This window comes from Acidobacterium capsulatum ATCC 51196 (assembly GCF_000022565.1).
Taxonomy (GTDB): domain Bacteria; phylum Acidobacteriota; class Terriglobia; order Terriglobales; family Acidobacteriaceae; genus Acidobacterium; species Acidobacterium capsulatum.
Genome location: NC_012483.1, coordinates 3688054 through 3745724 on the forward strand (window position 1 = coordinate 3688054; position 57671 = coordinate 3745724).

At 56.9% G+C, this 57671-nt stretch carries 50 protein-coding genes and 1 pseudogene (2 of these 51 only partly in view); 22 read left to right on the forward strand and 29 right to left on the reverse strand.

Annotated elements, in window-relative coordinates; genetic code table 11:
* On the reverse strand, nucleotides 1-1362 hold the 5' portion of the coding sequence (locus ACP_RS15150; RefSeq protein WP_202944476.1) for a DEAD/DEAH box helicase. Its footprint begins 1005 nt before the window's first position; only the first 1362 of its 2367 coding nucleotides appear in the window; the start codon lies at nucleotides 1360-1362; the stop codon falls past the left edge of the window.
* Between the two features lie 255 nt (nucleotides 1363-1617).
* Between ACP_RS15150 and ACP_RS15155 the strand changes: the two genes are divergently transcribed.
* Nucleotides 1618-2451: an HNH endonuclease gene (locus ACP_RS15155; protein ID WP_041839635.1), complete on the forward strand. Its 834-nt coding sequence runs from the start codon at nucleotides 1618-1620 to the stop codon at nucleotides 2449-2451.
* A 10-nt stretch (nucleotides 2452-2461) separates the two neighbouring features.
* Nucleotides 2462-3583: a DGQHR domain-containing protein gene (locus ACP_RS15160; RefSeq protein ID WP_015898234.1), complete on the forward strand. Its 1122-nt coding sequence runs from the start codon at nucleotides 2462-2464 to the stop codon at nucleotides 3581-3583.
* 244 nt (nucleotides 3584-3827) lie between these two features.
* On the opposite strand, the gene ACP_RS15165 is transcribed toward ACP_RS15160, so the two are convergent.
* Together ACP_RS15165 and ACP_RS15170 are read right to left on the reverse strand one after the other, a co-directional pair.
* Nucleotides 3828-4397, reverse strand: a complete 570-nt coding sequence (locus ACP_RS15165; RefSeq protein ID WP_015898235.1) for a GTPase — start codon at nucleotides 4395-4397, stop codon at nucleotides 3828-3830.
* 703 nt (nucleotides 4398-5100) lie between these two features.
* Nucleotides 5101-6162 carry an IS110 family RNA-guided transposase gene (locus tag ACP_RS15170; RefSeq protein ID WP_015896448.1) on the reverse strand — a complete coding sequence of 354 codons (1062 nt, stop codon included), beginning with the start codon at nucleotides 6160-6162 and terminating at the stop codon, nucleotides 5101-5103.
* Between the two features lie 443 nt (nucleotides 6163-6605).
* On the opposite strand from ACP_RS15170, the gene ACP_RS15175 reads away from it, so the two are divergent.
* The 3 genes from ACP_RS15175 to ACP_RS15185 all read left to right on the forward strand — a co-directional run bounded on the left by ACP_RS15175 (nucleotide 6606) and on the right by ACP_RS15185 (nucleotide 9664).
* Nucleotides 6606-7577, forward strand: coding sequence for an ArdC family protein (locus tag ACP_RS15175; protein ID WP_015898236.1), 972 nt, complete (start codon nucleotides 6606-6608; stop codon nucleotides 7575-7577).
* Nucleotides 7577-7990, forward strand: coding sequence for a DUF6908 domain-containing protein (locus ACP_RS15180; protein WP_015898237.1), 414 nt, complete (start codon nucleotides 7577-7579; stop codon nucleotides 7988-7990). Before ACP_RS15175 ends, ACP_RS15180 begins: the two co-directional genes overlap by 1 nt.
* An 84-nt stretch (nucleotides 7991-8074) precedes the next feature.
* The gene (locus ACP_RS15185) at nucleotides 8075-9664 is read left to right on the forward strand and encodes a ParB/RepB/Spo0J family partition protein (protein WP_015898238.1); all 1590 of its coding nucleotides are present in this window, start codon (nucleotides 8075-8077) and stop codon (nucleotides 9662-9664) included.
* A gap of 190 nt (nucleotides 9665-9854) precedes the next feature.
* Here ACP_RS15185 and ACP_RS15190 read toward each other — a convergent pair whose 3' ends face one another.
* From ACP_RS15190 to ACP_RS15200, 3 genes are read right to left on the reverse strand one after another with little or no spacing between them, the layout of a single operon-like run.
* Entirely contained in the window at nucleotides 9855-13070 is a 3216-nt protein-coding gene (locus ACP_RS15190) for a DNA polymerase III subunit alpha (protein ID WP_015898239.1), read from the reverse strand.
* Nucleotides 13063-14589, reverse strand: coding sequence for a DNA polymerase Y family protein (locus ACP_RS15195; RefSeq protein ID WP_015898240.1), 1527 nt, complete (start codon nucleotides 14587-14589; stop codon nucleotides 13063-13065). The genes ACP_RS15190 and ACP_RS15195 overlap by 8 nt, the downstream gene beginning before the upstream one ends.
* Entirely contained in the window at nucleotides 14586-15623 is a 1038-nt protein-coding gene (locus tag ACP_RS15200; RefSeq protein WP_015898241.1) for a P-loop NTPase family protein, read from the reverse strand. Before ACP_RS15200 ends, ACP_RS15195 begins: the two co-directional genes overlap by 4 nt.
* A gap of 135 nt (nucleotides 15624-15758) precedes the next feature.
* Here ACP_RS15200 and ACP_RS15205 point away from each other — a divergent pair, with 135 nt between their 5' ends.
* The 4 genes from ACP_RS15205 to ACP_RS15215 all read left to right on the forward strand — a co-directional run bounded on the left by ACP_RS15205 (nucleotide 15759) and on the right by ACP_RS15215 (nucleotide 18173).
* The gene (locus ACP_RS15205; RefSeq protein ID WP_015898242.1) at nucleotides 15759-16397 is read left to right on the forward strand and encodes an SOS response-associated peptidase; all 639 of its coding nucleotides are present in this window, start codon (nucleotides 15759-15761) and stop codon (nucleotides 16395-16397) included.
* 239 nt (nucleotides 16398-16636) lie between these two features.
* Nucleotides 16637-16801, forward strand: a complete 165-nt coding sequence (locus ACP_RS18400; protein WP_169305993.1) for a hypothetical protein — start codon at nucleotides 16637-16639, stop codon at nucleotides 16799-16801.
* Nucleotides 16802-16833: 32 nt separating this feature from the next.
* Nucleotides 16834-17595 carry a hypothetical protein gene (locus tag ACP_RS15210; protein ID WP_041839636.1) on the forward strand — a complete coding sequence of 254 codons (762 nt, stop codon included), beginning with the start codon at nucleotides 16834-16836 and terminating at the stop codon, nucleotides 17593-17595.
* Between the two features lie 17 nt (nucleotides 17596-17612).
* Nucleotides 17613-18173: a hypothetical protein gene (locus ACP_RS15215; protein WP_015898244.1), complete on the forward strand. Its 561-nt coding sequence runs from the start codon at nucleotides 17613-17615 to the stop codon at nucleotides 18171-18173.
* 431 nt (nucleotides 18174-18604) lie between these two features.
* On the opposite strand, the gene ACP_RS15220 is transcribed toward ACP_RS15215, so the two are convergent.
* The 3 genes from ACP_RS15220 to ACP_RS18865 all read right to left on the reverse strand — a co-directional run bounded on the left by ACP_RS15220 (nucleotide 18605) and on the right by ACP_RS18865 (nucleotide 19939).
* Nucleotides 18605-18919 carry a type II toxin-antitoxin system RelE/ParE family toxin gene (locus tag ACP_RS15220; RefSeq protein WP_015898245.1) on the reverse strand — a complete coding sequence of 105 codons (315 nt, stop codon included), beginning with the start codon at nucleotides 18917-18919 and terminating at the stop codon, nucleotides 18605-18607.
* Nucleotides 18916-19185: a ribbon-helix-helix domain-containing protein gene (locus ACP_RS15225; RefSeq protein ID WP_015898246.1), complete on the reverse strand. Its 270-nt coding sequence runs from the start codon at nucleotides 19183-19185 to the stop codon at nucleotides 18916-18918. Before ACP_RS15225 ends, ACP_RS15220 begins: the two co-directional genes overlap by 4 nt.
* A gap of 229 nt (nucleotides 19186-19414) precedes the next feature.
* The gene (locus tag ACP_RS18865) at nucleotides 19415-19939 is read right to left on the reverse strand and encodes an NIPSNAP family protein (protein WP_420794749.1); all 525 of its coding nucleotides are present in this window, start codon (nucleotides 19937-19939) and stop codon (nucleotides 19415-19417) included.
* 310 nt (nucleotides 19940-20249) lie between these two features.
* On the opposite strand from ACP_RS18865, the gene ACP_RS15235 reads away from it, so the two are divergent.
* The 4 genes from ACP_RS15235 to ACP_RS15255 all read left to right on the forward strand — a co-directional run bounded on the left by ACP_RS15235 (nucleotide 20250) and on the right by ACP_RS15255 (nucleotide 25491).
* A complete protein-coding gene (locus ACP_RS15235) occupies nucleotides 20250-20852 on the forward strand; it encodes a hypothetical protein (RefSeq protein WP_148215180.1) in 603 nt (200 codons plus the stop codon).
* A 44-nt stretch (nucleotides 20853-20896) separates the two neighbouring features.
* The gene (locus ACP_RS15240) at nucleotides 20897-21952 is read left to right on the forward strand and encodes an FRG domain-containing protein (RefSeq protein WP_041839638.1); all 1056 of its coding nucleotides are present in this window, start codon (nucleotides 20897-20899) and stop codon (nucleotides 21950-21952) included.
* Between the two features lie 555 nt (nucleotides 21953-22507).
* Nucleotides 22508-22858 (forward strand): PadR family transcriptional regulator, encoded by a 351-nt coding sequence (locus ACP_RS15250; protein WP_041839640.1) that lies wholly within the window; start codon nucleotides 22508-22510, stop codon nucleotides 22856-22858.
* A complete protein-coding gene (locus ACP_RS15255; RefSeq protein WP_015898249.1) occupies nucleotides 22855-25491 on the forward strand; it encodes an ABC transporter permease in 2637 nt (878 codons plus the stop codon). The genes ACP_RS15250 and ACP_RS15255 overlap by 4 nt, the downstream gene beginning before the upstream one ends.
* Before the next feature lie 262 nt (nucleotides 25492-25753).
* Here ACP_RS15255 and ACP_RS15260 read toward each other — a convergent pair whose 3' ends face one another.
* From ACP_RS15260 to ACP_RS15270, 3 genes are read right to left on the reverse strand one after another with little or no spacing between them, the layout of a single operon-like run.
* On the reverse strand, nucleotides 25754-26443 hold the full coding sequence (locus ACP_RS15260) for an adenylate/guanylate cyclase domain-containing protein (protein WP_015898250.1): 690 nt from the start codon (nucleotides 26441-26443) through the stop codon (nucleotides 25754-25756).
* 35 nt (nucleotides 26444-26478) lie between these two features.
* Nucleotides 26479-27174 carry an adenylate/guanylate cyclase domain-containing protein gene (locus tag ACP_RS15265; protein WP_015898251.1) on the reverse strand — a complete coding sequence of 232 codons (696 nt, stop codon included), beginning with the start codon at nucleotides 27172-27174 and terminating at the stop codon, nucleotides 26479-26481.
* Between the two features lie 12 nt (nucleotides 27175-27186).
* Nucleotides 27187-28095 (reverse strand): TIR domain-containing protein, encoded by a 909-nt coding sequence (locus ACP_RS15270; RefSeq protein WP_015898252.1) that lies wholly within the window; start codon nucleotides 28093-28095, stop codon nucleotides 27187-27189.
* Between the two features lie 390 nt (nucleotides 28096-28485).
* Between ACP_RS15270 and ACP_RS15275 the strand changes: the two genes are divergently transcribed.
* Nucleotides 28486-28980, forward strand: a complete 495-nt coding sequence (locus ACP_RS15275) for a hypothetical protein (protein ID WP_041839641.1) — start codon at nucleotides 28486-28488, stop codon at nucleotides 28978-28980.
* A 204-nt stretch (nucleotides 28981-29184) separates the two neighbouring features.
* Here ACP_RS15275 and ACP_RS17835 read toward each other — a convergent pair whose 3' ends face one another.
* Nucleotides 29185-29583, reverse strand: coding sequence for a DUF2251 domain-containing protein (locus tag ACP_RS17835; protein WP_041840394.1), 399 nt, complete (start codon nucleotides 29581-29583; stop codon nucleotides 29185-29187).
* 286 nt (nucleotides 29584-29869) lie between these two features.
* Nucleotides 29870-31774 (reverse strand): serine hydrolase domain-containing protein, encoded by a 1905-nt coding sequence (locus tag ACP_RS17490; RefSeq protein WP_083770636.1) that lies wholly within the window; start codon nucleotides 31772-31774, stop codon nucleotides 29870-29872.
* Between the two features lie 480 nt (nucleotides 31775-32254).
* On the opposite strand from ACP_RS17490, the gene ACP_RS15290 reads away from it, so the two are divergent.
* From ACP_RS15290 to ltrA, 3 genes are all read left to right on the forward strand, one after another.
* Nucleotides 32255-32596, forward strand: coding sequence for a PadR family transcriptional regulator (locus ACP_RS15290; RefSeq protein ID WP_015898254.1), 342 nt, complete (start codon nucleotides 32255-32257; stop codon nucleotides 32594-32596).
* A gap of 38 nt (nucleotides 32597-32634) precedes the next feature.
* A complete protein-coding gene (locus tag ACP_RS15295) occupies nucleotides 32635-35250 on the forward strand; it encodes an ABC transporter permease (RefSeq protein ID WP_041839642.1) in 2616 nt (871 codons plus the stop codon).
* Nucleotides 35251-35953: 703 nt separating this feature from the next.
* The gene (gene ltrA, locus ACP_RS15300) at nucleotides 35954-37189 is read left to right on the forward strand and encodes a group II intron reverse transcriptase/maturase (protein WP_015898256.1); all 1236 of its coding nucleotides are present in this window, start codon (nucleotides 35954-35956) and stop codon (nucleotides 37187-37189) included.
* A 291-nt stretch (nucleotides 37190-37480) separates the two neighbouring features.
* On the opposite strand, the gene ACP_RS15305 is transcribed toward ltrA, so the two are convergent.
* Together ACP_RS15305 and ACP_RS17840 are read right to left on the reverse strand one after the other, a co-directional pair.
* Nucleotides 37481-37831 carry a helix-turn-helix domain-containing protein gene (locus ACP_RS15305; protein ID WP_041839643.1) on the reverse strand — a complete coding sequence of 117 codons (351 nt, stop codon included), beginning with the start codon at nucleotides 37829-37831 and terminating at the stop codon, nucleotides 37481-37483.
* Between the two features lie 79 nt (nucleotides 37832-37910).
* Nucleotides 37911-38135 (reverse strand): helix-turn-helix domain-containing protein, encoded by a 225-nt coding sequence (locus ACP_RS17840; protein WP_148215181.1) that lies wholly within the window; start codon nucleotides 38133-38135, stop codon nucleotides 37911-37913.
* 141 nt (nucleotides 38136-38276) lie between these two features.
* On the opposite strand from ACP_RS17840, the gene ACP_RS15315 reads away from it, so the two are divergent.
* From ACP_RS15315 to ACP_RS15330, 4 genes are all read left to right on the forward strand, one after another.
* Nucleotides 38277-38936, forward strand: coding sequence for an RNA polymerase sigma factor (locus ACP_RS15315; protein WP_015898258.1), 660 nt, complete (start codon nucleotides 38277-38279; stop codon nucleotides 38934-38936).
* 51 nt (nucleotides 38937-38987) lie between these two features.
* Complete coding sequence (locus ACP_RS15320) at nucleotides 38988-40223, forward strand: hypothetical protein (protein ID WP_041839645.1); 1236 nt, start codon at nucleotides 38988-38990, stop codon at nucleotides 40221-40223.
* 86 nt (nucleotides 40224-40309) lie between these two features.
* Nucleotides 40310-43432 (forward strand): TonB-dependent receptor, encoded by a 3123-nt coding sequence (locus ACP_RS15325; RefSeq protein WP_015898261.1) that lies wholly within the window; start codon nucleotides 40310-40312, stop codon nucleotides 43430-43432.
* 56 nt (nucleotides 43433-43488) lie between these two features.
* Nucleotides 43489-45888 (forward strand): alpha/beta hydrolase family protein, encoded by a 2400-nt coding sequence (locus ACP_RS15330; protein WP_015898262.1) that lies wholly within the window; start codon nucleotides 43489-43491, stop codon nucleotides 45886-45888.
* A gap of 73 nt (nucleotides 45889-45961) precedes the next feature.
* Here ACP_RS15330 and ACP_RS18710 read toward each other — a convergent pair whose 3' ends face one another.
* From ACP_RS18710 to ACP_RS15380, 9 genes and pseudogenes are all read right to left on the reverse strand, one after another.
* A complete protein-coding gene (locus tag ACP_RS18710; protein WP_015898263.1) occupies nucleotides 45962-46096 on the reverse strand; it encodes a hypothetical protein in 135 nt (44 codons plus the stop codon).
* Nucleotides 46097-46175: 79 nt separating this feature from the next.
* Nucleotides 46176-48059 (reverse strand): asparagine synthetase B family protein, encoded by a 1884-nt coding sequence (locus ACP_RS15335; RefSeq protein ID WP_015898264.1) that lies wholly within the window; start codon nucleotides 48057-48059, stop codon nucleotides 46176-46178.
* Between the two features lie 12 nt (nucleotides 48060-48071).
* Nucleotides 48072-48440: a lasso peptide biosynthesis B2 protein gene (locus tag ACP_RS17495; protein WP_015898265.1), complete on the reverse strand. Its 369-nt coding sequence runs from the start codon at nucleotides 48438-48440 to the stop codon at nucleotides 48072-48074.
* Between the two features lie 24 nt (nucleotides 48441-48464).
* A complete protein-coding gene (locus tag ACP_RS15345; protein ID WP_169305995.1) occupies nucleotides 48465-49526 on the reverse strand; it encodes a phosphotransferase in 1062 nt (353 codons plus the stop codon).
* Between the two features lie 367 nt (nucleotides 49527-49893).
* Nucleotides 49894-50133, reverse strand: coding sequence for a PqqD family protein (locus tag ACP_RS18405; protein ID WP_169305996.1), 240 nt, complete (start codon nucleotides 50131-50133; stop codon nucleotides 49894-49896).
* 205 nt (nucleotides 50134-50338) lie between these two features.
* A complete protein-coding gene (locus ACP_RS18440; protein WP_193760148.1) occupies nucleotides 50339-51898 on the reverse strand; it encodes a hypothetical protein in 1560 nt (519 codons plus the stop codon).
* 245 nt (nucleotides 51899-52143) lie between these two features.
* Nucleotides 52144-53003, reverse strand: a pseudogene (locus tag ACP_RS18870) (nucleotidyl transferase AbiEii/AbiGii toxin family protein).
* Between the two features lie 62 nt (nucleotides 53004-53065).
* Nucleotides 53066-53638, reverse strand: coding sequence for a type IV toxin-antitoxin system AbiEi family antitoxin domain-containing protein (locus ACP_RS15375; RefSeq protein ID WP_202944477.1), 573 nt, complete (start codon nucleotides 53636-53638; stop codon nucleotides 53066-53068).
* 252 nt (nucleotides 53639-53890) lie between these two features.
* Nucleotides 53891-54112: a hypothetical protein gene (locus tag ACP_RS15380; RefSeq protein WP_041839650.1), complete on the reverse strand. Its 222-nt coding sequence runs from the start codon at nucleotides 54110-54112 to the stop codon at nucleotides 53891-53893.
* 160 nt (nucleotides 54113-54272) lie between these two features.
* On the opposite strand from ACP_RS15380, the gene ACP_RS15385 reads away from it, so the two are divergent.
* Nucleotides 54273-54698: a nuclear transport factor 2 family protein gene (locus ACP_RS15385; protein WP_015896440.1), complete on the forward strand. Its 426-nt coding sequence runs from the start codon at nucleotides 54273-54275 to the stop codon at nucleotides 54696-54698.
* Nucleotides 54699-54803: 105 nt separating this feature from the next.
* On the opposite strand, the gene ACP_RS15390 is transcribed toward ACP_RS15385, so the two are convergent.
* The 4 genes from ACP_RS15390 to ACP_RS18625 form a co-directional block, all read right to left on the reverse strand.
* Nucleotides 54804-55484: a hypothetical protein gene (locus ACP_RS15390; protein ID WP_015898271.1), complete on the reverse strand. Its 681-nt coding sequence runs from the start codon at nucleotides 55482-55484 to the stop codon at nucleotides 54804-54806.
* Nucleotides 55477-55914 (reverse strand): hypothetical protein, encoded by a 438-nt coding sequence (locus ACP_RS18410; RefSeq protein ID WP_169305997.1) that lies wholly within the window; start codon nucleotides 55912-55914, stop codon nucleotides 55477-55479. Before ACP_RS18410 ends, ACP_RS15390 begins: the two co-directional genes overlap by 8 nt.
* Nucleotides 55915-56595: 681 nt before the next feature.
* A complete protein-coding gene (locus ACP_RS15400) occupies nucleotides 56596-57180 on the reverse strand; it encodes a DUF416 family protein (RefSeq protein ID WP_015898272.1) in 585 nt (194 codons plus the stop codon).
* A gap of 16 nt (nucleotides 57181-57196) precedes the next feature.
* A protein-coding gene (locus tag ACP_RS18625; protein WP_041839652.1) for an RHS repeat domain-containing protein crosses the window boundary here: on the reverse strand, nucleotides 57197-57671 show its final stretch. It continues 1001 nt past the right edge of the window; the window shows 475 of its 1476 coding nt (coding positions 1002-1476); the start codon falls outside the window, past its right edge; the stop codon is at nucleotides 57197-57199.

Genomic DNA, 57671 nt, shown 5'->3' on the forward strand with positions numbered 1-57671 from the left:
GCAGCGGCCGGCTGCCTGCATTAGCCTAATGACACTGGATGTTGGATAAGTGATGATGACGGTATTTACCGAGGGATCATCGAAACCTTCGAGGAGAAGCTGCGCGGAGATGACAATAGCGCGCGGCTTGGTTGCGAATCGTGCAAGGAAATCCTCATTGTCGATTCCTAGAGAATTTCGAGCACCATGGATATAGCCCAGGTCGTCAAGATCCAACGGGTGGTCTGATTCATTCGCGAGCCTTACCCGCAAAGCTTCATAGAATTCCTCGACCCGGTCAACTCGCGGAGCCAACACAAGAACCTTGGTGAATTCTTGCGCGCTTCGCTCAACAACGTAGTCTGCCAAATCCTGAACCGCATCTCTAGACCAGTCAAAGTCGGTCACCGGAAAATCGAGAAATTTTGGTCGCAGGATCGCGCCACGTTCAGCAAGCTCGCGATAGGTAATCGTGTATGCAATTTCATCGATCCCAATCGGCAGGCCATCAGTGCGGTTCGGCGTAGCAGTCAGAAGTAGAACGGGGAATGATTTTTCGGATTCGAGGACGGACGCATATGACGCCGCCGCCGCGTGATGAGCCTCGTCAATGATGACCAATGCTGGCGCGGTAGCCGCCGGCTCAAGATGACTGCTCACCTCGGACAGCATGACGAAGTCTAATCGTTCTGCAAGCAAGGCGACGGCTCCGTCAGGTACCTGAGCGCCTGGCGACGTCAATAGTTTTTGCAACTCACGATGAGCCTGTGCTCTCAGATTTCGTCGGTGTGTGATCCATAGAACGCGGCCCCCGTTGGGCGAAGATTTCAGCACGAACAGGGCAATGCGAAGAGCTGTACGTGTTTTTCCGGCACCGGTTGGCAGAATTAGGCCAACCCGCGGAGCTGGTCTGGCACCTATGGCATCAAGGCAACGAGCAACAGCAATATCCTGAAAGCTCCAGTCCGGCGACTTTGGTTTGTTGACAGCCTTGGTTTCTTCTTGAGGCGGGCTGACCGGCACCGCGTTCGGTAACAACTCGTTGAGAACTGCTTGGGGGATCGCCAACCTGCCGGCGACTTCTTCCAAATTCACCCCCCCGAATTTCAGCAGATCAAGTGCGTCTGAACGCAGCCGAGTCGCAGCCTCCAAGGCCTTTACCTTGGTCCGAGGATCCTTGCTCAAACTATCAGCTGCCTGTTCGATCAAATCGAAGGTGCGTTCGTTTAGCCCGCGGCTCGGGTCTTCAGACAGCAGCGAGTGCAGTCTATTGGGATGGAGCGACATCTCCTCGCCTTTTTCCCGAAGCTCCGAATTTAGCATCTTTGCCAGCGCTGCCGTGCTCCCTGCTGCTAGGAACAGCTGGATCGTCTTTTCGATCAATAACTTGGCTCTCGAAGAATTAAGGCTAATCCTAGGCATACCTCCAATTGTATCCAGAAATGGAACGATTGTGCAATAATCCAAAATAATGGAACGAACTCGGCGGAGACCTTGGCGGCTGCTTTTCAACCGCGCAAGCAAACTAAGGGTGCTCTACTATTTGCGCCGTACTAGTCATGCCGCGAGGAGCACAGGCGCTCATGCGTTCGCGCTCGCAGAAATACGGGGAGATGTCGGAAATGGAAAGAGCGGCTAATGAAATACGACGTTAAGACGGCGGGGGAGCAACTCGCCTACTTCATCGAAGATCGGGTACTTGAGCGGTCCAGTTGGAATAGAGTCGCTGATTCTTTGCTCTGCACTGGTAGGAGCGATGAGTTGTGTGAGTTCTTCCATGAGCTTACCGTGGCGAACCTCACCTGCAAGATCGTGACAGCGGGACGCTCTCTCCTTGCAGAATCAGATGCGCGGCCAGCCCGCTCAACGGTTGACTTTAGCTTTGAAAAGGATTTTCATGACTATCTCCGCGACCGTTTGCACATTCGGTCCCCTCTGAGCGGTGAGCTTAAACGAAATGCGATTCGAGCGGTTGATAGCGCTCAACACGATGCCACGGCTAAAGAACGAAATGCTTTTAAGCGCTGGGCCGAGCGAGAACACCGTTCTTGCTATTTGTGTGGGTGCGCCCTTGATTTCACCGAACAAGACAAATATAAGAAATTTTCGCTGGACCATATCTGGCCTCAACGCTATGGAGGCGACAGTATTGAGGAAAATTGGTTGCCGGCATGCGGGTCTTGTAATAACCAGAAAAAAAGAGATTTCGCCAGTTGGGCGATGCCGGACATTCAATCACTTCTTCTGGGATTTGATCCTAGTGAGAATGAGTACACTTCGGTGAATGGAGGACATAAATTCGCTCTCCATCATTCGAAGGCAAAAGCCATTGCTATCCGGCGCAACATCAGTCTCAAACAAGCCTTTATGCTCCTTGGCCCATGGGAGAAGACGCCACGCCTAGTCGATGAATACGACGTGGGCGACTTCTTTAATCTTGCTATTCATCGACCCAATCTCGAACTGATCTGAGGACCATGTCATGCCGACTTTCACGATTCCCTGTATCACTGTCGATCAACGAAGCAATCAAACAAGCCCGCAATTCGCGATTTTTGCTGCGCCGGCCGGCGAGATTGTGCAGTGGGCCGCTATTCGGCGTCGTATCGAGACCAACGAAGGTACGCAGCGAGCGCTAAATCAATCCAAGCGAGCCGCAGTGAAGCGCTTCCTTGACAAAGATCCCAGAAATTCGATCCCTCCTGCGATTACCGTTACCTTGCGAGTAGAACCCCATCAAATCGCTGTTGTCGATACTTCTCACAATTTTGCCCTGATCACGCTAGAGCTGCCAGACAATGTTCAGGATCAAAACAAGCCAGGGTTGATTATTGACGGACAACATCGTCTGTTCGGCATCGATGCATACAGCCATGACTGTCTAGTTAATGTCGTAGCGCTGCTCAACGTGGACGATCTCGAAACAGCCTTCCAGTTCCTGGTCATCAACAATAAAGTGACTCCGGTACAGCCGGACCACATACGTACACTGGCTCTCGACTATCAGGAAGGCGATTTATCTCAACGGCTGAAAACAGCACGTTTGACCCTGCACTCTAACCTGCCTTATGTAGGAATCATGGATACGGATGAGAATAGTCCGTTTCGAGGAGTTCTCCGTCTCCTGGCGGCAGGAGAAGATCCTGAACAAAGATTTGTTCCACCGGCTGCGATCGAGAATGCAATCACGATCATTCAGAAAAAAGAAGTGCCAGAGCTCAAGTCTGAGGATGCACTTTGCGAATTCTTCTACGCAATCTGGGGCTCCCTCAAAGAGGAAGAGTGGGCAGAACTGTGGGAACCGAACTCCAAGCTCATGACAAAATCGGGCATCATGGCCATGACTTCGTTTGTTACCGACGCGTTGATAGCTCGCTACGACTATGCCGGAGATCTTGATGTCAGCGACCCGGTAAAGGTTCGAGAGCAGGTCAAGCTCATCCTGGACTATCAGACGGCGCAATTTTGGAAAAGCGAATGGACGATAAAGATTAGCGACGCTGTGGTTGTTCGTACAAAGATCGTTGAGTCGCTTACCAAGATCTATCGCAACATGCGTGCAGGCAATACCTGGAGTGAAGAAGTTGACTTAGTCTCATTGTAGTTTTCCTTCGATCAATTGATAACGGGAGAGCCGGCAGCGCCGCGCGTATCATTCACCTACTACTTGCGAGCCCACCGCCGCTTTCAAGCGGTCTGCCTAGTGGGTTCTCTATTAGTGTCAGAGAAATCGCAGGTTCCGAGTCATCGCACTGTTCGTGAACGATGTTCTTGAGCCACTGATGAGCAAATAATTGGAACAACAATGCATGGACGACTCTCAAATGCGTCTTGCCTATTTCCGATTGCTATCGAATCAATCCTCTGGGCGATGCCCAGCCGTGTACATATTGACGAATCTCTTCCACCCTGCTGTGGAGTATGGCGTCGCTCTTTCGCCCGTCGCGAATAGACACCACAGCCCCATTGGCAAGAAGGCGATCTACTAGGCCAAGTTGATCCCAAGTCTCACGGCCGTTGTGCCCTGGATTGAGCCACTGCGCATAGATGGAGAACCCTTCGGAAAAAATATAGTCCCACGTTCGTTCAAATGCTTCTTCGACGTATTGCACAGAGCACAGTACGATCCGACATTCGACATTTTCCAAAACCTTTTGCGCATAGCGCTTCTTCTCCTCGTTAGAGCCGCTAATTACAAACACTTCAAGGCTTCGAGGTGCGAGGACATCTGCGAGATTTCGATCTCTCTCCTCATTCGAGCCACTGATAAGCCGGATTTCCACGGCTCCAGCGGAAGAAATATCGAGCATGCGTGGCTTTTTGCCCGTGTTCACCGTTCTTCCGAACAGCGTGTTCCAGGTGGTTGACTTGCCAGCGTTTCGCTCTCCAATCACAGCCACAAACAAACGGTCGTTCATTGGGGGGACCTCGTTACACCTGGTCCTTGATTTTACCGATCAAATGGCCCTGAACTGGGGACATGCCCCCATAAAGCGATGGAAAGATTTTAGTGGAGCGGGAGGAGGTCTCCTGCCCGCGCTCCGAACGCTTGTGCGTTCTCCGCTTCCCACCTCCGCGGCCTGTTCCTGCCGCGACGCGACCCTAAAAGCGAAGCGGAAGTAGACCGAATTTCTTCTTTTATCAAGTGCCCCCGCTTCAGGCGGCTTTTTCGCAGAGGCGGTCGGAACCCGTCAAGGGTGTTCGCTGACGCTCCATGAACGGGCAGAGTTCGCCCGCCCTTCCATGAGAAGCCACTCCGATGTCAACTATTTTTTCTTTTTTGCTGGCAAGGAAAGTTCTCCGTGCGTTGCGTAGGTTCCGTCAGGGGCGCGTGTTTGTTGCGCGGCGAAGCGAACCCTTGACGGGTTCTGCGCAACGCACTACACAGATCACCCAGCAAAAAAGAAAAGCAGCCGCTGTAGCCTTACGTTGGTAGATTTCGCCCGCCAGCCTTCCATCCGCACTCTGAAATGGACCATGCGGTCCGGTGCACCTTGTCATACTGGCGAATGCTGCTACCTTGACTTCGGTCTACAGGAGGAGAGCTCCTCTCTGTGATGCCAGGGCGCGCCCGCAGTCATTCGTTTCCGGTTTCGACGATTTCGTACCTTACAAACAACGTTATGCAGAGACTGGTTCCAGAGCGCGTTGCTTGATCCTGCTGTTATACAGCGGATCATAGACCTCGCCTGTGACCCACAAGTGATGCAGAAGAACAGCGAGTTTGCGGGCAACGGCCACAACCGCACGACTTCTTGCTCCCCGGCCGCCTCGAGCGATCAAGCGTTCGCCCCATCGCCGCAGATCCGTGTCCGGACCGAACGGACCCAGGATGTACTGTGCGGACTGCACCAGCATTCGCCGCATGAATCCATCCCCCTCTTTGCTGATTCCCAATTGCGGATTGCTTTCCCCTGATTGGTAGCACCGAGGTCTAAGTCCAAAATATGCTCCCGCATTGCGGCTGTGAACCATACGACTGCTGCGTCCAATGGTCAGTACAAAACCGAGCGCGGTCAGCGGCCCCACGCCTCGAATCTGCTCTAAATGCTGGGTTGCCGGATAACTCGTCTCCGCGATTCTGGCAATCTTACGATCGTAGCGTTTGATCAAGTTCGTCAGGCTTTGGATCTGATCAAGAAGCGGATCGAGCGCCAGCAGCAAATCCGACGGTACCGCCGGCCTTGCACGATTGGCGAAGCTCACTGGGGAACAACTCGGCAATCTGGTTCCGGTGGGCTTCACCAAGCCGCGTGCACAGTTAATCAGTCTCGTCCGCGTGCGCACCAGCAAATCTCGTACCCGCAAAACCGCCAACATGCTCTGGTCTTCGTCGCTGCGATGCTCAACTGGACCGAGTAACTCGGGATCGACCCTCACCAGACGCGCCAGAGCGCACGCATCTACTCGATCACTCTTTTTGCTGCTCTTGTGGATCAGTCTCAGACGCACCGGATTTGCCACGACTACCTCGTGACCGAGTTCCCGCAACACACGACTGGCCCAGCGGGAATGAACTCCCACTTCCATGGCAATCAGAGATGATGTCAGCACCCCGAAGTGCTCGTTGAATGCGGCTGGCGTACTAACAACAGTTCCTTCCTCGACGACAACTCCGCCTTCACCCAATACGCAGTAATGGCTCTTCTTGTCTCCGAGGTCAATCCCTATCACTCTATTCATTCCGAACCTCCTGTGCGCAACAGCGCGATAATTGCAGCTTACGTTTTGTCTCCGTCCACGTGCGTATAAGCGTTCAGCAATAAGGAAGTAGCCCAATTTTCTTCTTCGTTCAAGTGCCCCCGCTTCATGCGGCGTTATGGCAGAGCCGGTCGGAACCCGTCAAGGCTCTGCGCTTCGCTCCGACCGCTCACGCGGCGCCTGCGGCGGCACTGACATAAGAAGCCATTATCCGAGTCCTTGATTCGTAACCGTTGGCGACGAGAATCTCACCGTGTCGCCGCAATCCAAGCTTCGGCTTCTCATGTCATCTTGACCGAACCCTCCTCGCCCCTGCCGAGCCGCAAGAGCCATGAAGCGGGGGCACTCAAACAAAGAAATTTGGTTTGAGGCAAATGCCCTCCTTCAGATTCCGCCCCACGCGGGCACAGAGGAGAGTACACACCATGCCTTACGCATCCAGCAGCACAGCCGCAACCACCGCGCCGCACAGGAAAAATGCGGCGCTCGGCAACCAGAGCGAATCGCGCTACCAGCAGCGCACCACACAGAAGGACAACCCCACGCAGCAACTCATCAAGCAGGCCGTGGATTTCTTACTCCAGCAGCTTGAGGCAGGCAAGAGCGAAACACTGACCGCTTACCTCACCGCAATGGCCCGGTTCCATTCCTATTCTTTCGGGAACATTCTCGCCATTGCACGGCAGCGCCCGACGGCGACCCGCGTCGCCGGATTTTCGACGTGGAAGGAGTTGGGCCGGTTCGTCAAGAAGGGCGAGAAAGGTATCCAGATTCTCGCCCCCATTGTCGGCCATCGGCGCAGGAAGAACGACCAGCAGCAGGAGACGGACGAGAAGCCGCGCCCGGTACTGATTGGCTTTCGTGCTGTGTACGTCTTCGATGTGGCACAGACCGAAGGAGCAGACCTGCCCGAGTTCGAGCACAACGTCACCGGCGATGTGGGCAGCCACCGGGATGGACTCATTGCCTTTCTGGAACAGCAGAATATCGCCCTTGAATACAACGAGAACATCGCGCCCGCGCTCGGCGTGAGCTACGGCGGAAAAATCGCCCTGCTACCCGGCCAGTCGAAGGCAGAGGAGTTCGTGACACTGGTTCATGAAGTCGCGCATGAGCTTCTGCATAAGACCGAACGCCGCACGATGACCACCGCCACGGTGCGGGAGACAGAGGCCGAGGCGGTGGCCTTCATCGTAGGACAGGCCATCGGCCTTGAAATGGGCCGTGCGTCGTCCGATTACATCCAGATGTACGCGGGCAATGCGGCACTACTGGCCGAAAGCCTTGAAGTCGTGCAGCGGGCCTCCGCTGTCATTCTCGGAGCCGTTCACGCGGAATCGTCCGGCAGCCAGGACGCGGCTTCCGAGGTGCAGGAACCCATCGCGGAGGTGGCCTGATGCAGACCATACTTCGCATCCTTGAGCGGGCCGGAGGCTACCGGCCCACGCTCTACCTCAAAATCGAGAATCCGCCTTACATGGCCTTGGTCATTGAGGCGACACCGGAGCCGGGACCGCAGGGACTTCCCGCCGTGTCCGTCGCGCACTACGGCGAGCAGAACGGCGACCTCATGCGCGACCCGGAGATGTGTTTCGAACTGGAGACAGCGAAAAGCCCGCGCCTGTCAGCCTTCTACTACCGCAACGACTACGCCGGTATGGAGCAATGGTCGCGTTTTCTCCGCGATGGGCAGTATGGCGTTCACACACTGCTCCACCGTGAACATGAACAATTTGCTGCGCTGTGGGACCACAATCTCAAGGCGCAAGGCTTTCTGGAAGCATTCACGGACAAGTCGATTCGCGGCTAGTCCGCTCCCACTGTGGAGCGGATACCGGTGAGTCCATCCGCTCCGTGTCTTTCACCTGCAACCGCTCGAAAGGAGCAGACCATCATGGAAACCCAAGTCATCAATGCCACCGAATACCGCAACGTCCCGCTGTTCCTATTGAATCCGTCGAGGACCAACCCGCGCCGCACCTTCGAGGATGCAGCGCTCAAGGAACTAGCCGAGAGCATTCGCGCCCAGGGCGTTCTATCGCCTCTGCTGGTGCGGCCTCTCACCGAGAATGGCTTCGAAATCGTCTTCGGCGAACGGCGTTACCGTGCCGCACAAATCGCCGGACAGGATACCGTACCCGTCCGCATCCGGCAGATGAGCGATGCCGAAGCACTGGAGGCGCAGCTTGTCGAGAACCTGATTCGCTCCGAAATTCACCCAATGGAAGAGGCGCAGGGCTTCCGCGCTCTGCTCGCACTGGAAGAGCCCAAATATAGCATCGAGCAAATCGCGGCGAAGGTGGGCAAGTCGCCCGGATTCGTGGCTTCGAGACTGAAACTGACTGACCTCACACCAGCCGCAGTCGAAGCCTTCTATGCCGGTGAAATCGGCGTAGGCCATGCCCTGTTACTGGCGAAGCTGCCTGCCGACCAGCAGAAACAAGCTCTCTCGGCATGTTTCAAAGAGGTTTACAACGGCAACAGCCAGAAGCCAGCCCGTATCCTGCTGCCTGTCCGCAACCTGCAATTCTGGATTGACGCGAACATCCTGCTCGTTTTGAAAGACGCGCCATTCAACAAACGCGATCCGCAACTCGTGCCGACGGCTGGAAGTTGCGCGGAGTGTCCCAAGCGTACCGGCCACAACAAGCTGCTGTTTGGCGATGACCTTGGCAAGCAAGGGGACCGCTGCACGGACCCCAGCTGCTATCAGGCCAAAGTACAGGCCCACGTGGCCGCGACTGTCGCCGCGAAGCCTGAACTGGTGCAAATCAGCACCGCCTACGGCGCACAGAAAGACGGCAGCAGTGTCCTGCCACGGAACAAGTACACTGCAATTCGGAACGACAAGCCGAAATCGAACGACGAAGCCAAGCGGCCCGAGTTCAAGGTGTGCAAGTTCGCCACCGAAGCCATCGTCACCGAAGGCAGCGATGTCGGCACCATTCATAAGGTCTGCACCAATCCCGCTTGTCCCATCCATCATCCGACACGGCAAACCAGCCGCGACGAGAAGTGGAAGGCCGAACAGGAGAAGCAGCGCCGGGAGCAAGCCATCGCAAATGCCACTGGCCTCCGCGTCCTGTCCGCTGTGGGCGATGCTGTACCCGTTCGATTGATGAAGCGTGACCTGCTCTTCATCCTTGAGAAGCTAACCAGTCTCATGGATGAAAACCGCCTTGCCATGCTGGCGCGGCAGCACGGCATCCGGCAGAAGCGGGACGAAGGAGGCATCGCAAAAACCCTTGGGGCCTTCATGCGCCGAGCCGACGAGGGAACGCTCTCCCGGCTTCTGGTGGAAACGGCCATCCTGCTAGCCGCATCACGGACCAATGTTGCAACAGTGCTTCGGGATGCCGCCAACACGTACAAGGTGGACACCGACGCCATCACGGCCAAGGTGAAGCAGGAGTTCGCCGCCAAAGAGAAGGGCAAGAAAGCCACACAGGGGAAAGCAAAGCCCGCGAAGAAAGCCGCCGCATAGATGCGGATTAGCACATTTGGACCTGCCTGCGGGCAGGTCCTTTCTTTGCCCGTCTTCCCGCCCTGGAATGTGCCGGCGCTACCTCGCCGGGCCATCCTCACCCACCCGACGGGCAGCAAAGACCCCGGCTCGCGATCCTCGCCTGATTTTCAATCGCGAGAACGCGTTTGTCGTTAAATACTGCAAATAATCAGTGAAAATCATGCGAGCTCACATCCAGGGCGAAGTCCGTCAGGGAAGTCAGGCGCGTTGCTTTGATGTGTATGACGCTGTCCTGATTCTGTAGAGGGCCTTCAACCAGTAAGAACTTGCTGCGTGTGACGACCAGGCGGTCACGGTCGTAGAGATCAGGAGTGACGATAACATTGCAGATGCCGGTCTCGTCCTCCATCGAGATGAAGATGAATCCTTTGGCGGTGCCGGGCCTTTGCCGTGCGATGATGCAGCCGGCGACGCGGACATACTCTCCATCGCGGCGTTGACGTAGGTCTTGCGCGGAAAGGATATTGGCCCGGCGCAACTCCGCGCGCCGGTAGTGCATGGGGTGCCGGCCGACGGTGAGGCCTGTTCCGGCATAGTCGGCCACCAGGCGTTCTTCGACATTCATCTGCTGTAAGGGCCGCGCTTCGGAATCCTCACGCAGCGACTCGGCATTTGCCAGTAATGGCCCTTCCAGTTTGCCAGCGCGCTCGATTTGCCAGAGTGCATCGCGGCGATGCTCGATTCCCTGAAGTTGGTTGAGCGCGCCGATCTCCGCGAGCCGCTTCAGTTCCTTCCGGTTCAGGAAGGGAACACGCTGGGCAACGTCTTCCACTGAGCGGAAGGGGCCATCTTGCAGCCGCGATCTTACCAGCGCTTCTGCGGATTCTCTCTTCAACTGTCTGGCATATCCGAGTCCGATCCGCAGAGCGAGCCCTCCATCGCTTTCGTGCTCCACGGTGCAACGCCATTCTGAGACCTGTACGTCGATGGGCTTCACGCGCAGGCCGTGCCGCTGCGCATCCTTGACCAGCACGGCGGGGCTGTAGAAGCCCATGGGCTGGTTGTTAAGAATGGCCGCGGTGAAGGCGGCGAGGTATTTCACCTTGAGGTAGGCCGAAGCATAAGCGATGAGGGCGAAGCTGGCTGCGTGCGATTCAGGAAATCCGTAGAGAGCGAAGGAGCTGATTTGCTGGACGATGGTGTCCTGAGTCCTCTCGTCGATGCCATTGCGCGTCATTCCCGCCCGTAGGTTGCCTTCGAGATTCTTCATGCGCTCCCACGAGCGCCGCATGCCCACGGCGCGGCGTAGTTCGTCGGCTTCCGCGCCGGAGAAATCAGCCACGGTCATGGCGATCCTCAGTAACTGTTCCTGAAAGAGCGGCACTCCGAGCGTGCGCTCCAGAACAGGTACGAGGGATGGATGGGGATAGGTGACCGCCTCCTTCCCTTGCCGCCGCCGCATGTATGGATGCATCATCTGCCCGACAATCGGCCCCGGCCGGATGATGGCGACCTGCACGACGAGGTCATAGAACTTGCGTGGGCAATTGCGCGGCAGGGAAGCCATCTGTGCGCGGCTCTCGATCTGAAACATCCCTACGGTATCGGCCCTCTGGACCACCCGGTAGACTTCGTCGTCCTGCGGCAACTGCGCGAGATCCACCTTGTTGCCATAATGCCGGGGAATCAATTCCAGGCAATCGTGAAGGACAGCCATCATGCCCAGGCCCAACAGGTCTACCTTGATGATGCCGAGATCGGCGCAGTCCTCTTTGTCCCACTGCACCACATGGCGATTCGCCATCGAGGCACGTTCCAGCGGGACAACCTTGTTGAGATGCCCCTGGCAGATGACCATGCCGCCGGAGTGCTGCCCAAGGTGGCGGGGCAGGTCCTGAATGCGCATCGAGAGTTCAATATATTTGGCGATACGTGCGTGGCGGATATCGAAGCCGGCATGGTGAAAGGTGTGCGCCATCGTATCGGTATTGCCGCGCCATTCCCACTGCCCGGCAAGGCTCGACAATCGGCCCAGCGTCTCCTCGTCGAAGCCGAGTGCTTTGCCGGTTTCACGAGCTGCGGATTTTTCGCGATACGTGATGACATTCGCGCACATTGCCGTGCCGAGTTCTCCGTAACGCCGGTAGACATACTGAATGGCCTGCTCGCGTTTCTCTTCTGAAGGAAGATCGAGATCGATGTCCGGCCATTCGTTGCGGCTCTCCGATAGGAATCGCTCGAAGAGAAGGTCCATTCCCACAGGATCGACAGCCGTGATTTCAAGGCAGTAGCAAACGACGGAATTCGCAGCGCTCCCGCGGCCCTGCACCAGGATGTCATGCTGCTGACAGAAGCGAATGATGTCCCAGACGATAAGAAAGTATCCGGCGAATCCAAGTTTCGCAATCAGCGTCAACTCGTGTTCCACCTGCTTCTTCGCCCGCTCCATCAGACCGCGGTCATTCTTCGGAGCATAGCGCCGCAGCACACCTTCCTCCACGCGCTTGCGGAGAAAACTGTCCATGGTATCTCCGTCTGGCACTGGGTAACGGGGAAACTCGTATCCGAGATCATGGAGTTGAAAGCCCAGACGCGAGGAGAGTACGAGAGTGTTTTCGACGGCTCCGGGTATGTCGCGGAAGAGCGCTGTCATCTCACTGGCTGTGCGGAGGTGGCGCTGACTGTTCGTAGCCAGAAGGCGGCCTGCCTGATCGAGTTCGATATGATTGCGAATGGCCGTGAAAAGATCGAGTACCTCGCGCTCATAAGGTGTGGCGTGCCGGACCCCATTGGTGGCGATGACCGGCAGATTGAGGGATCGCGCGATGCGGAGGGCAGCCTGGTTGCGCCACTCTTCCTCGCGGTCCTGGTGGCGCTGCAGTTCGACGTATACACTTCCACGACCGAAGATGCGGGTGAGTTCTTCTACTGCCTCCCGGCCCGCGGCTTCGCCTCCGCTTGAGAGCGCCGCCGCCAGCGGTCCTTCATCGCCGCCGGTGAGACACACGAGACCCGAGGCATACTCGCTCAGATCGTCGAAGGTTGCAGCCCCGCTTTCTTTTGTCTCTTCGCGCATTTTGAACCGCGTGATGAGCTGACAGAGATTCTGGTAGCCTTCGCGCGATTCGCAGAGCAGCGGGATGCGCGTGGGTTCACTTTTGCACTGGTGCGGCAGCCATGCAGGAGGCAGCCATCGCGGCCCGAAGCTCGATACGGCGATCTCCGCTCCGATGTGTGCGCGGATGTTGTTGCGCTGTGCTGCAGTATGAAATCGCGCCGCGCCGTAGAGGCCGTTATGGTCGAGCAACGCTAACGCGGGCATGGCTATCTCCGCAGCGCGGTCCGTCAGCTTCTCCGGTTGCGATGCGGCCTGCAGAAAGCTGAAGGCGCTGGCCGCGTGCAGTTCGACATATCGATCAGTCATACAGCCCTGCCATCTGCCATTGGTTGCGCAGCAGGTCACGCATCAGGCATCCGCACAGTGTAGTGCCGGAAGGATTGCGGGCGACGAGATCCCATTGTTCGTAGCCCCATGAAGCCGCGCTCCACCATTCACCTGTCGTGAGCCACGGACCATAAGCATGCTCCACCCGATAGCGTTGCTGCCGGAAGAAGAAGGCCTCCGGGCGCGCACCCTGCAACGTTACGGAGACAGACTCTGGCGGCCGCAGCCTCCGCAAGGCAGACCGCAGCGTTGTTGTGGAAGGTACCTTCGACTGCGCGGAGGAATTCTCGAAGGCGTCGAGCCCAAATGGTTCGAGGCGAAAGCCGTCCGGCCGGTGCGTGTCGGCCACCACCGCGCGGCCTACATTTTCGTCGCCGACGATAGAGCGGATACGCGCGAGTGTAACATCCAGCCGCGATGGCTCCGGCAATTGAGGAGAAAACAATCCCATTTGCACCTGGCTGGTGCTGCCGGGTTCAGCCTCAAGTCTGATGGCAAGAACCGCTGCCTGTGGAGGATGAGCTTCGAGGTCGAGATGTAGCAGCTTGATCCAGAGAGGGCGGTCGTTCGTAGGCAATGCCGGACGGATAGTTCGGAGACAGGAAGCTCCCCCTTCGAGGGTGAGCGCGACCGTAACCGCAGCCAGCGCCAGCACGCGTGCCGTTGCCCGCACGATCAATTGTTCGAGCATCAGGTTCGCCACGAACATCAAGGCATCGAGCACTGCGACAGGGGAGTCGAGCTCCATCCGCTCATGCAACGTAAATTCCGGTTCGACTGGCAGAAACAGGTGCGGCGCTTCGCCGCGTGCCAACTGGCGTAGATGCTTGCCAGGTTGCCCGAGCCGGGAGATGAGTTCGCGCTCCGGCAGTGCGGCCAGCATGCCCAGGTTGCGAATCCCCCATGAGGAGAATGTCTCCGCCTGTTGTTCGCTGAGATTGAGTACCGTGAGGGGCAACGCGGCCAGCGCTGCGCCCTCCTCGCCTGGCGGGATGACCCGCACGGAAAGGGCTAACGGCGCCCTGGCCACCGCAATCGACGCATGAAAGTTGCTGCTCACGCCGACGCAGGCCGCGATTCCCAAGGCGCTTACGCGCGTCAGCAGATTCTGCGCGAGCTTGTTCGGCGGCCCAAACAATTCTTGCGTGCCAGCAATATCGACCACGCACACAAAAGAATGCCGGTAGCTGACCTCTTCGACACGCGGCGAAAAGCTGCCAGCGCATTCGAGCAGTGCCTCGCTCGTGGTGATCTCTTCCTTCCGGGAGCGCTGCAGCACCGTGACTCCGGAAAAGGTGTCCACCTCCACCTGCGTCATGCCGGGCAGCAAGCCGAGAATGCGCGCTTTCCGGGTAAGGGAACACACCTGCTCAAGCGGAGGCTCGCCCTCCATGACCACGCACGGCTGGTTGCGCAACTGCGGCCTCAGACGCAGTAAAGCCTGCGTTGGGAACTCACGCACACAAAGGCACGCATAGATTTCGGCAGTCCTGCTCATCGTGCACCTGCCCATGGGGTTTGGCTTTTCCATAGGGTGGCGTTTGCGCGCTGTGGTGTTTTGCGAAGGGCAACGACGTTCGACGGAGGCTGCGTAAAACGTTGGCGCTCCACTTCCACGCGATGCGCGAGGCCTGTGAATACGGTGGCCTCATCGTGGCGTGCTTCGCCCGGCAGGAATTTGAGCAGCAGCTCGCTGCTGCTTTTGGCACATGGATGCTGTGTCAGTAACAGGAAGCTCGACTGGGCTCGTTCTGCCGCTGCGCGATAGCGAAACCATGTCGCCAGTGGCACACGCGAGGTATGCTCCGGGGCGATGCTCCCCATATCGAGAACAATGGTGCTGAAGCCTCCCGCCTGCAGGATCAGGTCTGTCGCGCGCAGAGCTTGCTCGATGCGTGTCCAGGGTTTGCCGGAGTGAGAGCGCGTGTTGGCAGGGGCTGGAGATGTCTGCGGCTGCGGCAGAAATGCTTCCCGCTCCGTTCGCACTCTGCGTTGCGGTTCGGCGCAACGCGGTGCGAAAGTCTCTGGACGAAGCAATTCATGAACAGCCCCCGCGAGTCCCTTCACTTCCTTGCGTGGATGGCCGCCACAGCCTCCACCATGCACTCCCTTCTTGGTGGATGCAGCAATCAGGTATTTCTCTGGCAACGAAAACTGGAGCTCACGGGAAGGTTTCATCGCAGCTTTGGGAACGCCGCAACGCACCCACAGCACACGGGCAAGATCGACACCCACAGCCGCGGCAGATTCGGGGTCAAAGGTGTCCGAGACATCGATCCATGCGCAGGCTCTTCCGGTATCCGTCAGGGAGCGCAGAAAGGAAAGCGCCAACGCCGTGCGGCCACTGGTCTCCGGGCCGGCCATCTCGGTCATCGCCCCAACGGGTAGGCCGCCGTCGAGCATGGCGTCCATCTCGGCGACGCCCGTTGGGATCATAGGGCGGATCACTCGCGGCGCGGGCGTCAGCGCAGACGGGATGCGGTGTGCCAGCGCACTTTCAATCTGTTGGCGAAGAGTAGAGGCGGAGGGCATGGCAGCGTCTTCGCCTTATCTTCTCCTGCTGGCGGGAGTCTCTGTCAACGGGCTCTGCACCGGGGAATGTGCATGGGCTTGGGGCAACTTGCTGATGACGCGCGTTTTAATTATTTTTGAGGCCGGGGTGCTATTGTGTGTGGCCGTTACCGCCGCCGGTCTGACAAACAGCGCATTGCCGAGGCCTTTGAAGTCGGGATGGGGCTCGAAGATCTGTGTCTCGAACCGGAGGAAGATATCTCGCCGGGCTCCCTGCAGCCGGTCGTCTTTCGCAACGACGATGGGGAGCGCCAGTTGGAACTCATGCGCTGGGGCTTCAAGCTGCCGGATCGACTGCTCTTCAATGCGCGCTCCGAGGGCATCGACAGCTCGAAGTTCTGGAGCGAGTCGTTTCTTGAGCGGCGCTGCATTGTGCCTGCCGACGCGGTCTTCGAGTCTGGCCCGGCCGACAAGGGCAAGAAGAAGCCGAAGTACGAGATTGCGATCCCCGGTCAGGAACCCCTTGGAATGGCCGGCGTCTGGAAGCTTTGGAAGAACCCGAAGACAGAACAGTGGGAGCGGACGTTTGCCATCCTCACCGGCGAGCCCAATGAAATCGTGGCACCGATTCATGACCGCATGACGACGTTTCTGGAGCCACGGGATTACGCGGAATATCTGGCAATCACAGAAAGGCCGCCGCTTCACTTGCTTCGCATTCTGCCTGCGCAGAAGACGCGCGCGAAGCTTGTAACTCCCGCCCCGAAGGTTCCCGAGCAGACCAGGCTATTTTGATTCGCTCAGGTTCATCCTCTACGAACGAGCCCCTTCGGGGCCTTGGTAACTCAGGAATCGACCTCACGTTTCCGTTACTGGAAATCTCGTTCCAGGAGGGCAGGTATCGTTATCGGTGTGCAATCGCAACTCAACGGCAGATGCCCCCCAGGGAGGACAGGGACATTTCATTAGGACGACGGGGCATAGGACCGCTAGGCTAAAAGTGCGCTCTCGGCGCACTAAAGGAGATCCTTGCTATGAACAAGTCACGTCGTTTTGTCGTTACCGCTGCATTATTGCTCTTAATTGGAACGATGCCGGTTTATGCCACCGTCGGTGGAGGCGATCCACCGCCGCAATTGACGTTCGCTTCGTACTCTACCGTGATCGTGAGCACCGTTCTCTCTGTTTTTGGACTTTAATAAAACAGAGTGATTAGGCGAGTAAGGGTGGGATGAATCTTTCAAGAGTAGCAGAGCTGATCTGGGTGGGGAGCTTCGTGGGACACGTCGCCCTCTTGATTGTTCTGCTGGTTCGGCGGAGATGGCGGGAGTTTCCTGTCTTTAGTGGATACATCGCCTTCCACGCCATGGAGACTCCCATCCTTTATGCTCTTTATTCGCATCATTCACACCTCTGGTATGCGCGGCTTTACTGGGCTGGAGCGCTTATCGATTTTGCGTTCCAGCTCGGGATTGTATTTGAAGTAGCGCGGATTGTTATGAAGCCGACCGGGACCTGGATGCGGGACGCGCGCCGGCAATTCCTCATTGGAGGTGCTGGCGGACTGCTGCTTGCGGCTGGGCTCACATGGTGGTTGGTCCCGCCAGGAACCCACGGGCTTGAGCGCCTGGAAATGAAGGGGAATCTGTTTGCAGCGTTTCTGATCTGCGAACTGTTTCTACTCATCAGCTCGACGGCCAGAAAAATGGGGCTCGGCTGGCGAAATCACGTCCTGGCGGTCGCACAGGGTTTTGGCGCGTGGATCATCGTTTCTCTCGCCTCCGAGGCGCTGCATGGTTACTTCGGTCGCTCAAAGTATTTCTCGCCCTTAGTCTATCTTCATCAGTTGGTCTATATTGGTGCATTGATCTACTGGATTGTGCAGATGTGGCGGGCTGAACCGGAACGCCGTCCTCTATCTCCGGAATTACAGGAATATATCATTGCCCTGCATAACCGCGTAGAGTACGATCTTGAAAAGCACGAAATTTAACGCTGGACTGAGTTGAAATGCATTCCGCACAGCCTATCGTCCTGATCCTTGGTGCTTCCTCCGTGCTGATCGTCAAGACAGGTGTTTCTTACTTTTCTGCGGGCCACAGCGCTCGTATGGAATGGAAGGACATTGTTGCGAAGCTGCAACCAGTGAACCAGACGGGATTGAGCCTTGTGGCCCGAGATTTTCTTGAGCCAAGCCGCGATCAACTGAAACTAGAGCCTGACGAAATCTGGAGCCTGGTTGGCGGTTGGGAAGGCTTGAAGAGAATGCGCGCTAATGCGGACATCATGTTGGCTCTGGCGGCCTACACGCAGCGATGGAATTTCGAGGAAGGCGTTATTGTCGGAGAGAGAATGCGGCGGGACGCGCTGAAGCTTCATCGTGCTGTGCGCCATATCCAACTCCATACGAGGCCGGCCGTGATGCGCTTCTTGCCGAAGCGGTATTGGTTCAATGTGCCATTCGAGGTGCACGAAGTTGCGTCAGCATACTACTTGATGCGACAACGGCTGCTTGCTCTCTATGAGACCAGCCACTCTGGCTTATACCCCGCTCTCGCGGCGTCGATCTAACCGCTCCTTCTTAATCTCCCGAAAGCCGCTGCCTGCCCGTGTTCTTGAGAGCGAAGGAGGGGCTTCAACTTCCTCGTGGACGATTTACTATGATGGGGATTTTCATTTTCCCTGGAGCATGACGACCCATTAATACACCTGACCTGATTGCGGAGATTGATGCGGAGATCGCGCGACTGGAGGAAGTCCGGAATTTACTCACTGCTGGAGCGGGAACTGCTGGCAAGCAAAAGCGGGCAGGGAAGCGGCCAGTAAAGGCCGCTAAGCGGAATCTCAGTCCCGAAGCCCGGGAACGGATTCGGCAGGCGCAGATCAAGCGCTGGGCAAAAGCGAAAAAGGCGAGCGCGAAATAGCCTCGGCTTGGTCCTTCTGCGGACCTGCCCACAATCTACGCGAAGACCCTCTGCCAGCTCGTCGCATGGGCCGGCTTTTCAGTGCTCTTCCGTGCGGAGTTCCCGGCTGGCGTCTCGCGCTCCATGCAGGAGGCGGAGGATGCGCAGGGGCTCAGAGCTGGGATCGTAGACGATCAGATAGTTCGAGTATCGCGGCAATGCCCAGAATCGTACCGGGCGGCGAGTGAGGTCGGTGCGGAGATGCCCGGCGAGCGGATGAATTGCAAGAAACCGGCAGGCTGCGTAAATCTCCGCCTCTACACGATTGGCAACGTCTACGCTATCGGAAGCGATGTAGGACCAGATTTCAAAGAGGTCTTCTTCCGCCGGCGCGGTGACGACATAGCGGCTCATGCGGAGCGCTGTTCAAGCCATTCTTTCTTACGCGCTTCCATGCGGGCCTGAACGTCCTGCTCCGTGCTCATTTCTCCGCGCTCGGCGGCCTGCCAGCCCTCTTCAATCTTGCGGTGAAGCTCATCGCGGTACGCTGCAATCCAGGTCTCCTGCTCATGAAGCTGGCTGACGGCGCGCTCGACGAACTCATCGATGCTCCGATAGGGCCCGCGCAGCACGTCCTGGCGAATCAGCGCTTCCAATTCCGGCTTGAGTTGGATGGTCATGAGCGGCCACCTCCCTGTGCTCTTATTATCTGACAGGCGCAGTATGGAGTCGATCTTTTACTGTGGTTGGTCCGGCGTGGGCTCAATGAGTGCGTTGGCGATTTGGCGCTCGTCCGCCTGCGCGATTCCTCTCTGACCGGGGCGGGCACAAGTCACCATAGGCGACTATGCGTCAAGGTGACTACAACGGCGTTTATGAGGAGTGATCGTTTCCCAATTTTCAGGACACTCATGCTCTGATTACGGGCTGAAGGAAAAGACGCTCGTATCGTGTGAAGCAGCTAGACTCTCGCACAAGAGCGGCGGCCTTTATACACTCTGGGTCGGTTGCGACCTCATTGCGATAAAGCCGGTAACTCTCTTCGTCAGGGAACGTGAACATGGCAATGGCAATGTCTGTTGGGCCATCGTAGCCTAGTCCCGGGAAGCTCGCGCCAACCTCGTCTGGACTAGCCCTCGGGACGAAATATCCATGATGGGTACCACCGTATCGTTCGATGAGCGACATCCAGGTGCGTGCGTAGCTTTCAAAAGCGGCAAGTTGTGTGACATCGAGCGTGTACCGAATTTGACAGGTCACTGGCTGACTATCTTCCATTGCGCTCCTCCCTTGACCTTCAAGTCTGGCATAGGGAACGAGAAGTCGGCTTATCGTCTGCGATTCCTCATAGCTTCCGCTAACGGCGTTTATCAGGACTAATCGAGGCGTGGGGCCTCGTCTACATTTCCAGCCCTGAGCGTAAAATGCTCGCATATTCAATCCTCCGGCGTCCGCGAGAGCGGGAAGAAGGTTTTGCTGCCTTGGCCATTGACACCGTTCACACCGCGCTTTTAGGCATTGCAAAAGGCGGCGACGATTGCATCCTATTGAGTGACGGTCTCTCACTGATACGTCCTAACGATCAGCTGCTTGCTCATCGCTGGGATTGGGTACAGGGCAGCGGGGAGAGGGAAGAAGAGGCCAAAGCCTCACGTTATCTTCGGTGCGGTATCCACAGTGGCCACCTGATTACGATACGGAGACGGCCAGGCAGCGTGGCTCGGATCGCTTCTATGCGGCGCTCATGGCGATTCAGGTCATCAAGCCTATTCAGACGCTTGGCTTTATCTACAGGCACCAGGAGATCGAGCGGAGACCGCCGATGCAGCCGGGACAGTGGGCGATGATGAACAAGTTCGACGATGCGATGCTTGCGCGAGTGCCCGCCATGATCGACCGCATCCAGCCCGTGATGGACGGCGGCAACGTCGAACACAAGAATGCGCTCAGTCTGCTGCAACTTGGGCTGGAGCACTTTCACCCGTATATCGCCGGACTCTTGTGGGTCACCGGCCTAGAGGCCATCTTCGACAGCCGCGGTAAAGAGGCATTCAAGAAAAAGCTGTGCGACTGCCTTGGGCCGGGGACGCTTGTGTTTCCAAACTGGCACGCGAAGACTGACGCGCCGACCCTCACGGTCGAGGAGATCGCAATTCCGCTTTTCGTACTCAGGAACAAGCTCGCGCATGGTGCGGACCTTCGCTCGGCTGCGGCTGACAAGAAGCATCCAGTGGACTTCACCAAACGGGTAAGCCTCACCCAGAACACCGAGACGGTCAACTATGCGCTCCTTCTCTGCGACGCCGCGTGCTATCTGCTCTGTCAGGTACTGCAACGGGTGCTCTAAAAAGCTAATTGCCCGTTAGAATTACTCTCGAAAGGTTCCCGAAAATGAACGAAGTGGCGGTATCGAACACAAAACATCGCCTGCTCACAATCAGAGAGCATCTTGCGGCAAAGGGCGCAAAGGAACCGTTGACGACCTTGGGAGAGTTCATCTCTCACATCCACGCAACCTCTGCGCGCTGGGAGCATGAGGATTGGAAAGACAGAGAATTCGATGAGCAGGATGTTCTCAATCCAGTGCGCATCGTTGGACAGGTGTGGTTTCGAGGACAACGGGATGTCACGCATGGTCTCCGGCCCGGCCTCTACCGCGAAGGCACTTGGAAGTATTTGCGGAAAAATGAGGGTAGTCCACAACCTTCCACGGATGAGTTTCAAGACAACCTCTTCCAGGAACTATTCGCGTTAGAGCATGAGCTTAGGATTGATTTCACTAGCTTTGGGCATCTGCTGAACCAGGCCAACCATGCAAAGGAAGACACCGATTGGTACTTCTTGATGCAGCATCACGGCTTGCCGACACGGTTGCTCGATTGGACCACAAACGCGCTCGCCGCTCTCTTTTTTGCCGCGGAGCGGTATCGCGACGAGGTCGAGCGTTTGAAAGCCAGTCAGGAACCGTCCTCGCCCATGATCTGCGTCTGGATGGTGGACGCCTACTGGCTTGCCGACTGTCTGAGTAGCGAGTGGAGCAGTCCAATCCTGGCGTGGTCCGAAGACGCGACACGATACATCCCGCCTCTGAAATCACTGGCTGACAAGATGGGTGATTCGCAAGCATTGTTGCCCGTTCATGCAATGCCCATCGAACCGCCCGCCCTCCACCCGCGTGTCGCGTCTCAAGAAGGGCGCTTCGTTATTTTTGGGCGGGCGCAGGACCTCCTGGACGAGAAGATTCGGCTGGAGCAATTGGACGACTGTAAGGGACTAGAGGAACTTCGCGTAGAGCAGGTCAGGCTGAACGTGACGGACGTTGATGGCCTTCTACGGGACCTCGCTCAGCTCGGCGTTTCTCGGCGAACCCTGTTCCCTGATCTTGCGGGACTGGCGGATTTCATCTCATGGAAGCATTTCCACAAGGTGCGTGGCGAACAAGCTTAGTCCGGCGCTGTCTGGGACGGGACTGAAGTAGGTCTGCGAGGGTCTTCGACTCGGTTAGGTCCCGAAATGCCGGCGAGTGTTTGCAATTCTAATCCACTTGGCCGTAGAACGGGCGACGCACTCTCTTGGTCCCAGATCTGCAATCGACTCCGGCACAGGGATGCGTCGGCGACTCTACGGACACATGAAACCGGAAACAGGCCTCCGGGTTACACGGTCCGGCATGGACACAGCCCAGTTGATTTTCGAGATCGATTCCGAGATATTCCCTCCCCCAGAAGCCCGCGCGCTTTTGGGCAGCGGCCACGCAGTCAACCACGCAAAGCCACGCGGAGGCAAGCGCATCCTGAGCGCCGACGTAAGAGGCAGGATCGTTGCAGCGCAGTGGAAATGCTGGGCGAAGCAGAAGGCTGCAGCAAAGAAGACTTCCTGATCGATCTTCACTTTGGGCGTCCGCCTACCCGTCCCAATTTGCACCTGTTGCCTTCCCAATGGGAGTGTGCAATCATTCTCCTGTTGGTAGGCCAAAGGAGAGGAGCGGTGGCGGTGCCGAGTTTGTCGAAACAAAAAAAGGACGTGCAGCAGGGCACGCTGGCGCTGATGGTACTGAAGACGCTTGATGTCCTCGGGCCGCAGCACGGTTACGGCATTGCGCGGCGGATCGAACAGATCAGCGGCGATCTGCTTTCCGTGAACCAGGGAACACTCTATCCGGTGCTGCTTCGGTTGGAGCAGGAGGGTGCCGTTGCGTCGGACTTGGGGCCTTCAGAAAACAACCGTCGCGCGCGCTTTTATCGACTGACCCGAGCGGGGCGCAAACTTCTGGAATCCGAGAAGCGCGACTGGGAGCAGACAGCTGCGATTATCGCTCGGTTCTTTGAAGTCAAGGCGGAGGACCTGGCATGAGGTCTCTCCATCGATTCCTGATTCGTCTGCGCAATCTTGCCACTGGCCGTCGCGGCGATGCACGGCTGCGCGAGGAGATGGAAGACTATGTGGCGCGCGAGACGGAAGCCAATTTGCGGGCCGGTATGAGCGAGGAGCAGGCGCGGCGGCAGGCGCGGATAAAGCTTGGCGCGGCGGAGGCGATCCGGGAGCAGTACCACGCAGAGGAGGGATTGCCCATACTGGAATGCCTGGCCCAGGACACACGATACTCGCTGCGGCAGATGAGACGCGCACCAGGATTTGCGTTGATGGTGGTGCTGACGATGGCACTGGGGATTGCGGCGACGACAACGATGTTCACGGTAGTATATTCGACACTTCTTCGGAACTTGCCTTATCCACAGTCGGAGAGGATCGTCGCGATCCACGACACGCGGATTACCGGGCGATCGGCCGGTGGTCTGATGACGGGTCCGCGGTTCTACGACATTGAGACGCGAAACCGGAGCTTCTCCAGTCTGGCGTACTTTTACTTCAACGAGAGCACCCTGATTGTGGGAAAGAAGTTGCCCACCCACGTGAATGCAGCGGTAGTGAATGCAGGATTCTGGGATGTCTTTGACACCGCGCCAATGCTGGGACGGGTACTCGATGCGAAGGACGACGTGCCGCATGCACCGCTGACCGTGGTGTTGAGTTATCCGGGATGGCAGCGGCTTTTCGGAGGCAATCCGAACGTAATCGGAAAACAGGTGACGCTGGATCAGCAGACGGCGACGATTGTGGGGGTAATGCCGCGAGATTTTTCTGCGCCGGCAGGCGTGGACTTTTGGCGCGCGTCGCAGTTAGGTCCGAATAGCTGGGGCAGTTATCGGGGCGACGGGCTACGGGGCTGGAATGTATTTGGGAGGTTGCGGCCGGGTGTAACTCCGGCGCAGGCTCAGGCCGATCTGGAGCGGATCGGGGAGCAACTCAGAAGGGAGTATCCGTCGAGCGACGGCGCGTGGCGGTTCACCAGCGAGACGCTGCGCGAGGACCTGTACGGTCACGTGCAACCGGCATTGGTGGCCTTGCAGATCGCGTCGGCGCTGCTGCTGCTGATCGCTTGCATCAATGTGGCCAACCTGCTCTTGTCTCGCGCGACGGCTCGGCAGCGGGAGGTTGCGCTGCGGCGGGCGCTGGGTGCGTCGCGACGGCGCGTGGCCTTTCAGTTATTGGTGGAGAGCGGGCTGCTCGGGTTGGCAGGTGGTGGTGCGGGAATCCTCCTGGCATTTGCGCTCACGCGCACTGCCGCTACCAGCCTGCCGGGGATTCTGGGGAGGCCGGGCACGATCCACATGAACGGGATTGTGATTGGGATCGCTCTACTGATTTCGCTGGCGACTGGAATCGTGTTCGGAGTGGCTCCGGTTCTGGAAACACGGAAGGTGCAGTTGCATTCGGCGCTCAAGAAAGGTGAGGCGCGCCTCGGAGGATCGTCGGGTAACCGGTTGCGCAGCGTCCTGGTGGGGACGCAGGTAGGTCTGTCTCTGGTGCTGCTGGTGGGTGCCTCGCTGCTGGCGGAGTCGATGTGGAACTTGACGAAGCAGCCACTGGGATTTAAGCCGGAACATCTGCTGACGGTTCGGCTGGTGCTGCCGTTTGGCACGAAGCCGGCGGTGGCACGCAATTTCTTCAACGACGTGCAACAACGAATTGAAAATCTCCCTGGAGTAGAGGCTGCGGGGCAGATCAATGCGCCGCCGATGATGGACTTTCATCTGCGCGTCAGATACGGTGCCGACTGGCTGCCGCAAGTTGCCAATCAGCCGGCAATCAGCGCGGACATCCGGAGTATCGCCGGGAATTTGCTGGAGGCGATGGGGACACCACTGCTGGCGGGGAGAGCGTTTGCGGCGGAAGACCAGGTTTCGAAACTACCACCGGTACTGGTGAACGAGGCTCTGGTGCGGGAGTTTCTGCCCAGGGGAAATCCAATCGGACATCACCTGCTTCGGAATGGACAGGCGCACGAGATCGTGGGCGTGGTTGCCGATGTGCGAGGGGTATCGGGATCGATCGCAGCGGAGCCTGGACCGGTTGTCTACTCGCCTGCGAACGCCGATGACAGTTGGCATCGCTACTTTCTGGTGCGGACGACTGTGCCGCCGGAAGAAGTCGTAAAGTCGATTCGCGAGCAGGTTTACCAGGCGGACCCGCGCGAGTCGGTAGGCCGGATCGAGACGATGGATCAGCTACTCAGCGATGCTGTGGCGCAACCACGGCTGAACGCAGCGGTGTTTGCGTCCTTTGCCGGGACCGCATTGCTGCTGGCCTGCGTTGGAATTTATGGAGTGGTATCGTATTTTGCCGCGCAGCGCAGGCAAGAGATTGGCGTCCGGATGGCACTCGGAGCGACGCGAGGTGACATTGCACGAATATTCGTGTGGCGGGCGATGGTCCCGGCAGCGATAGGCCTGGCGACCGGTACTGTGGTCTCGCTGGCAGCGAACAGGCTGTTACGCAGTCAGCTATACGGGGTGCAACCGGATGATCTGCGGCTTTACCTTGCATCCCTGCTGGTCCTGCTGGCGCCCCTGCTGGTGGCTACCCTCAGGCCGGCGATACGCGCAGGCAAGACAGAGCCGATGGAAGCGTTGAGAACGGAATGAATGCAGGGTCATCGCATGAAGGATCTAAAACGGAGGGGCGCTCGCATCCGTAACCCGGTGACGAGACAGCACCACGATGTACGGGGCCAATCGGGGCAGGCTCAAGTCACCATAGGCGACTTTACGCTCAAATGGATCACTTTTTCCCGAGGACAGTCTCAAATGTGCAGCCGTCGGCTTGGACTGACTACGTTGGGGAGGGAGCATTTAGAAAGCGAGCGAAGCGGCTTCGTCTGCGAATGTCGCAAGCGCGCTAATTGCATTAATTGGGTACGTGCCAATACCAGGAGGACCGATACACGGTTTTTCCCTTCCAGATCCGCGATTCCCACATGTTTACGCCATTTGTTTCTTTAGCCGACAGATGCAATTTTTCGTAAACCGCTGAGCTGATGAAGGTAGAGTATGGCTGCTCACTGATACTACTGAGCTTCGCAGCCCAATTCGCCGCCGGGCCTACCCACACCAAATCGTTTGAGCCTCGAATCCCAGTGCGGGCAACCAGCAATTTGCTGGTATCGATCCCGACCACCTGTTGCAGCTTGAAGTCGGAATTGTATTGCTTTTTGATTCCCGGATTGATGATCTCCAAGACCGCGTATTTTATCTTAAGTCCGCAGCGAACAGCCGATGTGTTTTTAGAATTGCCGATGAATACCGCCATCACGCGGTCGCCATCATACGCCGTGATGACTCCATCCTCCGATCGGATGATCCGCGCTGCGCACAGCAAGTATGATTTGTATACTTCTGCGGCGAACTGAGCAGTTTTCGCGTCTACCATGTTCGTGGACCCATCGATATCAGCGTAGAGCACCGTTGCGTCGAGCGTGACGCCGTCGTTGCCGAGCTTGATGTCGGGTGTGTCAGGGACGACCTGACCGTCCCTGGTGGACCATGTAGTACGGAATATCGTACCCACCTCACTCTTAAGATCGTCGGCAAGGCCCATATTTTCTCCCTGAGATCGCGAATGCCTGAAGGTGCCTAATCAATCCGCCACCACCAGTTGGATCGGTAGATAATTCGATTGTCGAAAGTATTCCACCGGACAGCCTCCCACATCTCGCGCGAATCTGAAGTCTTAACGTCTGAACTCATGACATCGAATACCTCTTTCGTTATGTAGGTGGCGAAGGCATCAGGCAGGCTGGAGAGCTTCGCGGCGTAATTTGCCGCCCTGCCAACCCACACCAAATCATTCGCCCCGCGCACGCCTGTCTTGGCGACGAACAATTCACTGGTGTCGACCCCGACAACGTGTTTCAGCGTGAAGCTTGTCTTCGTGTAAAACGCCTGCTGCGCCGGATTGATGATGTAAAGGACTGCATAATGGATTTTCATTGCCGATTTCACGGCCCTAGAATTCTTCCTTTCGCCGATAAACACGGCCATTATGCGGTCGCCGTCATAAGCTGTAATAATGCCGTCTTCCTCACGAATGATCTTCGCTGCACAATGGAGAAACGTCTTGTACATCTCCGCCGAAAAAAAGTCTGCGTATCCGTCCACTAATTCTGTGGATTCTGCGAGATCCGCATAGAGAACCGTGGCCTTGAGCTTTACGGCGTCATTGCCTAGCGTCAGCGAGTCATCGCCAGGGACAACGTTACCATCACGTTCGTCCCATTTCGCCCTGAAAACTTCCGCAACGCGCTTTTCCAGATCATTTTTCAGGCCCATAGTGCGCTCTCCTCAACGGTTCGGCCCCAAGTCCCGGATAATGTCCCGGAGGCGATTGCAGGCCGTCGCGAGAGAGCGTGTCAGATCGGAAGTGTCATAGCGGTAGGTAATGGTGTTTATTCCAGCCAGATCTGAAGGCAAACTGATCTCCTCGCCACGAGGTTCTACTAGTAATGCACGGTGGCGGCCAAGCCGGCCCATGAAAAAACCCAATTCAAAGATGACATTGTCGCGCGGTGTGGCCCTTTGCTGGCCCCGGCTCTCCGTGATGTCGTCAGGTTGCGCAACGGCAATCGCCACGTCGGATTGATCGAGCGCCCGCTCCAGACTTTCAATCGCATAATGAGATGCCCGGAAAACGCCGTCGGTCCAGACAGTGACATTGAACGGATCGTGATCAAACGCGTTTTGTATAGTGCGAGCGATATCAAGCGCTTCTGCGGAAGAGATGATGAAGACGCGTATCCGGTCGCTGACCGACGTCACGAGTGCGTTTCTCTGCATTAGCCTTCGTGCGAGTTCTTTGGCCATTTGAAGAAGTATTTGAGGATACTTCGCGTACAGCTCCGCAAATTCCGCTTCAGTAAGTTTCAGAACGACGGACACTTCGCTGGCGGTAACGGTAGCTGAACGTCGTTGAGTTGGCTGAATCGCGGCCATTTCTCCGACATGGTCGCCCGCGATACGCTTCGCTACGACCCTGTTGTTGACGACGATATCGAACGAGCCCGCGACGATGAAGTAAATGTCGATATCGTCCCCTCCTTGTTGAATAATGGAGGTTCCGGCAGCCACTTCCACAATCTCACCTTTAGACGCCGCCTCCATTGCGAGATCGGCATTGCCAGTGAAGAGCTTTTGCCCGGTCAGCGAATCAACAAGAACCCGACGATTGGACTCGCCAGTAAAGCGTTCAATCATAATTCGAGCCTCAAAACAGTTCTGTGAATAAAACAGGAGTAATCCATGATAGAGCTTCACTCAGACGCGGACAGAGTCGAGACAAATCGGAAATGGCCGTCATAAAGAGATCCTAGCGTCCAGCGAACAGTGTCCCGTCAAGTTGCCGTAAAACGGGCGACGCGCTCTTTCGGCGCAGGTGAGATGGTTACGGCACAAGTATGCGTCGGCGACTATCCATCAAGGTGGATCGCGGGATACTGCCCCGTTTTTCGTTAGCTATCTTTCAAAAGCAAGCCAACGGTCCTGAATTGAGTCATTTGCATCAGATCCCGATGAACTTTGGGATTCGAAGGGCGCAGAGTAGCTGTTATTCGAAGAATCGCAAAGGTTAGGGCATAATCGAATCAAATGTCCAGAGCTCTACTGGTCGTCGCACTGTGCATCTCCTTCATTTCAGGTGTCGCTGCGCAGAGTGTTCCAAAGAATCTAAGAGGGAAATGGCGAGTACGCCGAATCCTCTCGGCGGACACAATCTCCTGTTGGGGCGATAGGGAGGCCAAGAGACTACTTGGTACGGAAATCGAGTACACTGCCGATTCGTTCCGCTGGGAAGACCACCTCGTAACGCATCCCATCGTCAAGGTCACAGTCGTTAAGGCTGAGCAATTTCAAAAAGAATATTCGGGGAGCGGCTCTTTCGTTGATTTCGGCCTTCTAGGAATTCTGGCATCTCAGGCGACAAGAGTCCAGATCGATCATGCTCCTGCAGACATAACCGGCGGCACGGTCGAGATACCCGGAGACGACGTGTTTATCGAGAATAGAAACACCATCGTCTTCTCGGTCTGTAACGTCTACTTCGAGGCAAAGCGTGAAGGCCCCCAGAAGAGCCGTTCAAAATAATCCTTCTTCCGATGCCAGTCATCAAGCCATTTTCCGGTGCTTCCTTTGAAGATGTTTGAAGATTCGGAAATGGGCCGAGTATCCCGTCGCTCCCGCCAAGCCGGCTCTGCTTCAGGTTTCCTGCTGCGATGTCACTGACGGAAACCTGGCGCAGAGCCCGTCTGGCGGTAGCTATTCTTCATCCCGTAGAAGCTAAACTGACTCTCATTGAAGCCAGGCAACTGCGTCTTCAGACCAACCGTGGTCAGAACTCGGCCAACGACCGTCGCAACGATCTGGAAAGTTTGGGAAATTCGTTCGGCAGAAGCCCCGCTTGGCTGCGAAGTCGAATACTGCGTGAGCGTGACCATTGATCAAGAGGGCACATTTCAATCCGTCACCCGACCAGACAATGGAGAGGACCGATGGCCTGTCCCGCGCCGTCACGTTCTTCACGTCGTAGATGCTCATCGCGTCGAGAACTTTGTTTTCAGCACGAGTCAGGTCAACCGCGTAGAAGTACCCTGTCTCGCCGTCATCCTCGAAAAACGCGCCATGCTGATGGCCCGGAGCGTCGCTGGCGACGAACGAGTTATCACCGGGGCGGAATGTCTGTTCTGCCATACCGCACATTGTGACATGGACATAAAGGATTCGGTTCTGGCCTTATCACCGGCACACCACACCTTCGGATGAGAGCCGGTTACCTCCTCGAAAGTCGGCTGTGCTTCAGGTTTAGGAATGGCGATTGGCGTCCGGCGGTGGATAGTGACTCGGGATGGTACTCCGTACTCGAAATCACTCTTGTTTGATGGACAGGGTGCAGGCTTCCTGACGACGGTACAAATGCCCCGAACTCGGACAAACTGCGGAATTCTATCGAATTACGCAGTCATTCCAGAATTGCCGTTCAGCCGCGCCTGTCTTCGTGCCGCACGAATCTATACCGCGTTTGGCCGCCATCCAGCAGCAGGACATCTGGATTCTCTGTGAGCTGCAGCTTGACGGCCCCCAGAAAGGGTGCACTGATCAGGACAATGTGACGGCTCTTATCCGACTGCTCCTCCGAGCCAAGATCGCTCGACCAGGATTCAAATGCGATACGGAAGCCATCTCTCTGTTGCGAAATCGACGCGGCCCCTAATTCCTCCGAGACATAGTGCCCGACGTAATTCTGAATCCAAGCGGTGGCCTCAGGCTCCGTTCTGACTCGCTGGCGAATGGATGCGAGCGAATCGTCGAGCGCCTTCTTCGCGCTCGTGACCAGAGCCTCTGCCCTGGCCTCGGCTCCGAAGAGAATTTCGATCAACCTCTGCCTCACTGCGGACAGAAACAGATTGGCGGCGCGGAGGTTACTGAGCACGACCATGCCAATCCCGTGCTCAGGGAAAAAGGCCATGTCCGCCGAGAAGCCGAGGGTGTTGCCCCCATGCGTCACCAACGCCAGTCCTTGCTCTTCCGTTAGCATCAGCCCCAAACCGTAGCTGGACTTTCCGTCGATCTTGATCGCGGAACGACGGCGCGCCCGAAGATTGTCTTCTGAAATGACCTGTTGCCCACGCTCGTTCAGTCCATTACGGAGCTCGCAGTCCACATAGCGGGCCATGTCCAAAACGGTGGACCATACGGAGCCAGACGGAGCCGTAGAATCGGCGAACTCTTCAAGCACTGGATCGATAGGAATGCAGGCGCCATCGAGAGTGTGACCATGCGGCGCGGCATCCAGCGGCGAATGAATGCCGAGGATGGAGCTCTGCCCCATACCCAAAGGCTCAAAGACTAAATCCTGCATGGCGCGTTCATAGGCATCACCCAATGTCACATTTGGAGCGTAGCTATGCGCCGCTGCGTATCCGCCTGCGGCTACAAGATAGTTCGAATACTGAAAGGTCTCGCCGAACCCGGTGGTGGGGCACATCTGTTTCATTTCAGCAATGCGGTCCTCGGGACGCACTCCGCGGAATCGAAAGATCAGATCGAGATCCCTCCGGGGCATCCCAGTGCAGGCACATACCGTATGCCGCATCTCGATCCTCTGCGTCACTTCAGTATCCGCTAGAGCGAAGCCCGGCAATACCTCGGTCACCGGCGTCGTCCAGGTAAAGCGACCCATATCCACCAGCCGCGCCATCATAAGCGTGGTCAGCGGCTTAGTGGATGACCCGATCATAAAGCGCGTTTGCGGCGTGACCTGGTCGCTCCCGCCAGCCTTGGTTACCCCGAATCCCTCCGCAAATATGGTGCGGCCGTCCTGCACCACCGCGACCGCGACACCCGGAATACCGATATGGCGCATGGCCCAGTCCACAAAACTGTTCATGGCTTTGCGTTCATCTTCTCCAAATGCCTTTGGCCTGATATCCGCAAGGCTCGGCTCCTTCAATCCGATTGGCTTCCAAGCATCGTTTAATTCGGCAATCTGCGCCATGCGCCGGCTGAACCCCGCCTTTGTTCCGTCGATGAGGGTGATGTATGCGCGTTCGCCCAGCATGCGGGCGACGGCAATCACCATGCGGCTCTCACTCTCCAATGTGCTGTAGATGGCCTGAATCACCTTATCCCAGCCGTCCGTAGTAGGCATCTCTACCTTCTGCTTCACGGGATGATCGAATTCAGGGCTCACGCGCTGCCATGCAAGCCGAAACAACTCCTCGGCGTCAGTTGCGGCGGGGCAGGCAACAAAGGACAGCGTCAAATCCGATTCCGGTCCAACTACGGTCAAAGGATCGCCTTGGCTGGTTGCGGTCCAGCCACCCGGCAATGCAACAGGCGAAGGCACATCAGGCATTGAGACATAGATTGGGGATTTTTCCATTATCTATTCCATACTCCTCTGGCTCTGCGGTCTTCAAGCTAAGTCGCAGACAACCATCGTACCGAACTGTCGGTACTGCGACTCGATTCCTTAAGCCCAATCAACGGGCTTGGCCGGGGACAAGGCTCAGTTGGCATCAAATCGCTTGTCCAGCCGGGATCGGTATCGGGAAGTCGGCGAGTCTTTACAAATCCAATCCACTTGGCCGTAGAACGGGCAACGCGCTCGCTAGGGCCCGGAATGGCACACGGGTGCGGCACAAGGCCGCGTCGGCGACACCACGGACAAGTGGATCGTCGAGCATGTGGAAGAGTGGTTTCGCCTGATATCGCGAGGTGGGGTTTTTCATGCTGGATGGTTGATGCTCTTTTGGCTAGGCGCGATTGGGTTCGAATCGGCCACAGAAGCGGCTAAAGTTCGCTTTCCTTGACAGCTTAGGAGAAGAGCTATACATTCCTAATCATATTAGGAGAGATTTGCATGCCCGATCAGGCTCAGCTTCTTCCAGGAACTCTCGATCTGCTCATCCTGCGGGCCGTATCGCTTGGACCTCTGCACGGATATGGGATTTTGCTGCGGATTGCGCAGATTTCAGGACAGGCACTGTTGGTGGAGCAGGGGGCGCTGTATCCGGGGCTGTTTCGTTTGGTTCGTCAAGGATTTCTGAAAGCGAAGTGGGGCGTCTCTGATGCGAACCGGCGCGCCAAGTATTACGAGCTGACGGTTGCGGGTCGAAAGCGGTTGCGGGAAGAGACAGAAAGCTGGAATAGGCTTGCGGCTGCCATTGCCTCCGCGCTTTCCGCGCAACCGGGAGAACTATGAGACTTTTTGACGCAATACTCGCTCGTTGGTCCGCGCTTATGCATCGCTCGGCAAAGAGGAACGAGCTTGACGAAGAACTGCGGAGCCACCTTGTGCATCGCACGGATGATCTTGAACGCAGCGGGTTGTCACGCGCGGAGGCGGAGCGGCAGGCACGCGTGGAATTTGGCGGGCTGGAACACTACCGGGAGGAGGCGCATGCTGCCCAGGGATGGCAATGGGCGGAAGCGCTCTTGCGGGACGTGCGGTTTGGAGTGCGTGTTCTGAAGAAGTCACCTGCCTTCACCGCGGCGGCAGTGATCACTCTGGCGCTGGGCATTGGAGCGAATACGGCTCTCTTTACGCTGGTGCGCGAGATCCTTCTGGGCCCACTGCCGGTACGCGCCGCCAAGCGCCTGGTTGTGATCTGGGACAGCAATCCAGCGCTGGGTCTGAAGCGGGTGGGGCCAAGCGGGCGGGATTATCTCGATTGGCGGGAGCAAAAGGTCCATGCATTTGAAGATCTCTTTCTCTTTGAGCATGGCACGGGAACGGTGACGGGAAACGGAGAACCGGAGCAGGTGGCCGGACTGCGGGTGACTACCAACTTCGGAAATTTCTTCGGGATCGTGCCTGTGGCGGGACGAACCTTTCTGCCCAAAGAGGAACATGCGCGGCTTAATCTAGCGATTCTGAGTTACCGCTACTGGAAGCGGAAGTATCAGGGGAATCCGGCCGTGTGCGGACGGAGCATGATTCTCAACGGCGAGAATTACACGATCATCGGCGTGCTGCCCGCTTCGTTCGACGAGCTGTTTCCGGTGGATGTGGTGGTTCCGTTTGACGATGCGTGGCTGCATAGGGCGGACTCAGATCTTGGTGTGTTCGGAAGGCTGCGGCCGGGCGTGCGTGTGAGCGAAGCGACAGCCGAGATGCGCGCGGCCATGGCGCGAATTGCGCTGCAGCGGCCCGAGCGGAAGGGTTTCGGTACGGTACTAGTGCCGCTGGAATCCGTGCGCATGGAGTACATTCGTCCGGCGCTGTTGGTGCTTCAATGCGCGGTGGCGTTCATTCTGATTCTTGCGTGCGCGAATGTGGCGAATCTGATGTTGTCTCGCGGCATGAGCAGTCGGCAGGAGATGGCGGTGCGTATCTCACTGGGGGCCACGCGGAAGCAGATTGTCCGGCAATCCATTGTGGAAAGCTCATTGCTGGCGATTCTTGGAGGCGCGCTTGCCCTGCTGCTGGCGATGGGAAGCGTGCATTTGTGGGCGCGATACGGACCGACGCAGATTCCTGTCCCCAATGCGGCGTCGGAAGTGACGCTGCCGGCTGTTCATCTTGGAATGAGTGAAGTTTTGTTCACACTGGCTATATCGCTTGGAACGGGGATTCTGTTTGGGCTGATTCCGCCGCTGCGGCTGTTAGACGGCAATATGCAGAACGCGTTGAAGAATGGCGGACGCGGAACGATCGGCGAAGTGCGCGGACAGAGAACACGCACCGTGTTGGTGGTTGTGGAGGGCGCGCTGGCGCTTCTGCTGGTGGTTGGCGCTTCACTGATGATCAAGAGCTTTGCACGCCTGCTGTCCATCAATCCGGGCTTTGATCCGAACAGACTTTTGACTCTGCGCATCAAGCTGCCCGAAGACGCTGCCGGTTCAAAGTATCAAGACCCCTGGAAGCGCGGCGCAGCATTCCATGATTTTCTCGAGAAGGTGCGTAACCTGCCCGGTGTCCAGTCTGCCGCTTTGACGGAGATTGTGCCGCTGAGCCAGGACGACATGGACCGTGGACCGTTCTCTATCCAGGAGAAGCCGGAATCTAACGTTACGTTATCTGCCGATTATCGGGACATCAGCACGGGGTACTTTGAAACCATGCGGATTCCTTTGCTGCAGGGCAGGACTTTCGCGGAGACCGACGACCCAAAGCATCCGCGCGTAGTGGTTATCGATGAGACTTTGGCGCGCGATTATTTTGGAACGGAAAGCCCGCTGGGAAAGCATATTGTTCTTCCGTATGGCTCGCGCATTCCGCGAGAGGTGATCGGGGTTGTGGGTGCGGTGCGCGACTCCACACTAAGCGGCGCGCCAGAGGCCACTATCTACTTCCCCTATATGCAGGGACCGGATCAGACCCTGAGCATGGTGGTGCGTACGGCACTGCCGGAAGGCAGTGCCCTTCCTGCAATTCGCAATGCGATCTGGTCTGTCGATCGGAACCAGCCAGTATTCGACGTGAGGACGATGTCGGTGATCATGGGGAATGTAACCTCGGCTCCCAGGATTGCGTTTATACTGCTGGACATTCTGGCTCTGGTAGCCGTTGTTCTGGCGGCGATCGGCATCTATGGCGTGACAGCCTATAACGTCGGCCAACGAACGCAGGAGGTAGGCGTTCGCCTGACTTTCGGCGCCACGCCGAATGCGATTTTGTACATGCTTGTGCGTCAGGCGACAACGCTCACTCTTCTCGGAGTAAGTGCTGGGTTGCTTTGCGCACTCGTCATGACCCGGCTTATGTCGAGCCTTCTTTATGGGGTCAGCAGTACAGACCCTGTCGTCTTCCTGGGAGGATCCTTGCTGGTTTTAATTGTGGCGACCATTGCATGCTATCTTCCTGCGCGGCGGGTTGTGCGGGTGGATCCGCTGGCGGCTCTGCGTTCGGAGTAGCTACATCTCCTATGCGCATGGCAGCCTTATGTGCTCTCAAGTGACGCATCCTCGCCAAATGCGCTCGCCGCCGCAGCGGCTTTGTTGTGCGCCGGGCATGTTCAATAGCTTGGAGGTGCAAGTCCTCTACCCGACCTGATGGAGGTAAGGGTTAGCAAGAACGCAAGGGCTACCGTCGCGAGGCGGGGTTTGAAGGAAGCGTGGAGCAAATGCGCGAGTCGATGGACAAAAACCGGATACAAGGCGTGAGCGTAGGGCGAGCGGGCAACTTACCGCGAAGCCCATATCCATTAAGTACGCGGAGCGTAGATCCGGCGACTGTGCGCAGAAGGCGATTGAGCTTACCCCGGGAGGTCTGCTCCGTGTCGCTTCGGCGACTGAGGCTGCCGCGAGGCATCCTGACCGCGAAGCAGAAGTCAGCAGAGGGCATAGTAGGCCATGAGGTCGGCAAAGCTAGTGAGGCACTCCAAAGCCGAAAGGCGGAGTCAACAGATAGGCTGAGCCGGGAACGGTGGTTGAAGGCCCGAACGAGAGGAGAGGCAAGTAGGACATGAGTCTCAATAACGACATGCGGCAGAACATCCAGGGCAATCTGGACTTCTCGTCTCCGCCAACGGGTGAAGCCCGGAGGGCGGGAAGGGAAGGGTCCGAATCGTTGAGGACGGCGAGTGACCCCGAAAGCCCAGCTAGGACAGATCAAACGATGGAGGAGATCGTTGAACGAGAGAATCTGAAGGAAGCATTACGACGGGTCAAGGCGAACAAAGGTGCTCCGGGCGTTGACGGAATGACGGTCAACCAACTCGGTGGCCACCTGAGACAGCACTGGCCAACCATCCGGGAACAACTGCTAAGCGGAACATACAGACCAGAGCCGGTGAAGCGGGTAGAGATACCGAAACCGGACGGCGGAGTGCGCAAGCTGGGTATTCCGACGGTACTGGATCGATTCATCCAGCAAGCGGTCATGCAGGTTCTGCAACGGCGATGGGATCCGGAGTTTTCCGATCACAGCTACGGTTTTCGTCCGCGGAGATCGGCTCATCAGGCTGTAGCGCAGGCACAGCGGTATATCGCTGCAGGCTATGGCTGGGTGGTTGACCTCGACTTGGAGAAGTTTTTCGATCGAGTCAATCACGACAAACTGATGGCGCAGATCGCCAAGCGGGTCGAGGACAAGCGGCTGCTGAAACTCATCCGGGCGTTGCTGAATGCCGGGGTGATGGAAAACGGGTTGATCAGCCCAAGCGTGGAAGGGACTCCCCAGGGAGGTCCACTCTCGCCCCTGTTAAGCAATCTCGTGCTCGACGAACTCGACCGCGAACTGGAGCGCCGGGGACATCGACATGTCCGCTACGCAGATGACTGCAACATCTATGTGCGCAGCGAACGTGCGGGTCAACGGGTGATGAGGAGCATTACGCTCTTCATCACTCAGCGCCTCAAGCTCAGGGTAAATGAGACCAAAAGCGCGGTAGCACGACCGCAGGAGCGAAAGTTCCTCGGGTTTAGTTTTACGGACGGCCCAGAGATCAAACGAGCGATTGCTCCGAAGGCTCTGGAGCGGTTCAAAGACAAAATCCGGGAGATCACGCGACAGGCCAAGGGTGTCAGCATCGAGACGACAGTGAAGCGACTGGCCACTTATATGGTGGGATGGCGCGGATACTTCGGCTTTTGCGAAACCCCCGAAGTGCTGATCGGGCTTGTTCGTTGGGTGCGACTCAGGCTGCGATGCGCACTCTGGCGACAATGGAAAACCCCACGTCGTCGCCGGGCTGCGTTGCTGCAACTGGGAGTACGTCCGCGATTGGCCACCAATACGGCCGGTAGTGGTCGAGGCCCATGGTACCTTGCCCGCGCCAAAGCTCTGTCTGTGGGAGCTTCGAATGCATACTTCCGCTCGCTCGGCCTTCCTTCACTGTTCGAGAACTGCTAGCCTAACTTCTCGAACCGCCGTGTACGGACCCGTTCGCACGGTGGTGTGGCAGGGGTCGGCAGGTGACTGCCGCCCCTATGCCGTTCAAGTCGGCCAGTCTTCAGAGATCCGTGTCCGGTCAAGTTGACGGAAAACGGGCTAGCCTGACATGTGCGCCTAGTCGTCCGTTGTTGCCAGCAGCCCGAGGCACTCATTGACCCAAGTCGCATGGTTCGATAGCGCGATACTATCGAGGCGTCTCTCTGCCTTTCAACGCACCCTGAATGCCGTCTAGATTGTCGCGGCGGGCGATTATTTGGCGGTTTTTCTGGTAACACGAACTTGAACCTTTTTGTGCCGGACGATCAGGGGTGAGTGCTTCCGGGAAGCTCGCCATTTCAGCCCGCCGCTCTCTATGAATGCCTTGTTCCCGCTGAAATCGAACAAGGACATTTCGGTGATCCCGAATACGTCTTTGAGACGCTGCAAGGTAGGGCGGCTGACGAAACTCTTCCCCCGCTCTATCAGGTTGACGAGATCCACTGATCGGCCGATCAGTTCCGCCAATTCTTGCTGGCTCAGATCGTTGTCTCTGCGCAGACTTTTAATCCGGATACCGAAATCCGGCTGGTCAACCTCGATATCTGCGGGTTTCTGCTGCACTCCCAAAGTTTGTTAAGGAGCGAGTTTTCGTTACACCGAGCCAGATTACGGGTTATACTCTGCGTAAATTGGGAGCGGACTATTCTCTTGGCGGGGTTTCCGGGGCGAAATCGAAAAAATCGCGTACAGGAATATTGAGAGAGATCGAGAATGCCTCGATCGACTCAAATGAGGGTGCGTTAAGGCCCCTTTCGACAAGGCTCAGGAAGTCGACGGAGATATCGAGAAGCTCTGCAAATTCTTCTTGAGTCATGCTGCGGCGCTTGCGGATTGAACGCAATTTCTTGCCGAATTGCTTCCTCAAGGTAGCCACACGTGGAGTGTGGCTGAGCGTACGAGTTGATAACACCGAGTATCGCTACGGATTTTGGCAATACTTTCAAGCGAGGACTGCTGCTCCGATGTTTCGCGCCAACAATACCGTCCAGTCGCCCCGAGGTTCAGAATGACCTCCGACGCCGTCTCTTACTTCCCGAAGGCGATAGCGCCAGAGGCCGATGAGACCTCCGGCCCGGAAAAAGTAGCTGTCAAAAGGGCGGCCCAAGGGATTTCGCCGCTCAACGAAATCTCAGACGAGAAGCTGCTGAAGCGAGTCGGCAAAGGGGACAGGGACGCCCTGTCCGTGCTCTTCCGGCGGCATGCGCGGGCGGTGTTCAGCGTGGCTTGCCGTATCCTCCGCGATGAGAGCGAAGCGGAGGATCTGGTTCAGGAATTGTTCTTATTCGTCTTCCAGAAGGCCAGCGTCTACGATCCGGCGAAGAGTTCCGGGGCTTCGTGGATCATCCAGATGGCCTATCATCGCGCCATCGACCGCAAGCGCTACCTGGGCGTCCGGCATCACTACACCTCGCAGGAGATCGAGGAGGAGAGATTGCCTGCCCTGAAGGGGAAGCCCTCCATCGATGGCGTCGCGGCGCGAACCCTGCTGGAGAAGTTTCGTGGGGAGCTTTCTGCCGAGCAGAGACAGACGCTCGAAATGCATTTGTTTGAAGGGTATAGCTTTCACGAGATTGCCGAGCGTACGGGCCAGAGCTTTACCGGCGTAAGGCATCATTATTACCGGGGCCTCGAACGGCTGCGTCAGCATGTCTTTGCCAAAAGATGAGTCAGTGGTGAGAAGATTAGGGAACAGTTGTTATCGGCGGGAGCTAAGCGGGTGAACCCTCAATTTCATGAAGAGTTCATTGCACTGGGCACGCTCTTCTTCTCGGGAGAACTGTCACAGGAAGAGTGGGCGCTCCTGCAGGTGCATCTGGCCTACTGTGACTCCTGCCGGGAGCACTTCGAGCAACTGCAACGCATCCACCAGGACATCATTCCGGAGATGGCGGCCGCGGCCGCCGCCGAGCACGCAGACGATAGGGTTGCGGATCGATTCTCGCTCGATGCCGCTGAAGAACGGCTCATGCAGGAGCTGGACCGGATGCCTGCTCCTGAGAAGAAGCGTTCGCCCGGCAAACTCGTCTGGGGCCTCGCCGCGGGAGTGGTGGTCGCGGGGGCTCTGGGAGCTTTGTGGGGCATGCATCTTCCGGTGAGGCGCGCGAACCCGGCTTCTTCCATGGAGGCTCACAATACTCCGCCCGCTCCGATGCCGGCGCCGCGCGCGGCTTCCGTGCAGAAGACGGCTCAGCCGGAACCTTTGATCGAAGAAGCCGAGGCGAAGAAATCTGACGAGTTGAGCAAGCAGCTCAAGGCCTCGAAGACTCGGTACGCTCAGTTGTCTGTGACTGCGAAGGAGACACAGCAGCAACTTGCCGAGCTGCAGGCTCAGGAGCAACAGATAAGCAATGAGCGCGATGCGCTGCAGCAGGAGCTTGCTCAGGCCCAGGCTCAGATTCAAACCCTGAAGACGGCATCTGCCACGATGACCTCGGCTGTGCAGAACCAGAACCTCCGGCTTGCAGATTTGCAGACGACGGTGGATGTGCTGAATTCATCGCTGAATGAGAAGAACCGGCTGCTGGCGCTCGATAAGCAGTTCCTCGCCCATGACCGGCAGATTCGCAATCTGATTGCTGCGCGGAATCTCTACATCGCGGACATCTACGATGTGAAAGACAACGGCGAAACCGCCAAGCCGTTCGGGCGAATTTTCTACACGAAGAACACCTCTCTTGTGTTCTACGGCTACGACCTGGACAAACATGTTCGGCGCAATAAGCTGGTTTCTTTCCAGGCCTGGGGCAGCGGCAACGACCAGCCGGAGGTGAGCCTGGGATTGTTCTCCAAGGATGGAAAGCAGAAGTGCTGGATACTGCACTTCAACAACACGAAGACGCTGGCGCGGCTCAACAAGGTGTTCGTGACCGTCGAGCCTCAAGGCGGCAGCAACAAACCAACAGGCAAGCAAATTCTGATGGCCTATCTTCGCATTCAGCCAAATCATCCGTAACGGCGGAATGCGCAGGGACAACATTCTGGGACCACCCGTAGATCGGAGGAGCCTGACTCACTCTCGATCTTCTGGAGCGCCACCCGATGAAACACTGGCTTTGCCTGCTTCTTTGCGGATTGTTCTTCCTACCCCTACTAGCTGCTGCCCAATCGACGAACGCCACGATCAGCGGGGGAGTGACCGACCCCATGGGGCGATTCATCGCCAACGCGCAGATTCAGGTCGCCAACGATGAGACTGGCGCGGTCTATTCCACCAAAACCAATAACGCCGGGATCTATCTCATCCCCGTTCTCCCACCAGGCCACTATCACGTGCAGGTCTCAAAGCCGGGCTTCGAAACCATCATCAAGCCGGATGTCGTTCTTTACGTTCAGGGCGCGCTGTCGCTTAATTTCACTCTGCCTGTGGGAGCGGCGTCAGAGAGCGTTACGGTCAACGCATCGTCGTCGCTGTTGAACACCACCAGCCCTGCGGTGAGCACGGTCATCACGCGAAAGTTCGTGAAGAATATCCCACTGAACGGCAGAAGCTTTCAGGACCTCATATCGCTGACGCCGGGCGTGATCAATCAAAGTCCGCAGTATTACCAAACGGAAGTTGTGGGCGGGGGTGGGGACTTCAGCGTCAACGGGTCACGTACACAGTCGAACTATTACACGGTCGATGGTGTGACCGCGAACATCTCGTCTGGAAATGGCGGCGGGGTAGGGAATGCGGCCACAGGCGGCGCGCTGGGCGCGACTACGGCGTTGGGTACGACTCAGACGCTGGTGCCGGTGGATGCGCTGGAAGAGTTCCGCGTTCAGAGCTCCACCTATTCCGCGGAATATGGGCACTCACCGGGAGGCCAGTTCTCGCTCGTCACTCGCGCCGGCACCAACCGGCCACACGGCAGCGTCTTCGAATACCTGCGGAACAATTATTTCGACGCGAACGACTGGTTCAATGACCACTATGGAGCGCCCACGCCGGCCTTGCGACAGAACGATTTCGGCGGCTCGTTTGGGGGCCCGGTGTGGATTCCGAGACTCTACAACGGGGTGGACCGCAGCTTCTTCTTCGTCGCCTATGAAGGGCTTCGCCTGACCCAGCCGACCGCAGCCACCATCCAGTACGTTCCCGATAGTTACATGCGGGAGCAGGCAGTTGCTGCGATGCAACCGATTCTGAATGCCTATCCCGTGCCGAACGGCATCGACTACGGAACGGCCAGCGATCCGAGTCTTGCACAGTTCATCGCATCCTACTCGCTTCCCAGTTCCATCGATTCGACCAGCGTCCGTATCGACCACATATTCGGCCCCAAGCTGGTCGTCTTCTTCCGGCTGGGAGTCACGCCAAGTTCGACCGAATCCCGCCCATACTTTTCCAAATTAACGACAGCGATCAACGCTCAGACCTACACGTTTGGCGCGAGCAGCCAGCTCTCCGATCACCTCAGCAACGAATTCCGTTTGGGCTATGCACGCTCCAACTCCTCGATAACGGGAGAGATCGACGCGTTCGGTGGAGCGACTCCGGTCAATCTGGCGGCTGCGATGGGAGCGGGTTCCTATCCGCAGGCGGAGCCGGCCATCTCAATCAATTTCCCCGGTATTGGGGCTCCGTTCATGGCCATTGAAGACACGAAGAATCTCGGACGTCAGTGGAATCTTGTCGATACAGCCTCGCTGCTCAGGGGGCATCATACGCTCAAGTTTGGGATCGACTATCGGTACATTAAGTCGCCAATCGATCCACCGCAGGTAGAGCCCTACGCGGTTTTCGATAGCACTCATGCGGTTCTGGCGGGGAAGCCGGACTTACCCATCGTTTCCAGTTTTCTACAAGCGACGCCTATTTTTCACGAGCTTGCTCTCTTCGCGCAGGATGAGTGGCGCGTGCTTCCTCGCCTTACTCTTTCCTACGGTTTGCGCTGGGCAGTTGATCCTCCTCCCACAGAGCAGCATGGAAATGATGCATTCACTCTGCGAGGCAACATCGACGATCCGGCCTCACTGACACTGGCGCCTCGCGGAACGCCGCTGTGGCAGACGAGTTGGTACAACTTTGCACCGCGCTTCGGCGCGGCATGGGTGGCGCGCAACCGGACTGGATGGGAAACAGTTCTTCGCGGGGGCGGCGGTGTCTTCTTCGATTCAGCGAACGAAATTGCCGCAGTCGGATTCAGCGGCTTCGGATTTCATGCCGAGTCTATTCCTGCCGGTGCAAGGCTGCCGTATACCCCTGCTCAACTCAATGTTCCGGTCAAAACGACCGCCCCTTACACGAGCGGAATCATTACTGCGTTTCCGGAGCATCTCCAGTTGCCGTATACGCTCGAATGGAATGTGAGCCTGCAACAAGAGCTAGGCGTCAACCAAGCCCTGACCTTGGCTTACGTCGCCTCCGCCGGTCGCAGATTGATGGGGTTGCAATACCGCAATATCGAACCGCTGAATCCGAACTTCGGCACAATTCAATATCTCGCGAGCAACGTCACGTCGAACTACCAATCGCTCCAGGCTCAGTTCCAGCGGTCTGTATCCAAAGGGCTGCAAGCGCTGGTCTCTTATACCTGGTCTCATGCCATCGATGTTGGCTCTCAATCGACGGAGCTGGCACTTCAGCGAGGCAATGCCGACTATGACGTGCGTCAGAACTTGCAAGCCGGGTTGACCTGGGATATTCCGGAAGTCCACCGCAGCCATTGGGCGCGTCAACTCACGGGTGGGTGGGGACTCGATGCGCGGCTGATCTCACACACTCCGTTTCCAATTACGCTCGGAGGAGCCACGAGCACAGATCCGGCAACGGGAGCGCAGTATAACGGCGGTCTGAATCTGGTTCCGAATGTGCCGGTGTATGTATACGGATCCAAATACCCTGGCGGGAAAGCGCTCAATCCCGCCGCGTTCCGTTTGCCTAAAGGCAATGCGACAGGAGATGCACCACGTAACTTCGCTCGGGGTTTCGGAATGACGCAGCTGAACCTTGCGATCCGACGGGATTTCCCGATTCATGACCATCTGTCGCTGAATTTTCGAGCGGAGACCTTCAACGTCTTCAATCATCCGAACTTTGGTTACGTCGATCCCAACTACACCGATGCGACCTTCGGTCAGGCCACGCAAATGCTCAATGCCAGCTTGGGCACGATGGCCTCTCAGTACCAGCAGGGCGGCCCGCGCTCAATGCAATTCGCGCTCAGGTTGAGTTTCTGAACTCAAGCCTGCTTTCCACATAGCGACCTCTTTTCACCCTAACCCGGAGGGAATCGATGCACCTTGCCCGCTACGGGGCAGCCATCGCGTTAGCGTGGCTCGCCCTCCCTTGCGCCCATGCGGTGAAGAGACGCTTCACCGTGAGAGATGATATCGCCATGGTGAGGTTCACCCATCCGCGAGCCAGCCCCGAAGATCCCGGAACCGCGATCGCCGAGCCGTCGCCCGATGGCAAAAGCATCGTGATCGTCGTCACTCAAGGGCGTCTGAGCGATGACCTCATCGAATCCAGGCTGCTCATCTTCCAAGTGAGTGCGATCAGGAATGCTGCTATGCACCCGCAGCTTTCGATGCCAAAGCCAAAAGTGCTGGCGACTGTTCAGGGGATGCCGCCACCATTTGCTGTTCATGCCCACGATGGAGTCATAAAGGACGTTCGCTGGGCTGCGGATAGCTCCACGATCTACTTTCTCACCGCAAATCGTCAGGGCAATTATCGCCTCTGCGCGGTGCGGCGAGAGGGGGGCAGAGTAGACCATCTGACCCCCAGCACGATGAGTGTGGATCGCTTTACGCTTTCAGGGGACAGAATCACTCTGCTTGCATCCGGGCAGCGGCCTGCTTCTTCCGCGGCAGGGCAGGCATTGAATGCCGACGCGCGGGATATCACGGGAACTCGCCTGATCGAGGATCTCTTTCCCGATAGCCGGTATAACCGCGCCATTAGGGTATTTAGGCTCTACACCATTAGACTCGATGCCAACAAACCATCGATACACTCGGTCCCAAACTACGCTTTGGAACAGATCCCATTTCTGGCTAGAGCCTATCCATTCGCGGCTTCCTCTCAGGCCGGTGAGCTTATCAAGCTGGAGCCGGCAAAATCAGTGCCGAAATCATGGTCTCGTTATGCGCCCGCTACCGGGTATCCGCAACTACGCTTACGGCAGGGGTCAACCACGGGTCAATTTCAGGCTGCAAATATTATGCGGCCGTTGGAGTACACCGCCATCAATCTAGCCAACGGCAAACAGACTCCGTTGCTTCCGGCTCCCAATGCTCGAAGCCTCGGGTATCTCAGAGATGCGAATAGAGCGGTCTGGTCGTCAGATGCCAAGCGGATACTACTCACTAATACGTTTCTGCCCGTTGATCGATACAGTGACACAACATCAGGAGATGTCTACCCTTGTGGCGTAGCCAGCATGGACATGCCCGACGATAGAGTTCGCTGCCTCTTTTTTGAGAATCGTTCTCTGAACCCCAAAGTGTTTCACGTGCAGGATGTTGCATTTGAGAAGAGCGCAGCGAAGGTCGCAGTTCTTCTTCACAACGGGCTCAACCAGCAGATTGTTCAGCACTACACTCTTCGCCAAAGTCATTGGTTGCTTATTTCGACCGATCTGGTTCAAAGCCCCGTGACTTCTCTGCGTGAGTGGCAGCGTCAGGATTCTGATGGCGGCTTGCGTTGGCGGATGTTTATCCATCAATCGCTCAATGACCCGCCTCAGCTATGGGTGCGTGCGCCGAATGGAAGTTCACAGAAAGTATGGGACCCAAATCCGCAGTTCCGGCAGATGCGGTTTGGCCATGCGTCCTCCTATAGCTGGCGGGACCCACACGGTCATCAATGGTCTGGCATTCTTATCGAGCCCGTGGGATTCATCCGCGGGAAGCGCTATCCGCTCGTTCTGCAGATGTACGACTATGTGGACCATCAATTCATTACCGACGGCCTTTATCCAACGGCGTTCGCGGCCCGCGAACTTGCCAGTGCGGGATTCGTGGTTCTGCAATTTCGGAAGCAGCGGGACACTGGTTCAGAACGAGACCCTCAAATTGCCCTGGAAGGTTATCAGAGCGCCGTGGCCCAACTGAATGCGGCAGGCATGATTGATCCAGGTCGCGTCGGGGTGGTCGGGTTTAGTCTTACCTGTTGGTATGCGGCCTACGCTCTTGTCCATGATCCAACGTTGTTCCACGCGGCTACCATTGCAGATGGACTCGACAACAGCTACATGCAATTCATGATGTTTACGCCGGGCGAGTATTTTCTGCGGCGTCAGATGCTGGGTGTTCGCGGCGTTGCACCCTTCGGAGTCGGGCTTGCTCATTGGGTGAAAACGTCCGCCGCTTTTCACTTTGACCGGATTCAGGCGCCAGTGAGAATCGAGGCGATTGGTCCATCCTCCGTGCTCCAGGAATGGGACCTGTATGCCTCATTACGACTGCTAAAGAAGCCCGTTGACCTGATCTATTTCCCTCACGGAACGCACATTCATAAACATCCCCTCGCCAGATTGGAGTCACAGCAAGGCAATGTGGATTGGATGTACTTTTGGCTCAAGGGAGAGGAGCTTCCCGATCAGAGTTCAGTGGTGTCATATCCAGAATGGGAGTCGATGCGGCGCTCCTATGATCGGTTAAACAACTCAACAAAACCGGCGTCGCAATGACGCAGGAGCGCCCGCCCGTCCATTCGACTGGACGGACGGGCGCAGAACTGCCTATTTGCTCCTTGCGGTGCCGCTACTCGTCGGACTCGTAGCTGGCTCCGGTGGAAGGCAGAGCGGATTCAATTTCCTGAACCGCTCCACCCTTCTGAAACTGAATGGCTTTCTCAGCTTCGTAGGTGGCGATGATGCGTGGTGGTGTGTAGAGCATGTTTTTTCTCCTTGGGTTGGAATATCCGTCGCTCCAGGCGGATCGTGCTGCATGAATGACGGAGCTTGTAGGCCGCTTCTTACCTGGCCAAATTTGGTTCAGAAATCTCTTCGGTCTTGATCGATTCTCCAGATCGCGACCAGATCTCCAGTGCAATCGTCCGAAGGATCGCTTGCCAGTCTGATGGCTGCCCATTGCAGCACCGCTTCAACTCGGCGGCGAAAGGGTCCATTTCGATGAAACCTTGCTGAGCCAGACGGCAATCACGGAAGAGAGATTCGATCTCGCTTTGCCGCCGCTGCAGCACTCGAAGTGGACCAGTTACTTGAAAGGCTTTGCGCTTGCGTTCGAGGATTTCGTCTGGCACGATGCCAACAAGTGCGCGACGCATCATGAACCGGCGGCGGCCTGGCCGGAGCAATTGACTGGCAGGCACACGCAGCAGGAAGTTGACGAGGTCCTTGTCGAGATAGGGGTAGCGGTACTCCGGCCGTGCCAGGATGCGGGGATAGCTGTGAGGCAGTGTTCCCATGACCGCAGTCCAGGTGCGTGCGTTTTCGAGTTGGCGCGGGGTGTACTGGACCAGGTCCTGGCAGCGGAATGGAGTTCTTACCGAGTTCGCCCTTAGACCAGAGGTGCGGTGTGCGAGCCACGGAGGCGGTGTGGCCGCGCGCGGATTCTGGCAGTAGAGTCGCGCAGTCCGGCCAACTGTTCGCAGCAACGTTTCGACGATGGGATCACGGTTGACGAGTGACCAGGCCAGGCTCTGCTTTAGGAGTGATGCCCATGCGCCTTCAACCAGATAGCTGGCCAATTCCGGATAGCGATCCGGAACCCCGCCCAGCAACTCGTCACCACCTATGCCGGAGAGGATTGCCCGAAAATCGCTTCTCCAGACACGCTCATGGAACTGCTCTTCGCGGCGGATCGATAGGCTGTCGGCTCCTGGCAAGAGGTATCTTCCCCGGGTGGCATCATGAGGCAGAAAGGTTTTTTGTGAGAAGCTCATGTCGAGGTGGACGCCTACCTTGCCTCGATATGTCTCCGTATGCGAAAAGTAGCGGCGCTCATCAAGCGAAGGTTCTTCATCGTCGAAGTACGACACCGTATCGAGCAACGGAGCGCTGGCGTCCACCTTTCGTTGGCAATGATCTGACATGCAGACGATGGCGGTTGAATCCATGCCGCCACTGAGTTCCGCCAGAACATGAGGAGCATCCTCAGTGCGCCGCTCGATGGCCTGGCGAAAGAGCATCAGGAAATGCTCGTCATATTCTTCTTCGGAGGAGTATGCCAACTCACTCTCGCCGAGCGGCGACCAGTGACGTTCGACTCGGATCGCACCGCTACGTATGGCCAGACTGCACCCGGGTGGGACAGCAAAGATTCCCTGGTAGGGTGTCAACTCCCCAATCTGTTGACCGGCGAGATAAGCGGCAATGTATGGCTCGGAAAGCGTGGGACTCTCTGTTGAAGAGAAGAACGTATCGAGATACGTGGCCCAACGGAGTTCATTCGCCTTCGCCCGGTAGTAGAGAGTACGCGTCCCCGCGTGATCACGGGCCAGATAGATGGTATTGGTGCACTCTGACCACACCGCCACTGCCCAGTCTCCGGTGAATCTTCGGAAAGAGGACGGGCCCCAATGGGCGAAAGCAGTCAGTGCAATTTGCGAGTCGGATGTGCTTGCCACGTGCAGGCCAAGGTCCTCCGCCAATTCGCGGGAGTTGTCCAACCGTCCATCGAACGTCAGCACGTTTTGAAACTCATCCCGGACAGGACCAGACTCAAGAGAGAAACGCGGATGACTGCCATATGGCTGCCAAGCCATGCCGAGTCCGGTCTTCACATAACTAGTGCCCGGGCCGGTGGCATACCGGGCCGTGGAGATGGCCCAGTCGTGCAGCATCGCCTCTGAAGCTGGCGAGCCGTCTGCCGCGTGTATGCCGAACAGAATGCTCATGGCCCACCTCTCTTAACACCGCTCCAGAACTTGAAACTTGTCTCGGACATATGGCCTGTCGTTAACGACTCGCCCATTGCATTCGACCCACGCGTGCGAATAAAAGGGCAGAAGCTGAACGCCGATGACCAAGTCGGCTGCGTATCCCTGGCGACGGAACATCACGGCTGTGGCCGCTGAACGTTGCAGACAGAGCACGCGTTTGAAGTAGAAGACGCATGCCAGATCCATCGCACGACACAGTGCATCGAGATCTGCGTGGCTGCTTTGTCTGCGAGGACAACTGCGAACGGCGGCATAGAGCTTTTCGAAGTTGCCAAACCGCATCAGGCAGTCGAAGTAGAGCAGCAGAGCCCATGCTTCCATCAATCGAATCGCCATGAGAGTTTCCTCCGGGATCGTTCGCTACGCCGATACAGAAGCCATGCCGGCATGCGTAGAGTGCCGGCAACGCGTCCCAAGAAAAGCAGGTTTCCGAGCTGCTCGATCCATATGGCGTGCCAGCATGCGGGCATAGGATTGCCGCTTCGGATCATCGCGCGCGGGCGACGTCAGCCAGGTGCCGCGACCGTAGAGAGCGCTAAAAGCGGCGATCAGAGGAGCAAGAACAAATGCTTCATCGATCTGGACAGCGTCGTAGCCTGCCAGCAGAAGACACCTGTAGCGCTCCTTCAAAGCATGATGCTCATTGCGCTGGCGGACAGGATCGGAATACGGATGCAAGAGCAACAGATGCTCCAAGGTACAGAGCGGGAAGCCAACATACGCCTCGGCCCAATCTGTGATCTGGCAGTGCTCAGGGCCAATGAGGAGATTCCCAAGATTCATGTCGCCATGAACAACCGTGACCGGAAAGTTGAGTGCGTCCAGCCTTGCGCAACTGTCCTCGACAAGACGGCGCAACTCGCCCAGGCGCGCGGAAGAGATGCGCGGGACTTTTCTGGATGTTTGGTGGCCCATGGCCTCTTCCAAATAGCAGAAGAACGACTCGGCCCCGGCGGCAAGCGTCATCGGTCTCTGATCCGACGCTCCGGCCCTGAAAAGAGTGTTTGCTGAGCCTATGGTGGAGACCTGAATGGCTGCCAGAGCATCGACTGCTCGGCAAAGAATCTGCTGCGCTTCATTGCAGTCTTCTGGCCATGTCTCCAGGCATACCGCCTCTTCCCGTGAGAGCCATGCGTTCCAGTCGGGCCTGTAATCGATGACCTGAGGAAGGTATCTTCCGCACAACTGCGAGAGCGCGAGGGTGACGGGAAGCTCCCGCGCATTTTGTCCGCTCGTTGCTTTGAGCCAATACGCCGAGCCGTCTTCCATCTGGAAGCGGATCAGAGTGAAGCCGTGGCCTGCGTTGTATTGTTCGTACGGATTCTGCTCGGCGACACGAATGCCCGTTACGCTTTCCAGCCAGCGGATGCCATCGCCAATCCAGCCCGGACGAGCGAATGGATTCCGGGTTCTCCTTTCCATGACTTCCAGCAACCTCTGGCGCTCATTGTGAGGGAGATCTCCTTCATGGACAGACGCGAGACTTACAGGGACGAGCGAAGACTCGTCGGGAAGAGAATCCGCTTCCACAGCCGCAAGTGGCACCAATGCTGAGTCATCACCCAAGAAGTCAAGAACCAACGCATGGATCCCGAATCCGTTCCAGAGAGCAGAATGCAATGCTCTGGCAGGCCGGCTTCCCGGTGAAATCGAAACACGGGGCAAGCAGTAGCCCTTCTTCTCGCGAACTGCCAGCACATTCTGTCGGTCCGTAAGGATCAGTCCGATGCGATACTCGATGCTTTCCGGATGATTCATGACTTGTCCTCTCAGAATCTGTCTGACAGCTTTACGGGTGCAGCCTGCGTTCTTTCAGGTCGCGAATGAATGCAAGTACGTCTGGCTCGATGGTTTCAGGGGTCGTATTGGTTTCACGGGCGAGAGCACTCACAACCTCTTCGGGACTCTCTCCTCGCTCCAGTGCCTGCCATATGAAGACGCCGGTAGCGTTGAGCGTCGAGATGATTCCTTGCTGTGAATCGAGGATCGCTGCGCCGTCCTGAGTAACGACTGACCGAAGCTTGGTCATCGGGTCTCCCTCCGAGCGGCTCTGGCCGAACCAGAGCTGGAATAGGACCGAGCGTATCTCCGGGAGTGCGATTTGTGTGGGGCAAATCGGCGATTGGCCAAAGTTACCGTGTCCCGTCAAAAACACGGGAGTTCGGCACAGAGGATGCATCAACACTGGTGCGAAGGCGTTGCGCGAAAATGGCCACGATTACTGAGTTCGGGATTTAGACCGGCACCGCCACCCCAATCACACGCCGCAGGTTGCGAACTTCATCGGACGCAAACAGGGCCTTGACCGCCCTTCCATGCGGGGTCGCTGTGAGGGCGTACCCGGGAGATTCTGCCCTGAGAAATCCGCAGAAAAGTTCGACGCCCCTTTGAAGCGTGTAGATCGGTCTCGACCATCCGGTTTCATGCCGAAGCGCGCGCTCGTCCAAAGCAGGCGGAGTTTTCTCAAGCAGCATCCACGAGCCGGGTGCGATGGGTGGCTCCAAACCATCCAGCGACTCAGCATCGCCCAATCGCACGACCCGATCGCTCAGCAGAGACAACTCAGGAAACTTCAACGACAGCATCGGCGGCCATTCGAGAAACTCCCTTCGCAGTCCTTGCCAAACTGCCAAAGGCTCGGGCACTCTGGCCTCCGCTCGGGCCCGCACAGCATCTTCCCACCGTTGCGCCCGCAGCAGAACATCCAGCGAAAAGCGGCCGTGATCGCTCAATTCCACTCCACTTGTCTGCAGAGCATCGCTGTAACGCGCATAACTTTGCAGCGTGAAGTGAAGCAGGGAATTCACGTGTGGATCAGAGGGCGTGTTCTTTCGATAGCGCCGCTCTGTCCTCGCGCTGGGGCCGGTGCCAAGTATGGCAAGGAGATGTTCTCGAACAGCAGCTTCCTCTGTCTTGGAGCGTTGAAAGCGCTTGTGCTTGGCCATGAGCAGCGCAGCCCGGCTGCTGTGTTCCCACGGCAGAATCAAGCTCGCACAGCCATCGCACGGCGGAAAGGATTCAAGCGAGCGAAGCCTTGGCAGAGGAAGCGCCAAGGCAAACATCCTTACGCGGCCCGCAATGCGAACGGCGCCAGGGTAGAGAAACTCCTGCGGGCCCCGGTACGTAAAGTCGGAAGAGAGCAACTGCAATCTGCCGCGTGAAACCACGCAGCGACAGCAACGATATCCGTTGCTGAACTGAAGCAGGTAAATAGCACGCGGGTTCGGAATGGGTTGTTCGTTGTGTTGGATCGGTTCTACCAGCGCCAGGGAACCCGGAGGGAGACTTGACCCCAGACTGTCTTCGGTGCCCACATGCACGTAAAAACTCCCCGGCTGATGCCAGTCAGGAGCTTGCAAGGCCCGTACAGGAACGTCCAGCTGCCATTGCTGCACCAGATCCCGCAGGACCCGGTTCGCCCGGAACGCCTCGGCAGAGGCGAACTGCAATGGCAGTTCCACCCGTTGGTCACGATCAAACGCATTCGACTCAACGATGTGGGTACGACCATGATTCAGCCTGAGATCGAGCGGCCCAATTCTCGTCAGGTCGTATCCAAATAGCCGGTGGGCACCCTCGACGGTGAGCGAAAAGAGTTCTGCGATCTCCGAGACTATTCTGAGCGTTGGATGTGCACTGGTGCGTGGCAGATTGGAGGCCAGATGTTTGAACGCCAACTCGCGACGCTCAACGGCAATTTCGGTCTCGCGTTTCTGGCCGCTACTCTTACGGTGAAGGTCACGGATATGAGCCAGGGCATCCAGAACTTCGCTGCGTGCGACGGGGGTGTACACGGCGATATCCGCTCCTCATAAAACTCAACAAGAGAGTTGCGAACACGCAGATCAGGGACAAACCACTACCACGTTCGGTGCGGAAGCTCTCCGGCCTCTAGATCTACTATCTGGCTATGCACGACGGCCTCGTCCATCGTCGCGGGCTTGTGCAGCACGACTCGATCTATCGTGACACACTCTGTGCTTCTGATGACGCGCCGGTTGAAAGTGATTCCCGGGTTCAGGCTATCCATGCCCACGGATCACACCGTCATGTCTGTCCACCCGGAATTTGGTACCCAACGGCGGGTATCTGTCACCACTGCTGAATCGGCGTACAGGCAAGGAAGGAGAAATGCTCGGAGAAGTACGCCAACTTCGTCAAGCGATGGACCTTCCCCAGTGTCCTTGAATCGGGAGATAAAGGCATTCCATTGTTGCTTCTTCTGCGCATCGTTCAGAAAGTCTGCGCTAAGCACAAACGGTGTACCCTCCGGAAGAGCGAGACCGCGGCGTTTGAACACGGCCACAATAGCGTGATGCAGCGGCGGCATCCCGAAACTCCAGGTCTGGGCCATGTACCAAATGTCGTAGAAATCCTTCATCCGGCTGTTCCGGATATCGAGTTCAACCATTGCATGGAACTTCTCTGCGATTGCGGACTCGCGAGGATAGGTGGGAATCTGCGGCGCAGCCATCGGATGGAGGACCGGGATGCAGCCAACTCTGGTTCCGGATAAACGGCATCTCCGAACCCAATATCCACCTGTATGGGGATTCGCGCGCTGGCGAGGTGAGCGTTGAACTTGATCCGCACGCCATCGTGCTCGTCGTCTTCTTTGATTCTTGTCCCTTCCACGGATTCGGCGTCGAAGACGATTCCATCCGGGGCTTTGACTTCACAGATCTCCCGGATTATGGCCTCCACGTCTTCTATCGCAGAAGATCCGTATCCAAGCAGATCAAGGTCTTTGGTCGGGCGATGGGCTTGTCCGGTCCACAGCGTGAAGAGCGTGGCGCCTTTGAGCACAAAGCGGTCTCGGTGTGAGCAGTGTCCAAGACGATAAAGAAAGCGCTCGATTCCGTATCGGCCGAGTACTCGCTGATAGTCTTCTCCGCTCATCTGAGCCAGACGCAGCAGGCGAGCACGGATGGAGGCTGCCAGATTTGCGCCGAATTCCTTACTCACAGCGACTCCAGGTATGGCCGTATGACGTTACTGACACGGCAGATTGCGGCGTAGCGATAGATCGCATTGACGCTGGCCTTCTTCTGGCGAAAGGCATCCCGCAGAGCTTCCATTGCCACGTCGAGTCCGATCTTGTTGCGAAACTTGAAGCAGTCGGCCACCGTTTTTGGGACAGAGTAGACGCGCACAGGAACGCCCTCGATTTGATGCTCTTCAATGCCTTCTGTCAGGGACGGCCCGGAAAGTCGCACAACTCGAATGGCCGGCGAGGTGAAGGAAGGGGTTCTTGCCCCCTTGCGCAGCGCAATCCACACCGCCGCAGGATTCTGCGTGGTGATGCCGTGGAATGCAAGCGCAGAAAGCAGACAGAGGGTGGCATTTGGAACGCGCTTCGATACCTCCGCGTAGGAATGTCGCTCCGTGACATCGGCGTGCGGAAGGCTGTACATCCCTCGTCCGGCACGATCCAGTTTGCCCTGGCGATGGAGACGCAGGAGGTACTCCCGCGGAATGCCGATGGCCTCAATGTCGCGTGGCCGCACGATCCCGTGTTTCGTCACGTATTGCATCGTCTTTTGCATGTACTGAGCCATTGGTGAGAGTGTTGCGATATGCCATTACATAATATCAAGTAATGACGAAACGCAACACTCGAACACTCGTCTGGGTAGCGGAGACTGGGCGAAAAGACGGCGATCACGCTGCCTCGGGAAGGCAGAAGTCCTACGGCCTCGCAATTTGCCAAACCACGTTCTTCCAACGGCGTAGCTTAAAATTTTCAGCCGCTTTAGGACACGTTGAGGCATCAATAACGGCCATCGTTAGCTAATCTGCTCCCCTATGATCATTCCGACCATACGTGGCACGCCACGGATGATGAGAACTTTGAGTGGTTCGGCGAGCACAAGGCCGAACTGATTCGTGTCAATCTCTATCTCAAGAGCAGCAAAACGTCGGACCTGCTGCGGATTCTTGCCAGCGGACAAGACATCGCCCACCTCACCACGGAACTTGCGCTCAGGCTGTAGCCAACGCTCGCCCACCCATGTTCAATATTGCAGTGAAGCCCATCGTAGTGGGCTGCAATCCAGGTTTCCTGCTCATGGAGCGGGCTGACGGCGTGCCCGTTGAGAATATGCTTTGAATGCATCGGCCAATTTCTCTGAAGCTCATTGAGTACCATCAACATGAGGAGTCGTTCGGATGTCCAGTTCAAAGTACGCTGCCTATAAAGGCGCTGAGCCCTACTTCAAGATCGTTCGAGAAGCGTTGGGTGACCTCGTCGATGGGGATCACTTCTTCGATATCGTCACCGAACATACCATCTACGAAGTTCTCTATGAACTGGGATGGCCTCGCATCATTCATGGGCGAATCGAGCTGATGCATGCGTTCCGAGGCTATACCGACATCATTAGTCTGCAATCGGCTGATCATCTGGCCGTCCACACTGCGGACTCGGGCCGTGTCATCGTGATCGAGTACGAGGTTCATGGAACCGTTTTGGCGACGGGCAAACAGTACGACAACCGGTTTTGTTCTATCCTTCGGCTTGAGAACCGGAAGATCGCGCATTGGAGAGACTACATGGACTCTCACGCGGCTTGGAATGCACTGGCGGGGCGCTGATCGCCAATCTCGTCATGGCCAGACGAACCGAGCTCATACATCATCCCACGGCGGATGTTCATCGAAGCAAAGGACTTCGCACTGCCCCTAATCGGCTCTTTGTCATCAAAGTCCAGCAATGGCTTCCAACCGTTTCTCGATTAGAGGTACTCGCTCGTTTTGTAGTACGAATCCTGGCAGCACATCACGAAATTTGGATTCTGCAAGAAGTCTCCGTGCAGCGTCAGCAAGGTATTCTCGAATCTCCGATGGTGATCCGGCGATCTCTTCAATCACACTATCTCGACCTTCGATTACAGCCACAAAATCTTCAAGATCATGGCTGGCTTGATAGTCCATATTGCCTCGTCCTCGAAACGCCTCCATCTTTGTACCCAGGAAGAATGGCGCCGTAATCACTCGAATTGAGAGGCCACTCGGAAGAGTGAATTTCGACGCATATTTGAGCGCGAGCGCATACCACCGATTGGTGAAACCCAGAACCTCTGCGCTGAGAGGCAGTACATCAAGTATCAAATTGTCATTGTGCCATCGACAGGTGAGGGGTTGTTCGCCGGCATCTTCCGTGAAGGCTGCTTTGCGAAGGCGCTCCGAAAGCTCCACATAGCCGTCATATGTCATGATTTCGGCGATCACATCGACATCATTCGTGCCACGGATCGGAGCGGCAGCCAGGTCTGTGATCAAAAGCCCCAGCGTGACACCACCGACAAAGACAACCTCTTCAAGGAAGGGAGAAAGTTTGTATGCGGCGTTTTCCAACAGAGGCAGATTCGGATCAGGCATGAAGCTCCTTCTCAAGCAGCTCGATGGCGAGATTTCGCTCTCGGGTTCTTCCGCCACGAATGGCGTCGCAGAGCGCGAGAACTGCATAGAACCTGGCATCCTTCAATGCGGCGCTGGGTGCTCCTTTATATAGAGGAGCAAGGGCAATGCCCCGGACTTTACCTTCCGCATAGGGCCAGACTTCGGGAGGATCGCCGGATTCTAGAAAACGGGACTTCAAAGGCTCTGCAGCCGTCGCTGTAGGAACACCACGAACCAGAGAACCCTTGGCTGGTGGAAATACATACCTGAATCCGTGTGACAGAAACTCCAGCAAGGCAGAGCGATTGACCCTCTTTTCTCCGTTGACCATATGGAGCAGTCCCGACTCCGCGCTTCGCTTTAGGGATTTCGACACCTCGGACGGCGAAATAAAGAGACTTTCCGCCAAGTCCTTTGAGGGTACTCGTGGCTCATTCTCAATAGCGAGTTTTAGGAGAAGCGCAACATCCTGCCCTTGCATAGGCCAATGGTAGACGAATATTTCCAATTTGGAAATTGGAAAGTCACGATTCGGGCGACTGCGGGAAATCTATGTTCTGGATCTCTCGGGGATGCAAAATCCGTTTTCACCCATTTTTAGCCGTTTCATACCCATGGCCAGCGTTGGTCAGCCGAGGACTGCAAATCCCCTAAAGGTCATCAATGCCATCTCCAGCGGTGGTTCACTAACCAAGAAACCCGCTCACAATCTACGATTGCAGGAGAAAGCGCCCAACAAATCATTTGTCCGGCATTTCATTGCGCTAGAGTGTTTTAGGCCGTCTTTGACCAAGCCTCCACTTGGCGTTCAAACGGGATCACGAGTAAATTCGAGACGTTCCAGGCCCCCGCAAACAAAAGAAATTTAAGGGCGCAATTGGGGCGCATCTGCCCTGCTGGCCTGCTCCCCGAAATCCGCACATAGCGGAGTACGATTTTCGTATTCCGAAATGGACGGATTCAGGGGAGCAGGCCAATCCGCGACCACCCTGCTGCCCATGCGTAGCATGGACGCTTTTCGCTCGCTGCGCCACTGCTGCCCGATGGAGCCACTGAAGCAGCAAGCCGCCCCGAAGAGCGGCCTGCGGAATTACAACGTGAGAGGAAGCAAGGGGGCCTGAGTACCCGCTCGCGCCCTTAAGGACAGGATTGTCTCTTCGGAGAACTGCTCTGGAAGGCCCGCTAGGAACCTGATGTCCGCTTCTTCCAGGCGATGCTCCTCTTGCATTAAGGGATGGGAAGCGATCTGGCTATCCTCTTCGGGGGAGGACACAACCGAGTCTCCCTGGCTGCTTAGGTAGAGGTACAGGGAGTCACCGGCAAGCGTTGAGACGCTTGTGATGTGGTCGGCACAACCATCTTGCGCAAACTCCATGATGTCATTCATCGCAAGGGCTGCATTCAAGGCGTAAGAAGTGAGGTCGTGAGAGTAATCCTCGGTGTCCGGTGCGCCCCTGAGACATACCTCACTTAGTGATCGGTCTACTGGTCCATTCTGCAAGATAGCCCATGCGGCATCTTTGGCTTGCAAGTAGCAGGAGTCATCGAAGCCTGTGTCCTTTGAAAAAGCAACCAGGCTTGGCAGCATTCTCTCAAAAACCAACAGAGCAAACGCAAGTTGCTTCTTTGGAGAGAGGCTCGTTATTGAAACTAGGTTCTTTTCTTCGCCGATCATCGCGTCTCCATGCTCTTTAGAACGGAAGTGTTGCTTTGAGGGCGCTCAGGGCTGCCACGCCCGCCGTCCTCAAGAAATCTGCACAAGAAGGACAAATCCCTCTGCTCGCGGCTACACCGGTTGGAGTAAGTCCCATCTGCCTGGCTGCATTAACCCCCGTGACTTCGGCGTGTCCTGCTCCATTTGCAGCAACCTCTCCGGGTTTCAAAAGCGCCCTAACAGCGGGTCGAAGCGCCTTTTCGCTCGAACTGACAACGGAAGTACCTTCCTTCGTCTCCGTGATCGCAAGTGTAACGAAGTCAGCAGTCTTTCCTAATGAACTCGCAACTTCCGTCACGCGCAATAGTGCAGCGCCCGCTTCCCCAAGACCATCTGTTCCAACCAAAAGCGCTAGGTCGAGCGGCGTCTTCGGCATGAGTGCCGTCATCACCCTATCTGCCATGCTGGGGGGAGGCGGCTGGACTTCGGTTGGGAGTGTCGGGTCTCCGTTC

What these genes read in the sequence shown, in the direction of transcription:
- ACP_RS15385 (WP_015896440.1), top strand. Translation starts at nt 54,273, where the DNA reads ATGTCCAGTTCAAAGTACGCTGCCTATAAAGGCGCTGAGCCCTACTTC.
- ACP_RS15220 (WP_015898245.1), bottom strand. Translation starts at nt 18,919, where the DNA reads ATGAGCCGCTATGTCGTCACCGCGCCGGCGGAAGAAGACCTCTTTGAA.
- ACP_RS15165 (WP_015898235.1), bottom strand. Translation starts at nt 4,397, where the DNA reads ATGAACGACCGTTTGTTTGTGGCTGTGATTGGAGAGCGAAACGCTGGC.
- ACP_RS18400 (WP_169305993.1), top strand. Translation starts at nt 16,637, where the DNA reads ATGAACAAGTCACGTCGTTTTGTCGTTACCGCTGCATTATTGCTCTTA.
- ACP_RS15210 (WP_041839636.1), top strand. Translation starts at nt 16,834, where the DNA reads ATGAATCTTTCAAGAGTAGCAGAGCTGATCTGGGTGGGGAGCTTCGTG.
- ACP_RS15335 (WP_015898264.1), bottom strand. Translation starts at nt 48,059, where the DNA reads ATGAGCATTCTGTTCGGCATACACGCGGCAGACGGCTCGCCAGCTTCA.
- ACP_RS15190 (WP_015898239.1), bottom strand. Translation starts at nt 13,070, where the DNA reads ATGACTGATCGATATGTCGAACTGCACGCGGCCAGCGCCTTCAGCTTT.
- ACP_RS15225 (WP_015898246.1), bottom strand. Translation starts at nt 19,185, where the DNA reads ATGACCATCCAACTCAAGCCGGAATTGGAAGCGCTGATTCGCCAGGAC.
- ACP_RS15345 (WP_169305995.1), bottom strand. Translation starts at nt 49,526, where the DNA reads ATGGAAAGGAGAACCCGGAATCCATTCGCTCGTCCGGGCTGGATTGGC.
- ACP_RS15170 (WP_015896448.1), bottom strand. Translation starts at nt 6,162, where the DNA reads ATGAATAGAGTGATAGGGATTGACCTCGGAGACAAGAAGAGCCATTAC.
- ACP_RS15215 (WP_015898244.1), top strand. Translation starts at nt 17,613, where the DNA reads ATGCATTCCGCACAGCCTATCGTCCTGATCCTTGGTGCTTCCTCCGTG.
- ACP_RS17835 (WP_041840394.1), bottom strand. Translation starts at nt 29,583, where the DNA reads ATGGCAGAACAGACATTCCGCCCCGGTGATAACTCGTTCGTCGCCAGC.
- ACP_RS15155 (WP_041839635.1), top strand. Translation starts at nt 1,618, where the DNA reads ATGAAATACGACGTTAAGACGGCGGGGGAGCAACTCGCCTACTTCATC.
- ACP_RS15160 (WP_015898234.1), top strand. Translation starts at nt 2,462, where the DNA reads ATGCCGACTTTCACGATTCCCTGTATCACTGTCGATCAACGAAGCAAT.
- ACP_RS17490 (WP_083770636.1), bottom strand. Translation starts at nt 31,774, where the DNA reads ATGGAAAAATCCCCAATCTATGTCTCAATGCCTGATGTGCCTTCGCCT.
- ACP_RS15290 (WP_015898254.1), top strand. Translation starts at nt 32,255, where the DNA reads ATGCCCGATCAGGCTCAGCTTCTTCCAGGAACTCTCGATCTGCTCATC.
- ACP_RS15180 (WP_015898237.1), top strand. Translation starts at nt 7,577, where the DNA reads ATGCAGACCATACTTCGCATCCTTGAGCGGGCCGGAGGCTACCGGCCC.
- ACP_RS15270 (WP_015898252.1), bottom strand. Translation starts at nt 28,095, where the DNA reads ATGATTGAACGCTTTACTGGCGAGTCCAATCGTCGGGTTCTTGTTGAT.
- ACP_RS18710 (WP_015898263.1), bottom strand. Translation starts at nt 46,096, where the DNA reads ATGCTCTACACACCACCACGCATCATCGCCACCTACGAAGCTGAGAAA.
- ACP_RS15235 (WP_148215180.1), top strand. Translation starts at nt 20,250, where the DNA reads ATGGCGATTCAGGTCATCAAGCCTATTCAGACGCTTGGCTTTATCTAC.
- ACP_RS15175 (WP_015898236.1), top strand. Translation starts at nt 6,606, where the DNA reads ATGCCTTACGCATCCAGCAGCACAGCCGCAACCACCGCGCCGCACAGG.
- ACP_RS15400 (WP_015898272.1), bottom strand. Translation starts at nt 57,180, where the DNA reads ATGATCGGCGAAGAAAAGAACCTAGTTTCAATAACGAGCCTCTCTCCA.
- ACP_RS17495 (WP_015898265.1), bottom strand. Translation starts at nt 48,440, where the DNA reads ATGGCGATTCGATTGATGGAAGCATGGGCTCTGCTGCTCTACTTCGAC.
- ACP_RS15315 (WP_015898258.1), top strand. Translation starts at nt 38,277, where the DNA reads ATGACCTCCGACGCCGTCTCTTACTTCCCGAAGGCGATAGCGCCAGAG.
- ACP_RS15255 (WP_015898249.1), top strand. Translation starts at nt 22,855, where the DNA reads ATGAGGTCTCTCCATCGATTCCTGATTCGTCTGCGCAATCTTGCCACT.
- ACP_RS15260 (WP_015898250.1), bottom strand. Translation starts at nt 26,443, where the DNA reads ATGGGCCTTGCCGACGATCTTAAGAGTGAGGTGGGTACGATATTCCGT.
- ACP_RS15265 (WP_015898251.1), bottom strand. Translation starts at nt 27,174, where the DNA reads ATGGGCCTGAAAAATGATCTGGAAAAGCGCGTTGCGGAAGTTTTCAGG.
- ACP_RS15200 (WP_015898241.1), bottom strand. Translation starts at nt 15,623, where the DNA reads ATGCCCTCCGCCTCTACTCTTCGCCAACAGATTGAAAGTGCGCTGGCA.
- ACP_RS15195 (WP_015898240.1), bottom strand. Translation starts at nt 14,589, where the DNA reads ATGAGCAGGACTGCCGAAATCTATGCGTGCCTTTGTGTGCGTGAGTTC.
- ACP_RS15390 (WP_015898271.1), bottom strand. Translation starts at nt 55,484, where the DNA reads ATGCCTGATCCGAATCTGCCTCTGTTGGAAAACGCCGCATACAAACTT.
- ACP_RS15330 (WP_015898262.1), top strand. Translation starts at nt 43,489, where the DNA reads ATGCACCTTGCCCGCTACGGGGCAGCCATCGCGTTAGCGTGGCTCGCC.
- ACP_RS18865 (WP_420794749.1), bottom strand. Translation starts at nt 19,939, where the DNA reads ATGCGAGCATTTTACGCTCAGGGCTGGAAATGTAGACGAGGCCCCACG.
- ACP_RS15375 (WP_202944477.1), bottom strand. Translation starts at nt 53,638, where the DNA reads ATGCAATACGTGACGAAACACGGGATCGTGCGGCCACGCGACATTGAG.
- ltrA (WP_015898256.1), top strand. Translation starts at nt 35,954, where the DNA reads ATGGAGGAGATCGTTGAACGAGAGAATCTGAAGGAAGCATTACGACGG.
- ACP_RS18405 (WP_169305996.1), bottom strand. Translation starts at nt 50,133, where the DNA reads ATGACCAAGCTTCGGTCAGTCGTTACTCAGGACGGCGCAGCGATCCTC.
- ACP_RS15295 (WP_041839642.1), top strand. Translation starts at nt 32,635, where the DNA reads ATGCATCGCTCGGCAAAGAGGAACGAGCTTGACGAAGAACTGCGGAGC.
- ACP_RS15240 (WP_041839638.1), top strand. Translation starts at nt 20,897, where the DNA reads ATGAACGAAGTGGCGGTATCGAACACAAAACATCGCCTGCTCACAATC.
- ACP_RS15185 (WP_015898238.1), top strand. Translation starts at nt 8,075, where the DNA reads ATGGAAACCCAAGTCATCAATGCCACCGAATACCGCAACGTCCCGCTG.
- ACP_RS15325 (WP_015898261.1), top strand. Translation starts at nt 40,310, where the DNA reads ATGAAACACTGGCTTTGCCTGCTTCTTTGCGGATTGTTCTTCCTACCC.
- ACP_RS15275 (WP_041839641.1), top strand. Translation starts at nt 28,486, where the DNA reads ATGTCCAGAGCTCTACTGGTCGTCGCACTGTGCATCTCCTTCATTTCA.